Source organism: Hydrocarboniphaga sp. FW305-C-57, from assembly GCF_058783045.1.
Genome location: NZ_JBYSYG010000010.1, coordinates 1 through 54,622, shown reverse-complemented (window position 1 = coordinate 54,622; position 54,622 = coordinate 1). Strand labels below are relative to the sequence as shown.

The 54,622-nt window shown below is 63.7% G+C and carries 56 protein-coding genes and 5 pseudogenes (1 of these 61 cut by a window edge); 33 read left to right on the top strand and 28 right to left on the bottom strand.

The window, feature by feature from the left end; translation table 11 throughout:
* Positions 1-299 carry the 5' portion of a putative quinol monooxygenase gene (locus tag AC3WUM_RS18635; protein ID WP_492412071.1) on the bottom strand. The gene continues 4 nt to the left of window position 1, outside the view, so only the first 299 of its 303 coding nucleotides appear in the window; it begins with the start codon at positions 297-299; the stop codon falls past the left edge of the window.
* Entirely contained in the window at positions 296-976 is a 681-nt protein-coding gene (locus tag AC3WUM_RS18630) for a type 1 glutamine amidotransferase domain-containing protein (protein ID WP_492412070.1), read from the bottom strand. Before AC3WUM_RS18630 ends, AC3WUM_RS18635 begins: the two co-directional genes overlap by 4 nt.
* Positions 977-1,104: 128 nt before the next feature.
* Here AC3WUM_RS18630 and AC3WUM_RS18625 point away from each other — a divergent pair, with 128 nt between their 5' ends.
* Complete coding sequence (locus tag AC3WUM_RS18625) at positions 1,105-2,007, top strand: LysR family transcriptional regulator (protein WP_492412068.1); 903 nt, start codon at positions 1,105-1,107, stop codon at positions 2,005-2,007.
* Between the two features lie 324 nt (positions 2,008-2,331).
* Here the strand turns inward: AC3WUM_RS18625 and merR are convergent, their stop codons facing one another.
* On the bottom strand, positions 2,332-2,730 hold the full coding sequence (gene merR, locus AC3WUM_RS18620) for a mercury resistance transcriptional regulator MerR (RefSeq protein ID WP_040455173.1): 399 nt from the start codon (positions 2,728-2,730) through the stop codon (positions 2,332-2,334).
* 75 nt (positions 2,731-2,805) lie between these two features.
* On the opposite strand from merR, the gene AC3WUM_RS18615 reads away from it, so the two are divergent.
* Genes AC3WUM_RS18615 through AC3WUM_RS18605 form a run of 3 tightly spaced genes read left to right on the top strand, consistent with a single transcriptional unit; the run spans position 2,806 to position 3,666 of the window.
* Entirely contained in the window at positions 2,806-3,150 is a 345-nt protein-coding gene (locus AC3WUM_RS18615; protein ID WP_040455175.1) for a mercuric transporter MerT family protein, read from the top strand.
* A gap of 13 nt (positions 3,151-3,163) precedes the next feature.
* Positions 3,164-3,445: a mercury resistance system periplasmic binding protein MerP gene (gene merP, locus AC3WUM_RS18610; RefSeq protein ID WP_007187068.1), complete on the top strand. Its 282-nt coding sequence runs from the start codon at positions 3,164-3,166 to the stop codon at positions 3,443-3,445.
* Positions 3,446-3,453: 8 nt separating this feature from the next.
* Entirely contained in the window at positions 3,454-3,666 is a 213-nt protein-coding gene (locus tag AC3WUM_RS18605; RefSeq protein WP_083844665.1) for a GDCCVxC domain-containing (seleno)protein, read from the top strand.
* A gap of 628 nt (positions 3,667-4,294) precedes the next feature.
* Here AC3WUM_RS18605 and AC3WUM_RS18600 read toward each other — a convergent pair.
* A complete protein-coding gene (locus AC3WUM_RS18600; RefSeq protein WP_492412067.1) occupies positions 4,295-5,323 on the bottom strand; it encodes a DNA-binding protein in 1,029 nt (342 codons plus the stop codon).
* Between the two features lie 170 nt (positions 5,324-5,493).
* Between AC3WUM_RS18600 and AC3WUM_RS18595 the strand changes: the two genes are divergently transcribed.
* From AC3WUM_RS18595 to AC3WUM_RS18575, 5 genes and pseudogenes are all read left to right on the top strand, one after another.
* Entirely contained in the window at positions 5,494-6,591 is a 1,098-nt protein-coding gene (locus tag AC3WUM_RS18595; protein WP_007187070.1) for a site-specific integrase, read from the top strand.
* 153 nt (positions 6,592-6,744) lie between these two features.
* Positions 6,745-7,989 (top strand): TRAFAC clade GTPase domain-containing protein, encoded by a 1,245-nt coding sequence (locus tag AC3WUM_RS18590; RefSeq protein WP_492412065.1) that lies wholly within the window; start codon positions 6,745-6,747, stop codon positions 7,987-7,989.
* Positions 7,986-8,840, top strand: a complete 855-nt coding sequence (locus tag AC3WUM_RS18585) for a TRAFAC clade GTPase domain-containing protein (RefSeq protein WP_040455183.1) — start codon at positions 7,986-7,988, stop codon at positions 8,838-8,840. The genes AC3WUM_RS18590 and AC3WUM_RS18585 overlap by 4 nt, the downstream gene beginning before the upstream one ends.
* Positions 8,749-9,810: a GAP1-N1 domain-containing protein gene (locus tag AC3WUM_RS18580; RefSeq protein ID WP_492412062.1), complete on the top strand. Its 1,062-nt coding sequence runs from the start codon at positions 8,749-8,751 to the stop codon at positions 9,808-9,810. The genes AC3WUM_RS18585 and AC3WUM_RS18580 overlap by 92 nt, the downstream gene beginning before the upstream one ends.
* A pseudogene (locus tag AC3WUM_RS18575) lies at positions 9,752-10,357 on the top strand (transposase); the annotation flags it as partial. The gene AC3WUM_RS18580 and the pseudogene AC3WUM_RS18575, both read left to right, overlap by 59 nt.
* Positions 10,358-10,429: 72 nt before the next feature.
* Here the strand turns inward: AC3WUM_RS18575 and AC3WUM_RS18570 are convergent.
* From AC3WUM_RS18570 to dmeF, 9 genes and pseudogenes are all read right to left on the bottom strand, one after another.
* Complete coding sequence (locus tag AC3WUM_RS18570; RefSeq protein WP_050997778.1) at positions 10,430-11,005, bottom strand: hypothetical protein; 576 nt, start codon at positions 11,003-11,005, stop codon at positions 10,430-10,432.
* Entirely contained in the window at positions 10,998-11,681 is a 684-nt protein-coding gene (locus AC3WUM_RS18565) for a HupE/UreJ family protein (RefSeq protein ID WP_237715099.1), read from the bottom strand. The genes AC3WUM_RS18570 and AC3WUM_RS18565 overlap by 8 nt, the downstream gene beginning before the upstream one ends.
* Positions 11,678-11,902, bottom strand: a complete 225-nt coding sequence (locus tag AC3WUM_RS18560) for a hypothetical protein (RefSeq protein ID WP_007187076.1) — start codon at positions 11,900-11,902, stop codon at positions 11,678-11,680. Before AC3WUM_RS18560 ends, AC3WUM_RS18565 begins: the two co-directional genes overlap by 4 nt.
* An 89-nt stretch (positions 11,903-11,991) precedes the next feature.
* The gene (locus AC3WUM_RS18555; RefSeq protein WP_322266721.1) at positions 11,992-13,323 is read right to left on the bottom strand and encodes an MFS transporter; all 1,332 of its coding nucleotides are present in this window, start codon (positions 13,321-13,323) and stop codon (positions 11,992-11,994) included.
* Positions 13,316-16,468 (bottom strand): efflux RND transporter permease subunit, encoded by a 3,153-nt coding sequence (locus AC3WUM_RS18550; protein ID WP_492412060.1) that lies wholly within the window; start codon positions 16,466-16,468, stop codon positions 13,316-13,318. Before AC3WUM_RS18550 ends, AC3WUM_RS18555 begins: the two co-directional genes overlap by 8 nt.
* An 8-nt stretch (positions 16,469-16,476) precedes the next feature.
* Positions 16,477-17,736 carry an efflux RND transporter periplasmic adaptor subunit gene (locus AC3WUM_RS18545; RefSeq protein WP_007187079.1) on the bottom strand — a complete coding sequence of 420 codons (1,260 nt, stop codon included), beginning with the start codon at positions 17,734-17,736 and terminating at the stop codon, positions 16,477-16,479.
* Complete coding sequence (locus AC3WUM_RS18540) at positions 17,733-18,905, bottom strand: TolC family protein (RefSeq protein WP_007187080.1); 1,173 nt, start codon at positions 18,903-18,905, stop codon at positions 17,733-17,735. Before AC3WUM_RS18540 ends, AC3WUM_RS18545 begins: the two co-directional genes overlap by 4 nt.
* Positions 18,906-19,050: 145 nt before the next feature.
* Positions 19,051-19,419, bottom strand: coding sequence for a hypothetical protein (locus AC3WUM_RS18535; RefSeq protein WP_322266722.1), 369 nt, complete (start codon positions 19,417-19,419; stop codon positions 19,051-19,053).
* Between the two features lie 97 nt (positions 19,420-19,516).
* Positions 19,517-20,299: pseudogene (gene dmeF, locus AC3WUM_RS18530) on the bottom strand (CDF family Co(II)/Ni(II) efflux transporter DmeF); the annotation flags it as partial.
* A 63-nt stretch (positions 20,300-20,362) separates the two neighbouring features.
* Here dmeF and AC3WUM_RS18525 point away from each other — a divergent pair.
* The 3 genes and pseudogenes from AC3WUM_RS18525 to AC3WUM_RS18515 form a co-directional block, all read left to right on the top strand.
* A pseudogene (locus AC3WUM_RS18525) lies at positions 20,363-20,626 on the top strand (transposase); the annotation flags it as partial.
* Between the two features lie 94 nt (positions 20,627-20,720).
* Positions 20,721-21,680, top strand: a complete 960-nt coding sequence (locus AC3WUM_RS18520) for an IS1595 family transposase (RefSeq protein WP_492412059.1) — start codon at positions 20,721-20,723, stop codon at positions 21,678-21,680.
* 18 nt (positions 21,681-21,698) lie between these two features.
* Positions 21,699-22,601 (top strand): annotated as a pseudogene (locus tag AC3WUM_RS18515) (IS3 family transposase); the annotation flags it as partial.
* A gap of 130 nt (positions 22,602-22,731) precedes the next feature.
* Here the strand turns inward: AC3WUM_RS18515 and AC3WUM_RS18510 are convergent.
* From AC3WUM_RS18510 to AC3WUM_RS18485, 6 genes are all read right to left on the bottom strand, one after another.
* Positions 22,732-23,022, bottom strand: coding sequence for a DUF411 domain-containing protein (locus AC3WUM_RS18510; RefSeq protein WP_157534810.1), 291 nt, complete (start codon positions 23,020-23,022; stop codon positions 22,732-22,734).
* 179 nt (positions 23,023-23,201) lie between these two features.
* Positions 23,202-23,597 (bottom strand): hypothetical protein, encoded by a 396-nt coding sequence (locus tag AC3WUM_RS18505; RefSeq protein ID WP_040455194.1) that lies wholly within the window; start codon positions 23,595-23,597, stop codon positions 23,202-23,204.
* A gap of 191 nt (positions 23,598-23,788) precedes the next feature.
* A complete protein-coding gene (locus AC3WUM_RS18500; RefSeq protein WP_007187083.1) occupies positions 23,789-25,687 on the bottom strand; it encodes a cytochrome c/FTR1 family iron permease in 1,899 nt (632 codons plus the stop codon).
* A 4-nt stretch (positions 25,688-25,691) separates the two neighbouring features.
* The gene (locus AC3WUM_RS18495) at positions 25,692-26,324 is read right to left on the bottom strand and encodes a cation efflux transmembrane domain-containing protein (protein ID WP_040455196.1); all 633 of its coding nucleotides are present in this window, start codon (positions 26,322-26,324) and stop codon (positions 25,692-25,694) included.
* Between the two features lie 20 nt (positions 26,325-26,344).
* A complete protein-coding gene (locus AC3WUM_RS18490) occupies positions 26,345-26,620 on the bottom strand; it encodes a hypothetical protein (protein WP_007187085.1) in 276 nt (91 codons plus the stop codon).
* Positions 26,604-27,236 carry a cation efflux transmembrane domain-containing protein gene (locus tag AC3WUM_RS18485; protein ID WP_007187086.1) on the bottom strand — a complete coding sequence of 211 codons (633 nt, stop codon included), beginning with the start codon at positions 27,234-27,236 and terminating at the stop codon, positions 26,604-26,606. The genes AC3WUM_RS18490 and AC3WUM_RS18485 overlap by 17 nt, the downstream gene beginning before the upstream one ends.
* A gap of 93 nt (positions 27,237-27,329) precedes the next feature.
* Between AC3WUM_RS18485 and cadR the strand changes: the two genes are divergently transcribed.
* Entirely contained in the window at positions 27,330-27,770 is a 441-nt protein-coding gene (gene cadR / locus AC3WUM_RS18480) for a Cd(II)/Pb(II)-responsive transcriptional regulator (protein WP_040455198.1), read from the top strand.
* Between the two features lie 103 nt (positions 27,771-27,873).
* On the opposite strand, the gene cueR is transcribed toward cadR, so the two are convergent.
* The 3 genes from cueR to AC3WUM_RS18465 all read right to left on the bottom strand — a co-directional run bounded on the left by cueR (position 27,874) and on the right by AC3WUM_RS18465 (position 31,012).
* The gene (gene cueR, locus AC3WUM_RS18475; RefSeq protein WP_007187088.1) at positions 27,874-28,320 is read right to left on the bottom strand and encodes a Cu(I)-responsive transcriptional regulator; all 447 of its coding nucleotides are present in this window, start codon (positions 28,318-28,320) and stop codon (positions 27,874-27,876) included.
* Between the two features lies 1 nt (position 28,321).
* Complete coding sequence (locus AC3WUM_RS18470; protein WP_492412055.1) at positions 28,322-30,721, bottom strand: heavy metal translocating P-type ATPase; 2,400 nt, start codon at positions 30,719-30,721, stop codon at positions 28,322-28,324.
* A gap of 99 nt (positions 30,722-30,820) precedes the next feature.
* Positions 30,821-31,012: a heavy-metal-associated domain-containing protein gene (locus AC3WUM_RS18465; RefSeq protein WP_492412054.1), complete on the bottom strand. Its 192-nt coding sequence runs from the start codon at positions 31,010-31,012 to the stop codon at positions 30,821-30,823.
* A gap of 180 nt (positions 31,013-31,192) precedes the next feature.
* Between AC3WUM_RS18465 and AC3WUM_RS18460 the strand changes: the two genes are divergently transcribed.
* From AC3WUM_RS18460 to AC3WUM_RS18430, 7 genes are all read left to right on the top strand, one after another.
* Positions 31,193-33,358, top strand: a complete 2,166-nt coding sequence (locus AC3WUM_RS18460; RefSeq protein ID WP_492412053.1) for a TonB-dependent receptor family protein — start codon at positions 31,193-31,195, stop codon at positions 33,356-33,358.
* Between the two features lie 269 nt (positions 33,359-33,627).
* Entirely contained in the window at positions 33,628-33,933 is a 306-nt protein-coding gene (locus AC3WUM_RS18455) for a hypothetical protein (protein WP_492412051.1), read from the top strand.
* 197 nt (positions 33,934-34,130) lie between these two features.
* Complete coding sequence (locus AC3WUM_RS18450) at positions 34,131-34,313, top strand: hypothetical protein (RefSeq protein ID WP_492412050.1); 183 nt, start codon at positions 34,131-34,133, stop codon at positions 34,311-34,313.
* Complete coding sequence (locus AC3WUM_RS18445; RefSeq protein ID WP_492412048.1) at positions 34,310-35,305, top strand: rhodanese-like domain-containing protein; 996 nt, start codon at positions 34,310-34,312, stop codon at positions 35,303-35,305. The genes AC3WUM_RS18450 and AC3WUM_RS18445 overlap by 4 nt, the downstream gene beginning before the upstream one ends.
* Positions 35,302-36,354: a transporter family protein gene (locus AC3WUM_RS18440; protein ID WP_492412046.1), complete on the top strand. Its 1,053-nt coding sequence runs from the start codon at positions 35,302-35,304 to the stop codon at positions 36,352-36,354. The genes AC3WUM_RS18445 and AC3WUM_RS18440 overlap by 4 nt, the downstream gene beginning before the upstream one ends.
* A 123-nt stretch (positions 36,355-36,477) precedes the next feature.
* A complete protein-coding gene (locus AC3WUM_RS18435; protein ID WP_492412272.1) occupies positions 36,478-36,933 on the top strand; it encodes a DUF411 domain-containing protein in 456 nt (151 codons plus the stop codon).
* Positions 36,930-37,430: a MerR family transcriptional regulator gene (locus AC3WUM_RS18430; RefSeq protein ID WP_492412045.1), complete on the top strand. Its 501-nt coding sequence runs from the start codon at positions 36,930-36,932 to the stop codon at positions 37,428-37,430. The genes AC3WUM_RS18435 and AC3WUM_RS18430 overlap by 4 nt, the downstream gene beginning before the upstream one ends.
* Before the next feature lie 107 nt (positions 37,431-37,537).
* Here AC3WUM_RS18430 and AC3WUM_RS18425 read toward each other — a convergent pair whose 3' ends face one another.
* The gene (locus AC3WUM_RS18425; protein WP_492412043.1) at positions 37,538-37,915 is read right to left on the bottom strand and encodes a four-helix bundle copper-binding protein; all 378 of its coding nucleotides are present in this window, start codon (positions 37,913-37,915) and stop codon (positions 37,538-37,540) included.
* A gap of 213 nt (positions 37,916-38,128) precedes the next feature.
* Here AC3WUM_RS18425 and AC3WUM_RS18420 point away from each other — a divergent pair, with 213 nt between their 5' ends.
* Positions 38,129-39,424, top strand: coding sequence for a type II restriction enzyme NmeDI-related protein (locus AC3WUM_RS18420; RefSeq protein ID WP_492412042.1), 1,296 nt, complete (start codon positions 38,129-38,131; stop codon positions 39,422-39,424).
* Here AC3WUM_RS18420 and AC3WUM_RS18415 read toward each other — a convergent pair.
* Positions 39,386-40,120, bottom strand: a complete 735-nt coding sequence (locus AC3WUM_RS18415; protein ID WP_492412041.1) for a YheT family hydrolase — start codon at positions 40,118-40,120, stop codon at positions 39,386-39,388. The genes AC3WUM_RS18420 and AC3WUM_RS18415 overlap by 39 nt on opposite strands.
* A 254-nt stretch (positions 40,121-40,374) precedes the next feature.
* Here AC3WUM_RS18415 and AC3WUM_RS18410 point away from each other — a divergent pair.
* A pseudogene (locus AC3WUM_RS18410) lies at positions 40,375-40,524 on the top strand (hypothetical protein); the annotation flags it as partial.
* 28 nt (positions 40,525-40,552) lie between these two features.
* Here AC3WUM_RS18410 and AC3WUM_RS18405 read toward each other — a convergent pair.
* Positions 40,553-40,933 carry a helix-turn-helix domain-containing protein gene (locus tag AC3WUM_RS18405; protein ID WP_421794085.1) on the bottom strand — a complete coding sequence of 127 codons (381 nt, stop codon included), beginning with the start codon at positions 40,931-40,933 and terminating at the stop codon, positions 40,553-40,555.
* Between the two features lie 311 nt (positions 40,934-41,244).
* On the opposite strand from AC3WUM_RS18405, the gene AC3WUM_RS18400 reads away from it, so the two are divergent.
* The 4 genes from AC3WUM_RS18400 to AC3WUM_RS18385 are packed head-to-tail and all read left to right on the top strand — an operon-like array spanning position 41,245 to position 42,500.
* Positions 41,245-41,595, top strand: a complete 351-nt coding sequence (locus tag AC3WUM_RS18400) for a hypothetical protein (protein ID WP_050997791.1) — start codon at positions 41,245-41,247, stop codon at positions 41,593-41,595.
* On the top strand, positions 41,592-41,939 hold the full coding sequence (locus AC3WUM_RS18395; RefSeq protein ID WP_040455237.1) for a hypothetical protein: 348 nt from the start codon (positions 41,592-41,594) through the stop codon (positions 41,937-41,939). Before AC3WUM_RS18400 ends, AC3WUM_RS18395 begins: the two co-directional genes overlap by 4 nt.
* A 2-nt stretch (positions 41,940-41,941) precedes the next feature.
* Positions 41,942-42,181 carry a type II toxin-antitoxin system prevent-host-death family antitoxin gene (locus tag AC3WUM_RS18390; RefSeq protein ID WP_040455239.1) on the top strand — a complete coding sequence of 80 codons (240 nt, stop codon included), beginning with the start codon at positions 41,942-41,944 and terminating at the stop codon, positions 42,179-42,181.
* A 7-nt stretch (positions 42,182-42,188) separates the two neighbouring features.
* Positions 42,189-42,500 carry a DUF2442 domain-containing protein gene (locus AC3WUM_RS18385; RefSeq protein WP_007187151.1) on the top strand — a complete coding sequence of 104 codons (312 nt, stop codon included), beginning with the start codon at positions 42,189-42,191 and terminating at the stop codon, positions 42,498-42,500.
* 62 nt (positions 42,501-42,562) lie between these two features.
* Here the strand turns inward: AC3WUM_RS18385 and AC3WUM_RS18380 are convergent, their stop codons facing one another.
* Positions 42,563-43,090 (bottom strand): LexA family protein, encoded by a 528-nt coding sequence (locus tag AC3WUM_RS18380; protein ID WP_157534818.1) that lies wholly within the window; start codon positions 43,088-43,090, stop codon positions 42,563-42,565.
* 169 nt (positions 43,091-43,259) lie between these two features.
* Between AC3WUM_RS18380 and AC3WUM_RS18375 the strand changes: the two genes are divergently transcribed.
* Together AC3WUM_RS18375 and AC3WUM_RS18370 are read left to right on the top strand one after the other, a co-directional pair.
* Entirely contained in the window at positions 43,260-43,769 is a 510-nt protein-coding gene (locus AC3WUM_RS18375) for a hypothetical protein (protein ID WP_492412039.1), read from the top strand.
* Between the two features lie 16 nt (positions 43,770-43,785).
* Positions 43,786-46,764 (top strand): Tn3 family transposase, encoded by a 2,979-nt coding sequence (locus tag AC3WUM_RS18370; RefSeq protein ID WP_492412038.1) that lies wholly within the window; start codon positions 43,786-43,788, stop codon positions 46,762-46,764.
* A 74-nt stretch (positions 46,765-46,838) separates the two neighbouring features.
* On the opposite strand, the gene AC3WUM_RS18365 is transcribed toward AC3WUM_RS18370, so the two are convergent.
* Entirely contained in the window at positions 46,839-47,252 is a 414-nt protein-coding gene (locus tag AC3WUM_RS18365) for a winged helix-turn-helix transcriptional regulator (protein ID WP_492412036.1), read from the bottom strand.
* A 55-nt stretch (positions 47,253-47,307) separates the two neighbouring features.
* Here AC3WUM_RS18365 and AC3WUM_RS18360 point away from each other — a divergent pair, with 55 nt between their 5' ends.
* Together AC3WUM_RS18360 and AC3WUM_RS18355 are read left to right on the top strand one after the other, a co-directional pair.
* Positions 47,308-47,637 (top strand): nuclear transport factor 2 family protein, encoded by a 330-nt coding sequence (locus tag AC3WUM_RS18360; protein ID WP_492412034.1) that lies wholly within the window; start codon positions 47,308-47,310, stop codon positions 47,635-47,637.
* On the top strand, positions 47,634-48,422 hold the full coding sequence (locus tag AC3WUM_RS18355; protein ID WP_492412033.1) for an SDR family oxidoreductase: 789 nt from the start codon (positions 47,634-47,636) through the stop codon (positions 48,420-48,422). The genes AC3WUM_RS18360 and AC3WUM_RS18355 overlap by 4 nt, the downstream gene beginning before the upstream one ends.
* Before the next feature lie 82 nt (positions 48,423-48,504).
* On the opposite strand, the gene AC3WUM_RS18350 is transcribed toward AC3WUM_RS18355, so the two are convergent.
* Positions 48,505-50,835 (bottom strand): DUF349 domain-containing protein, encoded by a 2,331-nt coding sequence (locus AC3WUM_RS18350; RefSeq protein WP_492412032.1) that lies wholly within the window; start codon positions 50,833-50,835, stop codon positions 48,505-48,507.
* A 212-nt stretch (positions 50,836-51,047) separates the two neighbouring features.
* Between AC3WUM_RS18350 and AC3WUM_RS18345 the strand changes: the two genes are divergently transcribed.
* Genes AC3WUM_RS18345 through AC3WUM_RS18335 form a run of 3 tightly spaced genes read left to right on the top strand, consistent with a single transcriptional unit; the run spans position 51,048 to position 54,325 of the window.
* Positions 51,048-51,818, top strand: coding sequence for a glucose 1-dehydrogenase (locus AC3WUM_RS18345; RefSeq protein ID WP_007187199.1), 771 nt, complete (start codon positions 51,048-51,050; stop codon positions 51,816-51,818).
* On the top strand, positions 51,806-53,413 hold the full coding sequence (locus tag AC3WUM_RS18340; RefSeq protein ID WP_492412030.1) for a FadD3 family acyl-CoA ligase: 1,608 nt from the start codon (positions 51,806-51,808) through the stop codon (positions 53,411-53,413). Before AC3WUM_RS18345 ends, AC3WUM_RS18340 begins: the two co-directional genes overlap by 13 nt.
* Positions 53,414-53,458: 45 nt before the next feature.
* Complete coding sequence (locus AC3WUM_RS18335) at positions 53,459-54,325, top strand: SDR family NAD(P)-dependent oxidoreductase (RefSeq protein WP_492412029.1); 867 nt, start codon at positions 53,459-53,461, stop codon at positions 54,323-54,325.
* Positions 54,326-54,622 lie beyond the last annotated feature (297 nt).

The window sequence follows — 54,622 nt, the reverse complement described above, 5'->3', positions numbered from 1 at the left end:
CCACGCGCTTGCAGCACGTCTACCGACCGCCGTTCCAGTCGAGGCACGATCTGGCCGAGCACCAACTCCTGGAAGTGCGACGTCGCTCGGTGGGCCTCGACCGCCGCCGCATCACGGTAGCGCTCGACCAGCAGCAGGCTGCACGGGTCGTCGAGGCTCGCGAACACCTCATACTCCTGGCACCCAGGCTCCGCGAGCGAACGTGCGCGGACTTCCCTTACGAGTGCCAGGACCTCGTCCAGCGCCTCGGCGCTCACCTGCCAGCGTGCATTGACCACGATGCTGTCGGACGCGCTCATGAGTGGTTCTCCTGCAGGGCGGCGACGATCTGCTTCGCCAGCGGCCCGCCCGATGCCGGATTTTGTCCGGTCATCAGCAGCCCGTCGACGACGACCTCGGTCTGCCACGGCGCCGTCGACGAGAACTGCGCACCCTCGTTGCGCAATGCCGACTCGAGCAGGAAGGGAACGTCGGGCTTGGCGTAGCCCTCTTCTTCCGCGTTGGAGAACGACGTCAGGCGCCGCCCCTTCACCAACGGCGTGCCGTCATCGAGCGTCACACCCAGGAATGCAGCCGGGCCGTGGCAGACCGCCGAGACGATCTTGCCGCCGTTCCAGGCGCGAATCACGGCGCGCTTCACGTCTGCGTCCTGCCAGATGTCGACCATCGGCCCCAAGCCGCCCGGAAAGAAGATCGCGTCGTAGTCCAGGACATCGATCTCCGAAAGCTTGCGGCTATGCCCCAGGCGCCGAATCGAGCTGCTCTGGCGGAACGCGAGCTGTGCTGGGTCACGCTCGTCGTACCCGTCCTCGAATACCGGCCCGCCCTTGGGTGACGCGTACTCCACCGCCACGCCAGCCGCGTCGAAGACCTCGAAGGGATGCGCGATCTCCGGGAAGAAGTAGCCAGTGCTACGGCCATTCGGGCCGATCTTGGCCGCGTTTGTCACAATTACCAGTACGTGCTTGACGCTCATGACACTCTCCTTTCGTTGGGTTGTTGGCACCGCGTTGCTGCGGTGAAGCAACATTAGGAGTCCTGCAGCGTTGACAGTAGCCGCTGCGGCGTTGACGGACTGGATGAGTTGATTTGACAATCGGCCCAATGAAGACCGATGCCCCGATTCTGGACGAGCTGCGCGCGATGGCGGTTTTCGCCTCAGTAGTGCGTTGCGGCAGCTTCGCCGCTGCAGCGCGCCAGCTGCGGCTAACGCGCGCCGTGGTCAGTCATCACGTGCGCGCACTGGAGAGCAGGCTCGGCGTTCCCCTGGCTCAGCGCAGCACGCGCAGTTTCAGCCTGACACCGGCCGGGGAGGCGTTTCGTGTGCATTGCGAACGCCTCGTGGACGAGGCCGTGGACGGCATTCGCGGCATGGAGCTGCTACGCGCAGAGCCGCGCGGCGAGGTGCGGCTCACCTGCTCGCATCACTTCGGCACCCAGCGGGTCCTGCCCGCTCTCATCGAATTCCGGCGACGTTACCCTGCCGTGCGTCTGCACGTGACCATGAGCGACAGCACCGTCGACCTCGTGCAGCAGGGCGTCGAGCTCGCGGTGCGCGCCGGACCGCTGCCGAACTCGGAGCTTCATGCGCGCAAGCTGGTGGAAGTGGCGACGATGCTGTGCGCGGCGCCGGCCTACCTGCGCCGGCACCGGATGCCGACTTCGATCGAGGAGTTGGAGCAGCATCGCTGGGTGATCTATCCACCGAATCAGCGGAGCGTCAGCGTCGTGTCGGAAGGGACGCGCCACGACATCCCGGTCCGAGGGGACATCGTCACCGACAGCGCCGCCTCGCGACTCGCCTTCGTGCTGGCCGGTGAAGGGATCGCGCGCTTGCCGTCCTACGATGCTGGCGCGCCGCTGGCCTCCGGCCAACTGGTCCGCGTGCTGCCCAATGTTGAGACCGCGTCGTTGAGCATCTTCCTGGTTCACAGCAAGCGCATCGGACCGAGCACGCGCCTGCTGCGGGATTTCCTGCTGGGTGCGGCGGCATCAGCAGAGTGGTAGGTCGAGGGCACGGACCCGCTGTACTTAGTGCGACGTTTTCGCCCCGGCCACCCCGTGTCTCCGGCAGCCTCACAGTGTGGATAACGAACCAGCGTCCGCTTCGTCGGCAATCGAAGAACGACTCAAATGGCAGCTCTGAGCTGTAACCGGCCCTAGTTGAGGGTTGGCGGGGATTCTGACGAAATCGCAGCAAAGTCGGCATAACTTGCTGTTTGTGCTTGTTAATTTTAGCCCTCGAAACTTGAGATTTCAGAGCTTCTAAACCACCCGCCCTTTTGACCTTTTAGCGCGGCGGCGATGCATCCAAGCGGTGACTACTCACGCTCAAGCCGCCGCGAGCACTTCAATGATGGGGCAGGCATCCCCGCCATCACCGGCGTCGCACTGCCGGATCAGGTCCGTCAGCGCCTCCTGCATTGCCACGAGATCGGCCATTCGCTGCTCGATGATTGCCAGCTTCCGCGCAGCAAATTCCCGGGTGTCGGCGCACATGCAGGCGGAATCCAGCCTAAGCAGGCCACCGATCTCAGACAGCGTGAAGCCTAGGCCCTGTGCCCGCTTGATAAAGCGAAGCTGCTTGGCTTGCTGAGGGGTATACCGTCGATACCCGTCAGACGGCTTCGTGGGTTCGTTGAGTAGGCCCAGCCGTTGGTAGTACCGCACCGTCTCGATATTGACGCCAGCTGCTTCCGCGAGCTTGCCGATTGTCAGTCCTGTTGTCATCGCGCGCCCCTTGACTCCGTACCTTGGTACGGAGTTTAGAGTAGCAGCTAAATTGCCAGGTCAAGGATGCGGCGGATGCAATTCACTGGAAAACCCTCACTGATTGCGAGTGTCGCGGCGGCCACTGGAGCATCCGTGTGCTGTGTCGGGCCGCTGGTGCTGCTGGCCTTCGGAATCGGTGGATCGTGGATCAGCAACTTGTCGGCGATGGAGCCGTACCGGCCGATCTTCATCGGCCTGACGCTGGTCTTCCTCGGCCGCGCATTTCACCAGCTCTACCTCGTGCCACAGGTATGTGCGCCTGGCATGCCATGCATCGATCCAATCACCACCAAGCGCCACCGCCTGATCTTCTTGGTCGTCGGCATCCTGCTGCTCTGCCTGCTCGCGGTACCTCTGCTGGCCTCGCTGTTCTACTGAAACGGAGACTCCCATGTACAACACTTTCTTGGCACTGCTCGCACTCACGGCGCTGCCGCTGGCAGCCTTCGCGATGGCCCCACAAACGGTAACGCTTGTTGTTCAGAACATGACCTGTCAGGTGTGCCCGATCACCCTGAAGAAGTCGCTGCAAGGCGTCGCCGGCGTAAGCGAAGTCAGCATCGATTTCGCGAAGAAGACGGCGCGCGTCACTTTCGATCCGGACAAGGCCAAGTCCGCCGATCTGACCGCCGCGACCAGGAATGCCGGGTATCCATCGGCCGTGCAAAAGTAGCGACGGCCATGAGCGCCATCGTGTTTGAATCAGTGATTACCTGTCCGCGATGCGGAGCTTCAAAGTCCGAGACCATGCCTGCGGATGCCTGCCAATTCTTCTACGAATGCAGCGATTGCAAGACGCTTCTCCGGCCGACTGCCGGTGACTGCTGTGTGTTTTGCTCATTCGGCTCGGTGAAGTGCCCTCCGATTCAGCAACAGAGCCGATGCTGTGGCTGATCCAATGACTGACCCGCGAAGCTGCGACAGCGTTCGCAGGCCGTCGCATGTGCTCGGCTTCTGGATCATTCCCGGCGGCATCTCCGCAGGGGCGTTCTTCGGCGCTGACCGGTATCCCGCGCTTCTTCTGATCGGGGCCGCCGCCTGCCTCGTCAATGCCGCTCGCTGCCACCGACTGCATTGCTACATCACAGGACCCTACTTTTTGCTCCTGGCAATAGCTGCGAGCATCGCGTACGGATTCGACGTAGGCACCTCGCATCACTCCGAAAAGTGGCTGCTAGTGTCGCTCGGAATAGCTCCACTGCTCATTTGGCTGCCCGAACGCCTTTCGGGTACGACCTATCGGAAGTCATCAGGCTGCTGAACGATCGCCTGGCACCCCCTGCCTCATCCTCGGGCAACCTTGACGGCGAGTAACTCAGCGCCTTGGTATCAGCCGTCGCCTACTACGAGTTGTGTCACTTTCGCTGGTGAAACATCCGCAAAGCAGCGGAATCGCGGAGAACGTTGCAAGAATGGTTGCGAAAATTCTCATGTGGTGGACGCCTTTGATATGATCAATCCGGCCGCCGGACAAGGTGCGGCGGCATAGGTGACTGACGCAACCTGTGCTGCAGACGTCGAACTAAGAGCTTCCAGCCTCACCGGCTTTGGCCTTCTGCAGACGGCGAATCTCAGCCTTGGCTTCCTCCAATTGCCCCAGCAGTGCCGACAGCCGGCCTTCGAGTTTTGCCGCATCTCTCAAGGCCTCGTCGCGGTCACGTTTGTGCTGCTCGCTGCTCCCGGTCAGCTGTTCGATCTCGGCACGGGCACGATCCAGTTCAGCCTGGCGCAGTGCCTGGTCCCTGGCGGCCTGCTCATGGACCCGCTGCAGGGCATTCTCGGCGGCCACCACGGCCTCCTGGCGCTTGGCGAGGTCACGCTGCGCGGTCGTCAGCTCCGCCCGGAGCGAAGCATTCAGTTTGGCGGCCTCCGACACCGATGTCTCGAGGGTTGCCGCATGCTTGGCTGCGGCGGCCGTTTCACGCTCTCGATCCTGCACCAGGCGTTGCAACTGGGCCTTCTGTTCGTCGATACGACCCAGCAGGTGACGCTCGTTGCCCTCGGCCTGGTCGCGCAGCCGCTGCAGTTCGCCGGTGTGCTTCTGGGCGGCGCGTTCGCGCTCGGCCTCGGAAGCGCGGGCCTGGGCCTCGGCGGTGGTCGCGCGGGTCGTCTGAGTTCCCAGCTCTTTCTCGGTGCTGGCGAGCTTGGCTGAGGTGGTCTTGAGCTGCTCCCGGTGACGTTCCAGATCGGCGTTCAGGTCGGCAACTCGCTGATGGAACGCCGTGCGCTCGACTTCGAAGTCACGGCGCTCCTGGGCCAGAGCTTCGCGGCCTTGAGCGAGCGCCGCCTCAGCCTCCGCCCGTTCCGATTCCAGTTCCTGGCGGGCAGTACTCTGTACTTGCTCGTAGAGTTCAGCCGCGGCCGTCGCGATCGACGCCGGCAAGTTCAGGCGCAACGGCAGCGACTGGAAGTACTGCTTGAGCAGAGCGTTCACCGTACCAGGCGAGCCGGTCCCCAAGATCCGGCGCACGCCATCGATCGTCGGCCGCTCACCTTCGGCCAGCAGCTGATCCGCAGCGCGCGTGATGTCGGTCAGCGTTACACCGCGCATAGGGTTTTCCCGGTATTAACCGGCTCCGATTTTCGCGTTTTAATGCTCATGGGGTCTCCCGATTCTCAAATCCCTGCCCTTGCCTTTATACTCGTGATAAGAGATGTTTATCACGAATACGACAGGTCGAACGTCGTATTTAATACATAGTACATAGGATTTATACCGATATGCCGACCGCTGAGCCACCGCGCAGACGCAGGCCCAAATCCGCGGCCGTGACGGTCGCGGCGCCGGCCGAGCTGATCTCGCCGTCCGAACTGGGCGACGCGGCGCGGCGCGCGGCCGAGGAAATCCTGGTCGCCGGCCAAGCCGAGAATACCGTCCGCAGCTATCGCAGCGCCCTGCGCTACTGGTGTGCCTGGGCCCAGGCGCGTTACGGGCAGCCGCTGGCCCTGCCCGTCGCCGTGCCGACGGTGCTGCAATTCCTGGTCGACCACCTGGCGCGCGGCCCGATCGACCAGCCGGTCTGCGAGCTGCCAGCGGCGATCGACCAGCTCTTGGTCGAGAGCGATTTCAAGCGCCAGGCCGGACCGCTGAAGATGAACACCGTGGTCCACCGGCTGGCGGTGCTTTCCAAGTTGCACCAACTGCGCCGGCAGCCTAATCCCTGTGAAGATCCGCAGGTCCGCCAGCTGCTGTCGAGCGCCAAACGCGCCGCCTCCAAGCGTGGTGAAATCGTCACGAAGAAGACGGCGGCGACCCGGGAGCCTCTGGAAGCCATGCTGGCCACCTGCGATGACTCCCTCAAGGGAATCCGAGATCGGGCGCTGCTGCTGTTTGCCTGGTCCAGCGGCGGTCGCCGGCGATCGGAGGTGGCCGATGCCATCGTGGAGCGCTTAATCAAGGCGGATGGCAGCAACTATGCCTATCGGCTGCATCGGTCAAAGACCAACCAGGATGGGACAGTCAAGCAGCCAGATAAGCCGATCCGTGGCAAGGCAGCTGAGGCCCTGAAGGCCTGGCTCGACGCGGCTGCCATTGCCGAGGGCGCGATCTTCCGGCGCCTGTGGGGGTCGCGAGTGGGCCCTCCCCTCACCCCGGAATCCGTCGCGAACATCGTGCGCAAACGCGCCTTGTTAGCCGGATTGGACGGCGATTGGGCGGGCCACAGCCTCCGGTCAGGCTTTGTCACGGAGGCGGGTCGGAAGAACATTCCCGTGGGTGACGTAATGGCCATGACCGAGCATCGGAAGGTCGATACGGTTATAGGGTATTACCGGAGCGGCGAACTGGCGGCCAACGCCGTTGGAAACCTGTTGGACTAAGGCAGTTCCGTGCGCGGAGGTAACCCGAGCAATGCTCGGCAGATGTGGGGGTCTTAAGCTACTATCGAACTTGGCAAAGGCCGGAATCTACAGGTCGAAGCCCTTGATTCAGAATAAAAAGACTCAAAACCGATCGGGGACCAAAACGGCGCCATGCCTATTGCCTTCATTCACCTCTCGGACATCCACTTCGGCCAGGAAAAAGGCGGAGCGGTCGCCGTCCACGACGATGTCAAGGAACGGCTGATTGAAGATGTCCAGGATCAGGTGGCACGTCTTCCCGGACAGCGAGCCAGCGGCGTCATTGTTTGCGGGGATATCGCGTACGCTGGAAAGCGTGAACAGTATGCGGCCGCCGCGGCTTGGCTCGATCAGATCGCTGGCGCGGCCGGTTGTGCGAAAACCGACGTACAAATAGTGCCGGGCAACCATGACGTAGATCAGCAAACTGGCAAGTGCGCTCTGAGCCGAGACCCCAATGAGTGCTCCGAGCGCCTCGATGAATCAGAGGGGGCTGCCATCGAACCACCCTCGGTCTTGGAGACGGAGAGCACCCTTGCACCTCCGCCGGAAAAGCCAAAGCTTCCGAATAGCCTTACCCTCGATTTAGACCAAATTCGAAGTCTGGGGGCTTCCCGGCAAACCACGCTGGTTGGGGTACTGGGATGCCCTGACTCGGGTAAGACGGCAGCACTTGTTAGTTTGTATCTGCTTCTGGCCCACAACCGCCTGGAAGGCTTTCGCTTTGCCAACAGCCTCACTGTGATGGCTCTTGACGAAATCAGCCGCGGCGCCAGGCGCTGGAGCGAAGGCGCGCGGCCAGATCAGATGACGGTGCATACCGAGATATCTACGGAACGCGGAGCTGGGTTTATGCATCTGCGAGTTCTCGACCAGCGAGATCGTCTCTGTGACCTGCTCGTCCCTGATCTGCCAGGTGAATGGTCGAATTCGCTTGTCGACGAGAACAGGGTGGAGCAGTGGTACTTCCTGAAATCGGCTGACGTTCTCTGCTTCTTTGTCGATGGTCGACAACTGGCAAGCAAACGGCAGTCCACCGTCCATCGCACAAAGCTGCTAATTCAAAAGGCGGCGGCTCTGGTTGCACCGCGAACGCCGCCGGCCATTTTGGTAGTGTCGCACCGGGATGCCTTCGAGCCCAATGCGACAGCCTTGCAGCAAATCATAGAGGAGGCTGCCCGCTACGACTTGCAAATCCAAGTAGTCCCCATCGCGTCCTTCACTAAGGCGGACTCCGGGGTTCAACCGGGATTCGGCATTGGCGCCCTCGTCGAGACCTGGGTAAATCCGTCTCCTCCCCTTCCCCTGGAATTCTGGCCGGATACGGACAACTCTTGGTGCAACCGGGTCATGCTACGCTTCCGGGGACGCAAATGACCGCGAGCACCGCCTCGATCCTGCTTGTGGGCTTGCCCGAGACTGGCAAGACGAACTACCTCGCGCGTTTGTGGGCCTCCCTACGCGAGGGGAAATCCGCAGTGACTTCGACACCGGATACAGGGGTGATCAAGTACGTTGAGGATGCCGTCGCCCATCTTCTCGAAGGTGCATTTGCGGGCCGAACCACCCTGGACTCCGAAGATCAAAGCGCAACATTTCGGATTCCGGTGCGTGCTTCAGAAGGAGCAATTGCCGCGGAACTGGTGGTGCCTGACGTAAATGGTGAAATGTGGCGAGATGCCGTGGAGGATTCCGAAATATCGCAGCGCTGGCATGACGAACTCTGCCGAACCTCGATGGCATTGCTGTTCGTGCGAGCGCGGTCTCCGTTGAATCACATGCCCTTGGACTGGGTGGTCTCGGATGGCATTCTGACCAAAATCACCCCAAATGCCGAGGTGCAGAGTCGGATTCCCACCCAGGTCTATTTGTGTCAGCTGCTTCGATTCCTCGAGACCACCTTGGGTCAGTCAGGGGTGAAAACTCCGCGCCGTGTTGCCGTCGTCGTGACGGCATGGGACCGGCTGGATGCACAGCAACGCGCGCAGGGTCCCTGGCGATATCTAGAGTCCGAATTCCCGTTGTTCTTTGGTGCCTTGCAGAACTCTGAAGAACTCGACATCGATGCCTTTGGGGTGAGTATCGTCGGGGGCGACTTGACCGATGATCCGGGGTTCAAGGCTGACTTCTTGGCCAATGGCGACGTCCATGCTTCCGGCTACGTCGTGCATGGCACCGAGGAACAAGCGGATGTCACCATCCCAATCGCCTGGCTTCTACGGAAGTGACGCAGCGACGAGAATGTACGCACGCGAGCAATTTCACGGCTACCGGAACGGTCATCAACTGCTGCAGGGTAATGTTGAGCTGATCCAGCAAGACCAAGATACCGTCGACCGTCTGTCCGATATCTCCGGGCAGTTGCGGCCAGGGGAGGAGTTTGCCCCGTATTTTACGTTCTATCCCCTCCCCAGCCAGACTTACTATGTCGTGGCGCTGACGCGACAGGATCTGGCGGCGCCAAGAGCAGGCTGCGTTCGCACGCATAGCCTGTTTGTGCCGATGCCGGAATGGACCGCGCCCACAGTCCTTCAGACTCTGCGCGATGTTGTTTCACATTTTCAGCTGAGCGCGGATTCGAATGTTTTAGGACATCCTTCGGGCGCAGAGGAGATTCGGACCTGGCCTCGTCTCGAAAGCCCATGGAGCCTGGAGCTGGTCGAGGCAATGTTTTTGGAGAAGCGCGCCCCGATTGCGGTGTTCGATGCAAAGGATGCCGACCTTGCTTGTTTTCGCCTGATTGCAGCTTTATGGCCGGCGCTCCGGAAGATGTTTGCCGTTTGTACCTTTTCTCTCGGTCCCAGATCAGTACAAGGACGTCCTTTCGACATAGTCTTCGCACCAAAAGCTGCACGGTCACGTTTCAGCGATTGGTCAGGTAGAAGGATTGAGCCATCGTCGACGCCCTACCGTCCACGCCACCGTTGGTCGAATGCCCTTGCTGAGGCGGTCTTCAAGGACTTCCCTCCGAATCTGGATCGTCTGGACGAACTGGGAATTCTTGGAGGCCATCAGGACGCCAGCGAATCCCGACTGAGACTATCCCTGTTCTGGCGAGAGCTGGCTGATAAGTCGGCGGAGTCGCCGGAAGCAGTCTTGGGGTTGATCGATATCTACACGACGGCTCACCCGACTAGCCTACCTGATCCTCGATCTGTACAGCCGCAAGATCGTCGGCTGGGAGGTGCAGGAGCGTGACCATGCCGATCATGCGACGCATCTGGTGCGACGTACCGCGCTGGCCGAGGGCATCGCCGCACTCACCGACAAGCCGGTGCTGCACGGCGACAACGGCGCCACGCTCAAAGCCACCACCGTGCTGGCGATGCTCGAATGGCTCGGCGTCAAGCCCTCGTACTCGCGTCCCCGCGTGAGCGACGACAACGCCTACGCCGAATCGCTGTTTCGCACCGCCAAGTACCGGCCGGAGTTTCCGGCCAAGGGCTTCGCCGATCTCGATGCGGCACGCGCTTGGGCAAGCGACTTCGTGCGCTGGTACAACGAGGAACATCGGCACAGCGGTATCCGTTACGTCACGCCAGCACAGCGCCACAACGGGGACGATCACGCCCTCCTGGCCGCTCGTCACGCGCTCTACACCGAAGCCCGAGCACGCAACCCGGCGCGCTGGTCCGGCGACACCCGAAACTGGTCGCCGATCCTCGTCGTTACCCTCAATCCCGAGCGCGACGACGTCATCAACACGCATTTGAACGGCAGCCATACTTTGCCGTTAGCTGCATGACTCAGGCGACAAGTAGCTTGACGCGCGCCGCTACTCCCAGGTGCCTGCGCCCATATGGCGAGCCGAAATTCGTCAAGGACGATAGAGTTTCTCGAAGAATCCACTGACACGGACAATCACGGTCACCGGCTGGGTTCCCTTGTTACTCCAGTACCACCCGTGAGCGCCGTCGAATGGAGCGATGAAGTTGCCATGCGCGGCGGTCTGCTCACGATCACGCCAGTAGCTGCTGAACTGATCACCGGCATTCGGGGGCTCACCATGCATGTCGAAATTCACGGCACCGCCCTCTGCTTTCCAGGTGAAAACAAAGGAATCGCCCTCGCGCATGGCGGCCTTGATCTCAGCTCCTTCATTCGGCTGGAGAACCAGCATCATCTCCTTCGTTTGGAATGGCGCCTCGTTGGCGATCACTGCCATCTCGGTATTGGGAACGGTACTCGCGGGGCTCGCAGCGGAGGCCTCCGAGGCGTGCAGCGCGCTCAGCCCCAGGACTTTTCCGATGCCCGTGGGATCGACGCCGAACTCCGCCGGCATGACCGTGGTAACCAGCAAGACTGCAGCGCCTGCCAGGGCAATGGCCGTGGCCTTCAGCAGTGTCGGAACGCTGGCTTGGATCGGCGAAACAGGGACGTTTGGGTTAGTCATTGAGATAGAAACCTGCAAGTTGATAGCCGGTGAGCAGGAAGCCCGCACTCATCAGCACGACATTGGCGGCGAAGGCCTGGCGTCCGAATGCAGACGTCCTGCGCCAGAAGCCCATCGCGATCAGAATGCCGGTCAGGGCCAGCAACTGTCCTATCTCCACGCCCACATTGAACGCGAGCATGTTAGGCACCAATCCGTCTGAGCCCAGTGAGAAGTCCTGCAGCTTGGTGGCCAAGCCGAAGCCATGGAACAAGCCGAAGATGAACACGGCCGCGCGATTGTCAGGCTGGACGCCGAATACCGTCTTGAAGGCGCCGAGGTTGTCCAGTGCCTTGTAGACGACCGACAGACCGATGATCGCATCGACGATGTATGGGTTGACGTGGGTGCCGCTGAGAACGCCGTATAACAGGGTGCTGCTGTGACCGATCGCGAACAGGGTCACATAAAGCCCCACGTCGCGTATCCGGTAGAGGAAGAAGATCACCCCGAACAGAAACAGGAGGTGGTCGTAGCCCGTCACCATGTGCTTCGCGCCCAAATAAAGGAACGGGATCAGTTGCGCTCCCGCGCTGCCCTCGATGAAGAGCTTGTCATCCTCGGCAACGCCATGCGCCGCCGCTGCACCGGCCAGGAGAAGGCCGGGCAGCAGCAGTGCAAGGGATACCCGCCTCACTTCGATGTAGGCGCAGCCGGCGCCTTCTCGTCGGCCTTCTCGGCTTCGGTCTCTGCCCCCTGTGCCTTGTCCCCCTTGGGGGCGGCTTTGGATGCGCCAGCCTTGCGCACAGACTGGGGCTTGACCACAGCGCCCTCTTCTTCCGGCTCGTGGTTTCCGTGAGCCATGGCCAGCGGGGCGCTCAGGCTCAGCAGGATCGCAGCAACAAACGACTTCTTCATCTCGAACTCCAGTGGGGATGGAACAGCGGTACAGCAAGGGACCGGTACACCGGAGCGGCCGTCGAGCCGCGCCGGTGTTCCAGTGGGGGTTAAGACGGCCACCTCCGATGCACCTCATCGATCACGAAGGGATGGCTATGGCCATGGTCGCTATGCTCGCCTTCGGCCAGATGCGGGTGGTCTGACGGGAGATCGTCATGTCGGTGCACCGGCGCTCCGCTGTCGTCGGCGGACCAGAACCGCGCCGCCGCGATCCAGCCCAGCGTGGCGATCGCCGCCATGGTCCATAGGGCCATCCCCATCCCCGCCTGGGCCCCCAGCCATCCCACCAGGGGATAAGTGATAAGCCAGCAGGCATGGGACAGCGAAAACTGTGCAGAGAACAGTGCCGGCCGGTCCTCCTCCCTTGAGGAGCGCTTCAGCAGACGCCCACCCGGGGTGACCAGCGCCGCATAGCTGCTGCCCAGCAGGACCCAGCCTCCCAGCAGGAGCCCCCAGTGCGCGCGCTCCGCCAGTGACCAGGCCATGGCCAGGACAGCGAGCAGGATCGACATGCTCCCGGCCGCCGTCAGCATCACGCTGCGATCCCGATAGCGCTCCAGCAACCGCGGCAGCACAAAGGCCATGATCATTGACCCTGCGCCGAAAGCAGCCAAGGCCAGGGCCACGGCGTGATCCGACTTCTGCAGCTCGCCCCGCACAATCACCACGGTGTTGACGATGACCATCGCGCCGCCGGCTGCCGCCGCGAGATTGAGTGCCAGCAGGCCACGCAGGCGGGGCGTGGCGAGGAAGATGCGCATGCCCTGAGTGAGCTTCCGGGTGATGCGGGTCGACGCAGTCTTGGCCACCGGCCGCGGCAAGGCCACCGAAAGCACAAGCAGAGCCGATCCCAGGAACCCGACAGCGGTCCCCATGAACAAGCCCTGGTCGGTGATGATCGTCAGCAGCACCGCCGCCAAAGCCGGGCTTAGCAAGGTCTCCAGGTCATACGCCAGCCGTGCCAGGGACAGGGCCTTGGTGTAGTCCTCTTCCTTGGGCAGCACTTCCGGGATGGTGGCCTGGAAGGTCGGCGTGAAGGCGGCCGAGGCGCTTTGGAGCACGAAGATCAGCACATAGATCTGCCAGATCTGATCCACCCAGGGCAGCACCAGCACGACGAGCAATCGGACCACATCGAGAGTGACCAGCAGCCTCTTTCGCGGAAACCGTGCAGCGTAGGCCCCGGCGATCGGGGCAACCACCACGTAAGCGATCGTCTTGATGGCGAGGGCGGTGCCAAGCACCGCCCCCGCATCTTCGCCCGCCAGACGGAAGGCCAGCAGCCCCAGGGCCACCGTCGCCAGGCCGGTACCCACCAGCGCCACGACCTGCGCCAAGAACAGGTGCCGGTAGGTCCGGTTCCGCAGAACCTCAAACATGGGCCACTCTCCCGGGGTTGGTAGCCCGCCCGGCCTCCTTGCGATGAGCCAGGCGGTACAGCGCCGGGAGCACCAGCAGCGTCAGCAGCGTGGAACTGATGATGCCACCAATGACCACCGTCGCCAGCGGGCGCTGGACCTCGGAGCCGATTCCTGTATTGAAGGCCATGGGCACGAAGCCCAGCGCCGCCACCAGGGCCGTCATGAGTACCGGGCGCAAACGGGTGCGGGCGCCCTCGCGGATGGCTTCGTCCAGACCCACGCCATTCTCGCTCAGGCTGCGGATGAAGCTGACCATGACCAGGCCGTTGAGTACCGCGACCCCAGAGAGTGCGATGAATCCGACACCCGCCGAGATCGATAGCGGGATGTCGCGCAGCATCAGCGCGGCAACGCCGCCGGTCAGCGCCAAGGGCACACCAGTGAAAATCAGCAGCGCATCGCGCATCGACCCGAAGGCCAGCCACAGCAGGCCGACGATCAGCGCCAGCGTGATCGGTACGACGATCGCCAGGCGTTGGCTGGCCGACTGCAACTGCTCAAAAGTGCCGCCATAGGAGATCCAGTAACCCGGCGGTAGCTCCGCGTCGCGGGACACCGCCGCTTGGAGATCGGCGATGAACCCGCCCAGGTCCCGATCACGGACATTAGCCGTCACGACGACCCTGCGCTTGCCATTCTCGCGGTTCACCTGGTTGGGGCCAGGCGCCAGCTCCAGTTCGGCCACCTCTCCGAGCGGGACATAGCCGCCAGTCGGAAGCGGCACAGGCAGACGCTCGAGGGCATCGATATCCTTGCGCAGTTCCTCCTGCAGCCGGATCACCAGCGGACTCCGGCGGTCACCATTGAACACCAGCCCCACCGTTTCGCCGCCGTAGGCCGATGCCACGACCGATTGCAGGGCGGCGACATCCAGACCGTAGCGCGCCAGGACCTCGCGGCGGGGCTGCACGCTCAACACCGGCAGCCCGGTGACCTGCTCCAGCGAAACGTCCTGGGCACCACCGACGCCCTCGACGATCCCTTCGATCTGCTTGCCAATACCGGCCAGCACCTCCAGATCATCGCCGTAAACCTTCACGGCAACGTCCGCTCGCACGCCGGACAGCAGCTCGTTGAAGCGCATCTGGATCGGCTGCGTGAACTCGTAGTTGTTGCCCGGGATCGGACGCACCACAGCTTCCAGATCGGCGACGACCTGTGCCTTCGGCTTGCGCGGATCCGGCCATTCGCTCCGGTCCTTGAGGATGATGAAGTTGTCGGCCACCGACGGCGGCATCGGATCCGTGGCGATGTCCGCCGTACCGATCTTGGCGACGATGCGCTCGACCTCCGGCAGCTGCTTCACGGCAGATTCCAGCTGGGCCTGCATACCCACCGCCTGCGTCAAGCTGGTGCCCGGGATGCGCAGGGCGTGCATGGCGATGTCACCCTCGTCCAGGTTCGGCAGGAACTCCGACCCCATGCGCGACGCCGCAAAGCCCATCACCAGGACCAGCGCGGCTGCCGCTCCCGCCACGGCGACGCGCGCCCGCAGGCTGGCATCGAGCAGCGGCACGTAGACGCGCTCGGCGAACCGCGCGAAGCGGGTTTCCGAGTGCGGCTTGGGCGCGGGCACCAGCAGCGCGACGGCCGCGGGAACCGCCGTGACCGAAAGCACCATGGCAGCGACCAGGGCCATGACCACCGTCTGGGCCATGGGGTGGAACATCTTCCCCTCGACCCCGCTGAGGGCGAAGATCGGCAGGTAGACGGCCGTGATGATGAAAACCCCGAACAACGCCGGGCGAATCACCTCACTGCTCGCCTCGTAAACGATCTGCAGCCGCTCCTTGAGTGGCATTTCCCGCCCGTGGGCTGCTGCCAGAGACAATCGCCGCAGGCAGTTCTCGACGATGATCACCGCGCCATCCACGATCAGGCCGAAGTCCAGGGCGCCCAGACTCATCAGGTTCGCCGAGACGCCCGCCTTCACCATGCCGGTGATGGTCAGCAGCATCGTTATCGGGATGACCATGGCGGTCAGCAGCGCCGCCCGGATGTTGCCCAGCAGCAGGAACAGCACCACGATCACCAGCAGAGCGCCTTCGAGCAGGTTTTTCTGCACGGTCTTGAGCGTCTTGTCGACCAGCCAGGTGCGGTCGTAGGCAGTGACGACCTGAACGCCCGGCGGCAGCGACGGCTGGATCTCCTTGATTTTGTCCGCCACGGCGCTGGCCACGGTCCGGCTGTTCTCGCCGACACGCATCAGCACCGTGCCCAGAACGACTTCATGCCCGTTCTGCGTAGCAGCACCGGTCCTCAGCTCGCCGCCCGTCGTCACATTGGCGACATCGCCGACGCGCACGGGCGCATCGCCGACCGTCTTGATGACGATGCTCCGGAGGTCATCCAATGCGGCGTCGCCGGCTCCCACCTGACCGGGGATGCGCAGCAGCATCTGCTGGCCGAAGCGCTCGATGTAGCCGGCGCCGGCGTTGGCGTTGTTCCGCTTCAGGGCGGCCGCCAGTTCTTCGAAGCTGACGCCGTAGCCCAGTAGCGTGGCCGGATCCGGCTGTACCAGGTACTGCCGCTCATAGCCGCCAATGGAGTTGACGTCGGCGACGCCTGCGACGCGCAGCAGCTGGGGGCGCACGATCCAGTCCTGCGCCTGACGCAAATCCGTCGCCGTGACCGGTGAGCCATCTGCATTGCGCGCACCGGGCGCGGCATCGACGGTGTACATGAAGATTTCGCCGAGTCCGGTCGCCGCGGGGCCCATCGACGGCTCGATGCCGGGAGGCAGCTGGCCGGCGACTGCCTGCAGCCGTTCGGCGACTTGCTGGCGGGCGAAGAAGGGATCCGTTCCCTCCTCGAAGATCACTGTGACCTGCGACAGGCCGTAGCGGGACAAGGAGCGCGTGTACTTGAGCCGCGCAAGCCCCGCCATCGAGGTCTCCAGCGGGAAGGTCACGCGCTGTTCGGCTTCCAGCGGCGTGTAGCCCGGAGCCTCCGTGTTGATCTGGACTTGGACGTTGGTGATGTCCGGAACGGCGTCGATCGGCAGGTTCTGGTAGCTCCAGATGCCGAACAAGGCCGTTGCCATGACGATGAGCAGCACTGGGATGCGCTGCCTGATGGATAGACTCAGTATGCGTTCGAGCATGATCAATCTCAGTGGTCGTGGCTGGCGCCGGATTTATCGACATCGGCCTTGATCAGATAGCTGTTCTCGGAAACGTACCGGGCGCCCGGCTCGATGCCCCCGAGGACTTCCACGTAGTTACCGTCCTGTCGACCGAGCTCCAGCATGCGCACTTCGTAAGTCTCTCCGATCAGCTCGAAGACGACCGTGAAGTCACGGAAGGCCTGTAGCCCGCTGCGCTTCACTGCCAGGGGCACCTCGGCCGCACCAATGCGCACCTCGCCGCGAGCGAAGAGGCCGGGTGTCCATTGGCCAGAGCCATTGTCCAGCGCGACTCGCGCGGTGTAGACGCCGCTCAGGGTGCCGCGACCGGCTCCCTCGGCCGGGGCGATACGGACGATCTGGCCGGAAGCCTGGACGTCCCCGCGGTCGACACTGGAAAGGGTCACGGGCTGGCCGACGCGGAGCTTCGCGAGGTCGCGCGGGAAGACCGATAGTTCGACCCAGAGCTTGGTGAAGTCAGCGATCACGAACAGCGGACCGTTTCCGGCAAATTCGCCGGGGTTGGCATCGCGCTCCAGCACGACGCCGGAAATCGGCGAGGTCACGTTGTAGCTCTGCAGGCTGTCGTTGCTCTCGACCACCGCCAGCCGGTCACCCGCCTGTACGGTATCGCCGACCGACTTGGACACCTTCTGGATCGTGCCGGGGAAGCGTGCGGTGACGGCCCGCACATGCTCGGCATTGGGAACCACACGACCCGTGAGCTTCAGTACCTCCGCGATCGTTGCGGGACCGGCGGCTTCGGTCCGGACGCCCGCATCCTGGGCGTTCTTGGCCGAAATAGTGGTACGGCCTTCGAAGTTGTCGAAGGCCCAGCGATGGGTCTTACCACCCTCCTCTGCCGTCACCACGACGCTGAAGGAATGGGGCTCGGTGACCGTGCCGCTGCCGATCAGGTAGCTGTCCTTCGGCGCGAAGGTGAAGCGGTTCTGCTTGTTGCCCAGCCGGTTGAGTTCGACGACCACCTTGGCCGCGGTCGGCGGAAGAAGCTTGCCGTTCCGGTACAGGTAGACGTGGTACTCGGGCGGCACGCCGTCCTCGAAGATCTGGAGTTCGAGGGCGAAGTCGCCGTCACGCAGCATGCGGCCGCGGTTGGGGCCTCGTTCGTACTCCGCTGATGCGGCCGTTTCGCCACCGTGCTCGGCGGCGGGTTCGGCAGACTTCGGGTTGCAGGCTCCCAGCACCAGGCCGAGCGCGATCAGGATGCAGGTCGTTTGGCGATTCATGGGGTGTTTCCTTCGATGAGACGGTCGCCGGTAATGCGTTCGAGTTCGGCGAGCAGAGAGTGATAGCGGACAGCAGTGTCCAGGCGGGCGCGACGGGCGTCGGCAAGCTCCTGGAGCACCAGCGACAGTTCGAGGTAGCCATAACGGCCACGGTCGTAGGCGTACTGGGTCTGCTTGAGTGCCTCCTGGCGTGCAGGTAGAACCTCGGTGTCGAGCAAGCGCAGGGCTTCCTTGGCATGGCCGAGTTCCTGGTAGCGCTCGAACAACTCCTCTTCAGCGCGAAGCAGGGCAGCCTGGCTTTCGGCCTGGGTCTGTTCCTGGCGGGCGGAGATGAGGGCGGCCTCGTCCCTGGCCCGACGTCCCGCGAGTAGCGGCAGGCTAAAGCCGACGACGGCTGCGACATCGTTGCCGTCCTCATAGCGGCGCGCGCCGCCGGTGAAGGTCGGCCGCAAGCCGGCAGCAGCCAGCGCAGCACGGCGTTCGGCATCCAGCGCGGCGGCTTCGGCCAGACGAGCCCGAGCCGACGGGCTCTGCTTCAGGCGTTGACGCAACTCCGGCAGCGGACGCAGCGGGGGCAGGTCGAACAAGGGCGCTTTGAGTTCGCCAAAGTCCGGCTCGGGAGAGCCCATCGAGACCGCCAACGCGACCCGGGCGCTCATTTCCTCGTGCTCGGCGTGCTCCCGTTCCAAAACCGCCTGGGAAAGAGCGGCCTGGGCACGTGCACGCTCGGCCACAGGGGCGCGAGCAGACCTCACTCGAGCGTCTGCTGCCGCCAGGCTTTTGCGGGCCAGTTCGACCTTCTCTTCGGCTAGACGTAGACACTCGCCGTCGGCGGCGGCCTCGTAGAAGCGCTGGGCAACCTCCGCCAAGGCGTCGCGGCGGCGCACTTCCTGGTCGGCCGTCAGGGCCACGGCCCGGGAGTCGGCCGCGCCAAGACGGCTGGAGCGCTGGTCGCCCAGCTCCAGGGCCTGGGAAAAGCTCAGGGTCCACTGGGCGCCATCGAGGCCGCTGCGGGCTCCGTTGCCGAAGACATCCTCCAGGAGGACGCTGACCTCTGGCGTGGGCGATTGCTGCGCCAAGCTGCGGCGGACGGCGGCGCCTGAGCGCTCGGCGTCAAATCCTCGCAGGTCGGGATGCGAAGCTTCTGCTCGCTGCAGGGCGTCGCGCAAAGTGAGAGGCTCGGCTGCCCGAACGGGCGCGACAAGCATGAGCGCTGCCGCAAGAGCGGCAGGACGCCAGACAACGGAAAGGTACACGGGAAGTCCTCTTCCAGGAACGCGGATGTACGCCGCGTCCTTCAGAGGGCGCGGCGCGCTAAACGGTCGAGAAAGCCTGGGGAGGAGCTTGGCTTGGAGGCATCAGGAACCGGGGTGGCCCTGTTACACGCTGATCCGCGAGCAGGGGCAACAGGCCGGGAACCCCATCGACGTCGATGGACAGAGCGGCACTGGGTACTGGCCCCACCGGCGGATGATCCAGAGAAACGCGGGTACCCAGCTTGTTGCTGTCGTCATCCTGACTGCCTTCAGCGTGAGCCTGGGCATGGTCGATATCCAGCGCAGAAACAACGTAGCTGTGCACCTCATCATGCCCGTGCGTATGCCAATGCACATGCGGGCCAAAACCACTAAGGCCCGCCAGCAGGCAAAGCGACAGCAGGATGGGGACGAGGCGCGCGAACATCAGTAGACAATAGTCGATATCGATCGGGTGGCGCCAGCAGCCTGGACTGCGGCAGGCCAGGAACCACCGATAAAGTAAGAGCCGGGCATGGCTGTCCTCACGCTGCGGCGATCTCGACCGTGACGTGGACCAGTTCTTCATGCACCGCGAGTTGCCGATGGAAGTCCTCGGCCGTCGCATGACCCGCGACCGAAAGCCGCAGGATGCAGGCGTACTTGCCCGTGGCCACGCGCCAGACATGCAGATCGGAGATCGACGCCTTGACCGGGCTTTGGGCAATCACCTCGCGGATTTCCTCGATCACGGGCGCATCCATCTCCGCATCGAGAAGCACGCGGGTCGTGGACTTCAGCAGGCCCACCGCCCAGATGCCGACCAGCACCGCCCCGACGATGCCCATCGTTGGGTCGAGCCAATCAGCCCCCCATAGCTTTCCCCCAAAAAGCGCCACGATGGCCAGAACCGAAGTCATCGCGTCCGCCACGACATGAAGATAGGCGGATCTGAGATTGAGATCTGGCGCGCCATGGTTGTGGCCATGGCCATGGCCATGATCGTGCGCGTGATCATGCCCATGTGGCTGATGCCCGCCGGCATGCAGGAGCTTTGCGCAGACCAGATTGACCGCCAGGCCAACGAAGGCGATGACGATCGCCTGGTCGTAAAGAATCGGAGTTGGTGAGTACAGGCGCTCGATCGATTGATAGGCCATTGAGAAGGCCACGAGCAGGAGCAGCAGCGCACTGGTAAAGCCGCCCAGAATCTCGATTTTCCAGGTGCCAAATGCAAAGCGATGGTCGTTGGCGAGGCGGCGGGCCAAAGAATAGGCCAGTGCTGCCAGACCGAGTGCAAGAGCGTGGGAACTCATGTGCCAGCCATTGGTGCGGCCAGCTTTTCATAGACAGCTCAGTTGCCATAATTCATGGCAATGATCGAGGTGTTCATGAGCAGCAATCGGCAGTACACGGAAGAGTTCAAAAGCGAGGCGGTGAAGCAGGTTGTCGATCGCGGCTTCACGGTGGGCGACGTGGCGACCCGGATCGGGATTCCCAAGCACACGCTGTATGGCTGGGTTCAAAGCACGAGAAAGGCTGCGGGATCGATCGTTGCTGCGACAGCCGCGACGGCCAGCGATTCGGCCGAGGTGCGTCGGCTGAAGGCCGAGCTGCGGCGGGTCACCGAAGAGCGCGACATCCTAAAAAAAGGCTCATTACGCATTAGCTGGTGACAGGCTCATGTTGTGAGCCGCGTGGGGTGCAGATTGATCTGACGGCGCATGAGCGTCGGGCCAGGAGATCGAAATGCGCGACCGGGAGATGAAGCGGTTGTTGTCGCGGGTGGGCCAGCTGACATTTCACCAGCGGATGACGCTGCGGGATGCGCTGTTTTGCCAGAGTGTTCCGGCTGAGGTGGTGCAGGTCATTGAGGACTGGGGACGCGCGCTGACGCCGTGTCCGCATTGCCGATCCGAGCGCGTGGTTCGCAATGGTCAGGCGGACGGGCTGCAGCGCTACAAATGCCGGGCGTGCGGCAAGACCTTCAATGCGCTGTCCGGCACCCCGCTGGCGCGGTTGCGCCAGAAGGGCAAATGGCTGGCGCAGGCACAGGTGCTGAATGAGGGCTTGAGCGTGCAGGCCGCCGCCCAACAGCTGCAGGTCGCGCCGAGCACGGCGTTTCGCTGGCGGCACCGCTTTCTCGCGCAGGCGCAGGCGGTCAAAGCCAAGGCCTTGCAGGGCATTGCCGAGGCCGATGAAACCTTCGTTCTTCGCTCGCTCAAGGGCCAGCACGGCATCGGTCGCGCCCCGCGTCGACGCGGCGGCAAATCCTCGACCCGCGGGACATCCGATGACCATGTTCCCGTGCTCGTCGCCCGAGACCGATCCGGCGCTTGCGCCGACTTCATCCTGCGACGCGCGGACACCGCCCAGCTCACGGCCGCTCTTGCGCCGGTGCTGGCGCCTGACGTCGTGCTCTGCACCGACGGCAGTCATGCGATGGCCGCGGCGGCCCGCCAGATCGGGGTGGAGCATCACGGCCTGAACAGAGCTGCTGGCGTCAGAACCCAAGGTCCGTGGCACATCCAGAACGTCAACGCTTATCACGGCCGGCTCAAGTCATGGATGCAGCGATTCCGTGGCGTGGCAACCAAGTACTTGGCCAGCTATCTCGGATGGTTTCGCGCAAAGGACCGGTTCGGCGCTGCCGCCTCGCAGCCCGCGCGGTGGCTCGCTATGGCCGTCCACTCATCAACGCATCCGTAGCTAACGCGTAATGAGCCTAAAAAAAGCCGCCGCGTACTTTGCCAGGGGGTGAAGGCGAAGTACGCGTTCATGCGCGTGCATGTCCGAGAGTTTCGGCTGTGTGCGATGTGTCGGGTGCTGGGCATACACCGCAGCGGGTACTACGCCTGGTTGCGCAGGCCGACCAGCCTGCGTGATCGGGAAGACCAGCGCCTGCTGGCGCTGGTGAAACACCACTGGCTGGCCAGTGGTGCGGTGTATGGCTACCGCAAGATCACGCTCGACCTGCGCGAGGCCGGCGAGACGTGCAGCCGGCATCGGGTCCGACGCCTGATGAAGGCCGAGGGGCTGTTCGCGCAGGTCGGCTACGGCAGCAAACCCCGCTACCGTGGCGGTCCGGTCGGTGTGGTCGGCAACGTCCTCAACCGTGCGTTCGCGCCCGAAGCGCCGAACGTCGTCTGGGTCACGGATATCACCTACATCCGCACCTACGAGGGCTGGCTATTCCTGGCCGCAGTGATGGACCTGTACTCGCGGCAGATCGTCGGCTGGGCAACGCATGCGACCATGACGACCGATCTCGTGCTGCAAGCTTTGGTCGCAGCCGTCTGGCGGCGAAAGCCGGGGTCCGGCGTGATGGTTCACTCTGATCAGGGATGCCAGTTCACGAGCAACGACTGGCAGTCGTTCCTGAAGGCGCACCGGATGCAGCCGAGCATGAGCCGTCGCGGTAACTGCCACGACAATGCGGTAGCGGAAAGCTTCTTCAGCGCGTTGAAGAAGGAGCGCATAAAGCGGCGGATCTACCCGACGCGGGCCGCAGCGACCTCCGACGTGTTCGACTACATCGAGATGTTTTACAACCCGATCCGACGGCACGGTTCCGCCGGCGGCTTCTCACCGGTAGAGTTTGAAAAGCGTTACGCGCTAAGCGGCAACTAACTGTCTACAGAACTCTGGCCGCACCACATCGCCGCCGACCGAACGGCCGTCCTCTCGGCTGTGGTTTATGAAAGCACACGCAAGGTCGCCCTCGCCTCTTCCGATCAGCCGACTCTTTCGGAAACGAAAGTCAAGCGCCGAGCCCACTCCACCAAATCCGGGCATTTCCGTTTTGGTCGTAAAGAATGACCCCTGGTTTCTCGCCGAGATGAGACGATGACAGAGGCTCATGCTGAGCTGCTGTCGAATCTACCGCTACGCCAAGCCCGGCAGGGTGCTGGCGTGCCAGCAAGTCCAGTGCTTCGGCCGGCACATGACCCTCGACGAAATACTCCATGTACCGTCCCACGTGGCATCCCCGAAGTGATGGCGGGGTCTTCAAGGCCCCCCGGATGGTCTTTAGTGTTTCGGGCTCGTACATCGTGACGACGTACCCTTGGGACTCCAGCTGCCGCGCCCAGGTGAAAGCGCAGCGACAGCCATGCGTTCGATAGATGGTTACCTGTCGCATGGGATCGACAGGGAACCACCGGGGCTGTTGCCGCGCGTTGAAAACTGATCAGATGGTCAGTTTTCAACGCGCGGCAACACCTCAAGACTTCAGAGGGAGGTCAACTGGGGAGGTCCCCGCAGCGGGGGACGCAGGAAGGCAGGACTTGCCGGGACAAGCGTCGGCAGCAGGGGAAGGACGAACCGGCGGGGGGTCTGGAAGAGAATCCAGGCCAACAGCGCCGCAAGCAACACAATCGGCAAATCGTCGAAGCTGAGTTGCTTCCCGGTCTTGGAGACGCCGTCAACGGCCAGCGACACGTCCGTGTCCTGGTGCGGCGCGCTATGGCCCGCTGCGTGGTGCAAGCCGATATCCAGGACGTGGAAACTTGCGGGCGCCTCCTGCCCGTCAAAGCACAGGTGCAGGTGAGGCCCCGCGACACGCACCGTCAGCAGCAAGACGCATATCAGCGTCAGCAGCCGTTGCAAGGTGGGCGAGCGAGTCATGGGGCTACTCTAGCAAAATTGAGCGAGGATCGATTCGGCGCCATCGGAAGCGGCCCGGCAGACCTTCCCGCTTAGTACATGGCCCGGGCATAGTAGTTCCGCATTCCGTACCACCCCAACTAGGGCGGCCCGTTGTCCGGCGCTTAGAACAATCAAGGCCTTGCTGTGCATCGGACGGATGTGTTTTGGCGTCAGGTGGCGGCTCGGCGCCAGTTGTAGGCAAAGCCGGTCATCAGCACCGAGGCACAGGCCAGCTGAGCCACGAGGCCCTGCAGGGTGGGATAAAAGCCAATCCAATCGAAGCGCGGCAGGTCCAGCAGCCTGGCTGAGAGCAAGTTGGCCTCCTGCAGGGCGGCAATGCCCTTGCCGGTCAGCATGACCGCCAGGATGGCCATCAGCACGGCGCTGATCGTGAAGAAGGTGCCAATGGGCAGCTTGCGCGAATAGCGAAGCATCAGCCAGGCGATCACCGCCAAGGCCGCGATAGCCGTTACCGCGCCCGCGATCACTGCCTGCTCAGCGCCCTGGCTCCACAGTGCGACATAGAACAGGATGGTCTCGAAGACCTCGCGGTACACCACGACGAAGGCCAATAGGAACAGGAACCACGCCGAGCGCTGCGACAGAGCTGCGCCGATCTTCTCCTTGACGTAGCGCTGCCAGGCGCCGGCCTGGCTCTTGCCGTGCATCCAGATGCCGACGAACAGCAGGACTGCCGCAGCGAATAGGGCCGCGACGCCTTCAGTCAACTCGCGGCTGGCGCCGCTGATGTCGATCAGGTAGGTCGCCGCGCCCCAGGTAGCCACACCCGCCAGCAGTGCTGCGCCAGTGCCAGCGTGGACGTAGGGCAATACCTCGGTGCGGCCAGCCTTGCGCAGGAACGCGATGATGGCAACTACGATAAGCAGCGCCTCCAGGCCCTCACGCAGCAGGATGGTGAAGGCACCGACGAAGGCCGAGCCGGCATCCGAGCTGGAGTCCTTCAGGGTCTGCTCCGCCGCACCGAGCCGCGACTGCAGGTCTGCTACCCGCCCGGCAATCTCGTCCACCGATGCACCGGCCGAAATCCGCCCCCGCAGCTCGGTCATCGCCATTTCAAGAGCCCGCATCAGCTCTGGATTCTTGACCCCGAGGATCGGTTCCACGGGCTCGAAGCCGTCGAGGTAGGCAGAGACGGCCGCCTGGGAGGCGGCGTCGCGATCGCCCTTGCGATAGGCGGCCACCGCCTGCTCCAGCCGGTCGCGCACGAGCTGCAAGGAACCTTCGGTCGACCGCAGCACTGTGCCCGGATTGCGGCGCAGATAGGCCATGACTGATTGGGCCTGCTCAGCACCCACCCGCGCTTCCAGTATCGCAGGGGTTGTCGTGGCCAAGGCTGACAGATCGGGGATGGCTTCCTGCGCCGTCGCCTGTTGCCAGAACTGCGCGCCAGCTGCCGCCTGATCCTGCGGGAACGCAAACTGCCCGACGACGAAAGCCAGCGCCCAGCGCTCCTCGTCCGGCAGATGCGCAAACGAGGACATGGCGGTGCCTTCCAGACCCTGGCTGATCACCTGGTAGAGGGCGAAGATGCTGCGCTCACGCGCACGACCAAGGTCGGTGAAATCCACTGGCGCCGGGTCCATGCCGGCGGCGAGCGGTCCGTCGCCGTGCCCGCTGGCGCCATGGCAGCCGGCGCAGAGCGTGGCGTACTGTGTCAGCCCCTTCGCCAGGTCAGGCGCGGTCTTCGGCGACAGAGGCACCGGGTAGGCTTCCAGGAGCTTGGCGCCCAGGCCCCGCGCGAGTGTGGCAACAGCGCCGGGATCGGCCTTTGCCTCGATGGCGGACTTCAAGCCCTGTGCTTCCTGGACCAGGGCCGGCTGCGCCGGAGTCGGCACCAGCGCAGCGAGTTGGCGGTTCACCGAGTCGGAGAACTCGCTCATCTCGGCATATTCGGCTGCGTCGATGACGGTCCCGCTGTTGTCCACTGCGCCGGCATAGTCCACGGCGATGTAGTCGAGCAGACGCCAGGTAGTCTGGGCATCGCCGGCCGCCAGCGACATCAGGGGCCACAGGAGCAGCAGGGCAAGCAGGGAGCGCAGGCGGGTCACGGATTCAGTTCTTTTTGGAAGAGGAAGAAGGCTCGGACGCCTCTTCGGCGATTTCGAGTATTTCGCGGCCGCCGCGAAAGGCGATCGCGGCAACGACCAGGCCGATCACCAGATCGGGGACCGGCGATTCGCTCCAGAGCACCAGGGCGCCGGAGACGACGATGCCCAGGTTCACCAGCGTATCATTGCTCGTGAAGATCCACGAGGCCGCGAAGTGCGCGCCCTCGTCCCGATGGCTGCGCAGCAGCTTCAGGCACACCAGGTTCAGGGCGGCGTTGCAGGCCGCCCAGATCATCATGGCGATGCCGATGGGCTCGGCACCCGAGAAGAAGCGGCGCAGCACCTCGATCGCCAGCATCAGGCTGAAGCCGATCAGCAGCCAGCCGCTGATGCGTGCGGCCCGAGCCTTGTGTGCGGCGCTGCGGCCTTCCGCATAGAGGGATACGCCGTACACGCCAGCGTCGCCCAGGTTGTCCAGCGCGGCCCCGACCAAGGCCGTGGACTGCGCCCATGCGCCGATACCGCCGCCGGCGACCGACTGGAAGAGATTGATCGCCAGCACCTTGCGCAGCGCCGATCGATTGGCCTGCGCGGCCATTTTGCAGGGGTCCCCTGGCTTGCCGCAGTTGTCGCTCATGTCGGCCTCCTATCGAAGGTTCAGCCCAGGGTTGCCCAGTAGCTCTTCTCGTCGCCGCAGCCCGGCGACAGCCGCCGAATCCAGATGCTGCCGACCAGTTGGACCAGGATCAGGCCGATATGCAGGATCATCAGTAGCAGCCCGGCCGCCGCGCCAGCCGGAATTGGGATGAGCAGGGCGGCACCTGCCATCACCTCCACGATGCTGATGTGGCGCTTGGCCAGCAGGTGATGCAGCAGGTGCAGGGTCTGGACGGCCAGCAGCGCCATCCAGGTGATTTCAGGCGTGAGCGACATGGGCGATCTCCTTCAGTTCGGCACGAGCTTGGGTGATGACGGAGCGGGCAGCCGACAGACCCAAGCCCGCCATGATCACGGCGACCAGCAGGTCCGGCCAGGCAGCGCCGAGCCCGAACACCCCGCCAGCGGCGAGGATCACCGCGATGTTGCCGATGGCGTCGTTGCGCGAGCACAGCCAAACCGAGCGCATGTTGGCGTCGCCATCGCGGAAGGCGTAGAGCATGACCGCTACGGACACGTTGGCGGCCAGCGCCAGGGCACCGACGACACCCATGGTATATGCCTCCGGCACGATGCCGTTGAAGCCATTCCAGGCAGCCTGGGCCAGCACGAAAACGCCGTAGATGCCCATCGTCGCGCCCTTCACCAGGGCTGCCCGGGAGCGCCACACCAGGGCCATCGACAGCACCAGCAGGGAGACACCGTAGTTGGCCGCGTCCCCGAGGAAATCGGCCGCGTCGGCGAGCAGCGAGACCGACCCGGCGTTCCAGCCGGCCCCCAACTCCACCACGAACATGACCGCGTTGATGACCAGGGCGATCCAGAGTGCCCGGCGGTAGCGTGGGGTCACCTTGCCCTGGCAGGAATTGCTGGCGCAGCAGGAATCGCCCATGGCGGTCTCCGATTGATCTGGATGCCATTGAACACCCTGTAGCCACTACAGGGTCAAGGGGCTAGGATAGGACCGGACTTGCCGGGGGTGGACATGCGAATCGGAGAATTGAGCGAAGCGACAGGAGTGGACGTCGAGACCATCCGGTACTACGAGCGCTCGGGGTTGCTGCAGGACCCCGAACGTCTTGCCAATGGCTACCGGGCCTACGGTGCCGTCCACTTGGAGCGCCTGTCTTTTATCCGGCACTGCCGGGCCCTGGACATGCCCCTGACCGACGTCCAGCGCTTGCTCAGCTTTGTCGATCAGCCCCAGGCCGACTGCGGCGACATCAACCGGCTGATCGACGAGCACCTCGTGCGGGTCCGCGCCCGCCTGAAGTCGATGCGCGCCCTGGAGAAGCAACTGACGACCTTGCGGACTCACTGCGAGGCCGGACATACCGCCAGCGAGTGCGGAATCCTGCAGGAGCTGGTGTCCGCGGCGCATGGGGAGGCGTGTGCATGCCATCCAGCTCCCTCGCCAAAAGGCTGATCCCAGATGGCTATATGTTTGCCTGCGACGTCAGCCTGGAGGGCAATCTTCCTTCTCAAAAACCTCGATCCGTCTATGCTTGGCCGACGGAGGACGTCACAAACTATGGCGAGCGGCCCAGATCTTCGAGGATTGGACAGTTTGGCCGGTGATCACCGTGGCAGGCACCTACCAACTGTGTAAGCGTGTCACGCATGCCTTGCATCTCGGCGATTTTGGCATCGAGCTCCTCGATATGCCGGGCGGCCAGGCGTCGCACTTCGGCACTCTTTCGTCGGCTGTTCTGCCACAGCCCCAGCAAGGCCTCGATTTCCTTCATCGAGAAGCCGAGGCTGCGACCACGCTTGATGAAGCGCAGGACATGCAGATCGCGGTCGGAGTAGATCCGGTAGTTGGACAGCGTCCGCTCGACCCGGCTCAGCAAGCCGAGCGCCTCGTAGTGACGGATCATTTTCGCCGTTACGCCGGTCGCCTCGGCGGCCTGGCCGATGTTGTGATAGCCGCTGCTAAGCGCCTCCGCGGTCTCCAGGGTCGGCTTTGTACGGCGCATCCTAGTCTCCTCGCCCCTGGTCTTCGGGACGCCATCTGGCCAGTGTAAGTGCATTGGCGACGACACTGACGCTGCTCAGGGCCATCGCGGCTCCGGCGACCATGGGACTTAGCAGGCCAAAGGCGGCCAGCGGAATGCCGGCCACGTTGTACAGAAAAGCCCAGAAGAGGTTCTGGCGGATCTTCCCGTAGGTTTTGCGCGAAATCTGTATCGCCGCCGACACCAGGGCCGGATCGCCACGCATCAACGTGATGCCGGCGGTGTGCATCGCCACATCCGTACCGGTAGCCATGGCAATGCCGACGTCGGCTGTCGCAAGCGCCGGAGCATCGTTGATGCCATCTCCGACCATGGCCACGCGGCCGCCCTGCTCCTTCAACATCTGGACCTCATGCGCCTTGGCCGCAGGCAGGACTTCGGCACGCACCTGATCGAGTCCCAGCTGCTGGCCTACCAACCGCGCACTACCCCAGTTGTCGCCGGTCAGCATGACGGTGCGGATGCCCTGACGACGCAGCACGTCGACGGCAAACCGCGCGGTCGGCTTCAGCGGGTCCCCGAATGCCAGCAGCGCGATCAGGCGTGGCGCCTGCGCGGCTTCCGCCAGCCAGGAGATCGTGCGTCCCTGGGCCTCCAGGGCACTGCTGTGTTGCTGCAGCAGGGTCTCGGGCAGACCCAGTTCGATCATCAGACGCGTGCTGCCGAGCACCAGGCGGCGTCCGGATACAACGCCCTCCAGCCCCCTGCCCGGCAAGGCCCGAAAATCGGTGACCTGCGCGGGGATCAGGTTCTTCTGGGCGGCGGCCGCCACTACCGCTCGTGCCAGCGGGTGCTCGCTGCCGGACTGCAACGCGGCCGCGATGGCCAAGCTCGCCGACTCATCACCATCGAAGGCTTTGAGGGCGACCAGTTCCGGCCGACCGGCCGTCAGCGTGCCGGTTTTGTCGAAAACGACGGTATCCACTTGGTGGCCCATTTCCAGGGCTTCCGCATCCTTGATGAGAATGCCGTGGCGCGCGGCCACGCCGGTCCCGGACATGATGGCCGTGGGGGTAGCCAAGCCCAGGGCGCAGGGGCAGGCGATCACCAGCACGGCGACGGCATGCAGGATGGCCGCCTCCCAGTCGCCTGATACCAGACCCCAGCCCAGCAGCGTGGCCAATGCGATCACCAGCACGACGGGAACGAACACCGCACTGACGCGATCGACCAGCTTTTGAATCGGTGCCTTCTTCGCCTGGGCCGACTCCACCATGCGGATCACCCTGGACAGCGTGGATTCGGCACCCACGGCGAGGGTCTCGGCGACCAGCAGGCCCTCGCCATTGACCGCCCCGCCGGTCAGCCGACTGTTGATTTCTTTGGCGACCGGCATGCTTTCGCCGGTGATCAAGGATTCGTCGACGTGGCTGCGTCCCTCTACCACCTTGGAATCGACCGGGATGCGTTCGCCGGGTCGGATCACGACGAGGTCGCCGATCGTGACCTGCCCCAGCGGTATCTCTCGGTCTTCGCCGCTGCGGCGCACACGCGCGATTTCCGGGCGCAGGGCCTGCAGCGCCCGAATCGCCGCGGTCGTCTGCCGCTTGGCGCGCGCTTCCAGCCACTTGCCGAGCAGTACCAAAGTGATCACGACTGCCGAGGCTTCGAAGTACAGGGTGTCCGCCGGACGTCCCTTCAGGACCTGGTACACCGACAGGCCGTAGGCTGCGCTAGTACCGATGGCAACCAGCAAGTCCATGTTGCCGGCGCCTGCCTTCAAGGCCTTCCATGCGGCTTGATAGAACCGGGCGCCGAGCAGGAACTGCACGGGAGTGGCCAGCGCCCACTGGGCCCAGCCGGGCAGCATCCAGTGCTGTCCGGCGATCATGCCGATCATCGGAAGCAGCAGCGGCGCCGAAAGGGCTGCAGCCGCCGCAACCGGAATCCAGCCAGGCCATCCGCCCCTGCCGGGTGCCGAGTGCGTAGCCTGCGTTGCCGGGCTGGCGGTATAGCCGGCGTGTTCAATCGCCGCGGTCAGGGCAGATACGGGCGTTTCGCCGCTTACCCGGACGGTCGCTCGCTCGGTCGCAAGGTTCACCGATGCATCGAGCACACCGGGGATTTCACGAAGCGCCTTCTCGACCCGCCCGACACAGGACGCGCAGGTCATTCCTTCGACTGCGAGTTCCACCGTGTTCTCGGCAATGCCGTACCCCGCGTCACGTACCGCGTTCTGCAGGGACTCGATCGAAGTGGTCGGCGCGGCACTGACGGTCGCATTTTCCATTGCCAGATTGACCGTAGCTTCATGGACGCCCGGCACTTTCATCAGGGCCTTCTCCACCCTGCTGACACAGGAGGCGCAGGTCATGCCGTCGATCTGGAACTGCCAGAGTTCGGATGCTGTGGACGTATTCATGGGCGATCTCACTGATATGCGGACATGCTAAGGGTTACCACGATGGCAAGGTCAAGGCGCCGCGAGCGGAGGTCCCAGGGCGCCTGCTTCCTGGCTTGATCAATGCACCGGATAGCCGGCGTCGCTGAGCGCCTTGCGCAGTGTGGTGTCGCTGACCGCCGATTCGACGCTGACGGTCTTGCTCTCCAGGTCGACCTGGACGCGAGCGTGATCGTCGGCGGTCTGCAAAGCCTTGGTGACACGCGCGACACAGTGGCCGCAGGTCATATTGGGGACATGGAACTGGTACATGCGATATCTCCATCTGTTCGTCATCCGCGGATCGGACGAAGACACTTTCCACCTTCCTATCATGGGAAGGTCAAGTCATTGCCTTTCAGAGATCAAAACCTTGAAGTTCACTTCATGGTGCGAATGACTATTGTTCTCGTATATTCTCCGCGCCGCCTTGGACAACAATGGACAACGAACATGAAGCGCAGGATGGCATGGGGTTTGGCGTCGGCCGCATTCACAGCCGGCCCGGTTGCGGCGGAGGAAATGCCGGCGTCGGCTCTTCCACCCGCCCCCGTGGTGCTGGAGGCAGTAACCGTCGTTGGCTCGCCGCTGGAGGCAGATGGCCTGGCAGGGAGCAATGTGACGATTGATGCGGAAACCCTGGAAACTTCTCGGGTCTTTACGACGAATGAGGCACTCAGGAAAGCGCCGGGCGTGAACGTGCGAGACGAGGAGGGACTAGGACTGCGTCCCAATATCGGCATCCGGGGACTGAACCCGACACGCTCCACCAAGGTCCTGCTGCTGGAAGACGGGATACCGCTGGCCTACGCGCCGTATGGCGACAACGCGAGCTACTACCATCCGCCCATCGACCGCTTCGACCGCGTCGAGGTCCTGAAGGGTTCGACCATGAACCTCTACGGCCCGCAGACCATCGGCGGCGTCATCAACTACATCACTCCCATCCCGCCGCAGGAACTTTCCGCTGGAGTCGCTCTTACCGGGGGAAGCCGGGAATACTTCAATGGCCATGCCTTCGTCGGCGGCAAGGGCCTGATGCTCGACTACGTTCGCAAGCAGGGCAACGGGGCCCGCGACAATACGGATACCGAGCTCAACGACGTCAACCTGAAGGGGGTTTTCGACCTGTCCTCCGAGCACCAGCTGATTGCCCGGGCGAACTATTACGCCGAGGATTCGAACCTCACCTATTCGGGCCTGACGGATGCCGAGTACGCCAACTTTGGAGCCCGCTACAACCCGTTCAAGAATGACGAGTTCGATGCGGAGCGGGTCGGTCTGTCATTGAGCGAGCGCTGGACCATCAACCCTGCTTCGTCTCTGACGACCCAGGTGTACTGGGCCAATTTCTCGCGCGACTGGTGGCGACAGTCGTCCAGCACCACGGATGGCCAGTGCGGTGCCGCCTTTACCGCAGCCCGGCGCGCAGGCACCGCGGTCGATCCGGACACCTGTGCAAGCGCTCAAGGTCGCCTACGTGACTACTACACCTATGGCGTTGAGCCTCGATACCGCCTCACCCACGGCCTGTTCGGCCTGAGCAATGAACTGCAAGCCGGCGTGCGCGCGCACTTCGAATCCCAGGACCGCGTGCAGCTGAACGGCACATCGCCCACCGCTCGGACAGGCACGACCGCTGAGAGCAATGAGCGGCGGACCGACGCCTACTCCGCTTTCATCCAGAACCGCTTCGGGTTCGGCAAGCTTTCGCTGATTCCCAGCCTGCGCATGGAGAACGTCAGATACGAGCGCAAGAACCGGATGACCGGCGCCAGCGGCGATGCCGACCTGACCGAACTCCTGCCTGCCCTTGGCCTCAACTACCAGGTCAGCGAGGCCTACACAGCGTACGCCAGCGTCCATCGCGGCTTTGCGCCGCCCCGCACCGAGGATATCGTCAGCAATAGCGGGACCAGCGTGGATATCGACGCCGAGCAAAGCTTCAACTACGAGCTCGGCCTGCGCGCACGACCCGTCTCTGGGGTCGCCTTGGAGGTCACAGCGTTCCGCACCGACTTCCGCCGGCAGATTGCCGTGGGTTCGATCGCCGGCGGCAGCACTCCCCTGGCCGTTGGCGAAACGCTGTACCAGGGCATCGAGCTTTCAGGGCGCGCCGACATCGGTCGCCTGCTCGGCTGGAGCCAGCGGCCCTTCGTGGAGATCGCCTACACGCTGCTGCCGACGGCCAAGTCGGAATCTCCGTTGCGTTGTGTGGTCACGTCTGGAACCACCTGCGCGGCCGGCGACCCTGTTCCGGGCAGCGCGGCCGGCAAGCGGCTGCCATACGCCCCCAGAAACCTCTTCACGGGCACTTTGGGTTATGAGCATGCGGCCGGGTTTGACCTGCGACTGGAGGGCGTCTTCATCGACGACCAGTTCAGCGATTTCGCCAACACGGAGGAAGCGCCGGCGGATGGGACCGGCCAGGTCGGGAAGATCGACAGCAGCCTGATCTGGAACGCGGCCGCGAACTATCGGGTGCCATCAGTGGCGGGCCTGAGTCTCTTTGTCACGGCCAAGAACCTGGCGGACAAGGACTACATTGTCGACCGGACCAGAGGCATTCTGACCGGTGCGCCGAGGTTGGTGCAGGGCGGTTTCGAGTACAAATTCTGACCCGGATACAGGGGCTCGGGCACACAGGCCCGGGCCCCTATAACCCCGGAGCCGGCTCCAGACTCAAGCCCTCATTATTCAGGCACATGGTGAACTTTCCCCACTTGCCAGCGACTAAGCGCTGGTAACACACTATGAAAATGCGCCTGCTCAAGCCCTTGTTGGCCGTACTGCTCGCCTGGACGTTCTAGTTCCAGGCGATGGCCGGCATCGTGGGCATGTCCTGCAGGCACCCGGCGGGCTCAATGCCGGCTCCGGTTACGGAGGCCATGCCGGCCGACCCTGTGGCCATGCATCACGACCATGCGGCAATGATGCAGGCGCAGGGCGAGCACGCCGGCCACATGATGGCCACTTCGCCTGACGACGCGACCCAGGCCATCAAGGTACCTGGCTGCAACTGCGGCTGCGATTGTGCCAAGGTCGGCTGCAGCGGCGCCTGCCCCGGCGTCGCAGTCATCCTCTCCCTCTCCGCTCTCGACTTCCCTGTCGAGAGTCAGCGCGCCAATTTGGCGCCACTCGCGCCTTCGCGCGCGCATGTCCTCGCCCTGATCCGTCCCCCCAGTATGTCCTGAGTTGAAGCCGCGTTTGCGGCGCAGGTGACCCCTGCCCGCAATCCCGTGGCTATTCCGTGGCCCACCCGCCGCGGAACAACGCTCAAGGATTCCTGGGAGGATTTGTGGTTCCCCGAAAATATCTTTATGTACCAGCGCTTTCCGCAGCGCTGCTCAGTGGCTGCGCGAGTGTTCCTTCGGACTGGGGACGGTCCGACGTGGCTGATCTGGCCCGTTCGCATGGTCGATCAGCACCGGACGGCAGCGAATCGGCCGCCTTTACGCGACAGGCGCTGGATCGGCCGCTGACCCCCGAGATTGCGGTCCAGTTGTCCTCCGTGTCGGTCGTGGCCAATGCCCTGCGGCTGCGTTCGACACAGCTCTGGCCCGAGCCGACATGAGCATCGGTCGCATCACACCCGCCGCGTTGGGCGAGCGACTTCGGCACTCGCCCGCGCCGCTGCTGCTCGATGCCCGACGCCGTGACGCGTTTCGACGTGAGCCGCTGGCGCTCCCGCATGCTGTCCCGATCTACATGGACGAGCAGCCACCGCAGCTTCCCGATCTGCCGCGCTCAACGCCTGTCGTCGTCTACTGTCTATGCAACGGACAGGCTTCGAGCACTCGCGTCGCACGTTGGCTCGAAGCGGCTGGATACCGCGACATCGCCGTCTTGGACGGCGGATGGCCCGCCTGGCTTGCCGGCGCCGGCGTCACCGCGGTGCTCGCCCCCGAAGCCCGGCGTCAGATTGCCCAGTGGGCCGTCCTAGGCGAAGAGCCTCCGGGCGATCTCATTGCGGAAGCCGCATTTCTGCGAGGCCTGGTCCTGCCGGCCCGCCGTGAACTGGCCGTGCTGTTCGTCGATATGGTCGACTCCACGCGCCTGTTCGCGACCCATTCCCCCGAGCAGGTGCTTAGCTTGGTGCAGGCCTTCATGGAGATCGTGACGGAAATCGCCGTCAGCCATTGCGGCGATGTCCACGACTTCGAAGGCGACGGCGCCATGCTGTACTTCGCCAGCCCCACGGAGAGCCTGCCTGCGGCGTTCGCCATTCGTGATGCGCTCGCCGAACGCCGCGTGACTCGCCACGACCTCCCCGAGGTACGCATGGCCCTGGACTTTGGTCCGTTGGTTATTGGTCGGATTGGCGGCCCCGAACGCCGGGGACTTTCCTTCATCGGCACGGCTGTGCACACCGCGGCACGCCTGCTCAAGCTTGCTCCGCCGGGCGGCATTGCCGCAACCGAAGCGGTCATGAATCACGCGCGTACTAGCCACCAAGAACATGCCGATGCCTTGGTGCTGCACGCAGAGCCGCAACACCTCAAGGGCTTCGATGCCCCCGTCTCGGTGTATCTGACTCATCAGTCGCCCAAGAGGAGAAAAACATGAAGCCATACCCGCAGGCTTCTGTGCTGACCGCATTGCTGGTCAGCGCCATTCCGGCGCTCGCCCAAGATCGTTCCGCACCGGAGCTCGGGACCTATCCCGTCATTCCCGTGCAGTCACGGGACATCGACCGGGTGGCCACGATGATCCACGGGTTACAGCCGGCGGCGTTCATGCTGGGACACGGGGGCAAATGGATGGCGGCCTACGAGTACGGCTACGAGAAGATGAACCGTAACCTCGATGGCACCGGAGGGATCAGCGAGGGTGAAATCCTGCAGAACTACTTCGCCGCGCCTACCAAGATGAGCATGCAGATGCATATGGGCATGCTGATGTACGCAGCAACCGACGATCTGGCGCTGATGGCAACGCTGCCCTACCTCGTCAAGTCGATGGAGCACCTCACCGCCGACGGTGAGCGATTCAACGAACGCACCAGCGGCATCGGCGATGTCGGACTACGTGCACAGTACGTGATCTATGCGCAGCCCGATCTGCGCCATCGTGTCCTGCTCAATGCCGGCCTCAGCCTGCCGACCGGATCGATCGACGAGCGCATGAACGGCATGCGCCTGGAGTACCCCATGCAACTGGGCGCCGGCACCGTTTCCCTGATCCCTGGAGTCGCCTATCTGGGACAGGCCGCGCAATGGGGCTGGGGCGTGGAGTTCTTGCCCAACCTGCGCATCGGCGACAACGACAACGGCTATCGCCTTGGCAACGACTATCGGCTGGGCCTATGGATGATCCGTCGCCTCAACGAGGTGGCCAATGCCTCGGCCCGCGTCGAGGCCCGCCGCGTCGAAAACATCCGCGGCGCCGATGCGGAACTTGATCCCGCGGACGAACCGACCAAGGACGCTTCCCTGCAGGGGGGAAAGCGCCTGGATTTCCTGGTGGGCTTTGACCTGAGGCCGGGCCAGAGTCCCCGCTCCGAGCATCAGAGAGTGTTTCTTGAGGTCGGCGCCCCGGTGTATCAGGACCTGGATGGACCGCAGCTCAAGACCACCTTCCTCGGACGGCTGAACTGGCAATGGCGCTTCCTGTAATCCTCGCTCCCAATGACGCGCTGCCACTTCGTGGCGGCTCTATCGGACCTTGAGTTTTCGGACATGAAATCAGCACGCTCATCGCAGAAGAAATGGCGCCAGTACCTTGGAGCGGGTATGGCAATGTTCGTCATGATCGCCGCATTGGGCGTGGTGTCCTGGTGGACCACCCGCGCCCCAGGGGCAATCGATGCCGAGACCGTTGTCGTTTACAAAAGTCCTACCTGTCACTGCTGCTCCAAATGGGTCGAACACCTGAGGTCGGCTGGGTTCACTGTCTCGGTGAAAAACGAGAACGCCATGAATCCACTGAAGTCGCAGCTCGGCGTTCCGGCGCATTTGGCGTCATGCCATACCGCCCTGGTGCGCGGTTACCTCATCGAGGGCCATGTGCCGGCGGAAGACATCCGGCGGCTGCTGGCCGAGCGTCCGAAGGCCAAGGGTCTGGCGGTGCCCGGCATGCCGATCGGCTCTCCCGGCATGGAACAAGGGGATCGTGTCGACCGGTATGAAGTCGTTCTGTTCCGCGATGATGCCGCGCCCTCGGTGTTCGCTGCCCATGGTCCGGCGGCGCCATGAGCGTGAACCGACGAGGGACCTCGCCGCGACGAACAACGGGCCCTTCTGCGTTACCGACTTCAGGCGATGCTCAGGCCCTGCCGCGCGTCACCATCGGCCGTCTCGCCAAGCTGACGGACACCACGGTCGACACGATCCGGTTTTATGAACGCCTGGGCCTGTTGCCCAAGGCGCGTCGAGCGACATCGGGATATCGAAACTTCGACGCGGAAGACGTTGATCGATTGCGATTCATCCGGCGTGTGCGCGCCCTGGGCTTCAACCTAGACGAAATTGCCGACATTCTGCGCCTTGAGAATCAGGGTGATCTCAGCGGCAAGTTGGAATCCGGCCTCGAACCGAGGGTTCGCGAGATCGAGCGCCGCATCCATGATCTCACCGCGATCCGGGACCGCTTGCGGCAACACGCCGGCAAGGCGAAGGGCCGCGCGAAGGGCCGCGCCTCCATCATCACCGAACTGCTGGGCCCTGACAGCTACCAGACCAAGGCCCGATGAAGGCTGTCATGCCACCGCTGGCGTCAGCAGTTCATACTCGAAGGCATCAGGCTAAGGGCTCGGCAAGCGAACTAGTCTTGCCGGCCCCTCTTGCGAGCCGGCGACGATTAGTGGGCGGCGGCGGCCGTGCCCTGCTGGGCACCGCGTGCCGGGGCCTTGCTCGCCATCTGTCGGCAAGCCTCGGCGCAACGCCGGCAGGCATCGGCGCACTGCTGGCAGTGGTCAGGGGGATGGCGTTCGCATTCCTCGCCACAGGCCTCGCAGATATCCGCGCACATCTGGCAGATCGCGGCGGCGAACTCACTGCCGCGTGCCATCGCCGAAGCGGCCAGGCGGCAAATCTGCGCGCAATCCATGTCGAGCGCGACGCAGCGGGCCATCTTCCCGACATCGGTCTCCTGCAGGCAGGCCGTGGCACAGTGGTCGCAGGCGTCGGCGCAGGCCTGGCAGGCCTCAATACACTCTCGAAATTGGTCGTGGGCCATGTCATTGTCTCCGTGTAAGAAAAGTGGGCTGCCGACCGCGAAGGCCAGCCGCGTTCCTCGTGCAGCAGCCATGCCTGCTCCAGGAGGACAATCGCTTCAGGTATTTGGCCCGAAATCTCTGGACCTTGATCCGTCGCCCCTCCTTGCAGGATGGGAGAGTTTCGCTCCGGCCTCTTGCAGACTGCAGGCTCTACCACGAATGAGCGCGCTTCAATGAATCAACCTCAGCCCGAAGACGTCGCTGCCGAGACCCGGAAAATGCTGGAGGTCTGGCGTGAAGATCCTGCCGCTACCTATCGGAGTTGGTTCCTCTGGGAGGAACGACTGAAGAACTTCCGCTCTATCCGGCGGGGCCTTGCCGCAGTGGTCGAGGAAATCGAGGCAGGGCGCTTCGGAAATGCCTATCGAGGATCATCGCTGGAGACGGTGGTCAGCAGCATCGCGGAGCAGCGCCAGATCTTCAGGGGCGCGGATCATGCCTTTCTCTGGAAGCCAAAACTGCGCATCCCGGATATCTACGAAAATCCGGACAATCAGCGCGCCTTCGGTCGTTTCCTTCACAGCTGTGCCTGCTGCCAGACTGAAGAACCCGTGCTGGCTGCGATCCAGCAGTTGGACGCGCAGCGCATCAAAGGTCTTGGCCCCGCAGCCGCGAACCTGCTGTACTTCCTGCATCCCACGCTGTTACCACCCTTCAACACCGCCATTGTGCGCGGCTACAACCTGCTAACCGGCGCGAACGCCAAGCTCGGCAGCTGGAAGGAGTATCTGGCCATGCGCAGGGGCATCCTCGAATTCAACCAGCGGCATCGCCAACTGCTCTCCAATGACCTCGGCGCCATCGGCGGACTGCTGTTCGATATCGGTTCCGGCCGCTACATGGCGCCGGCGATCGGTCGCGAAGAGGACCAGATCGCCCAATGGCGGGCGGATGTCGCGCTCGTGCGCGAGCAGTCGGCCCGAATCAGCAGCTCGCTGCGAGTAGCAGCTGAAGGCGATCTCACCCACACCGAGGTGCAAGGTTGGTTGAGAGACCTGGGGCAAGCGCTGGGCTACGTGGTCTGGATCGCCGCCAACGATCGTTCCAGGCCCTATGGCGGCGGCCGCCTGTCCGACGGCTGTGTCGACACCTTGCCGCCCAAGATCGCCGCGGCCGGCAGTGCCGAATCGATCCGGCTGATCGATGTGCTCTGGATCGACCCGGACCAGGAGCGCATTGCCGCAGCCTTCGAGGTCGAGCACACGACAAGCATCTACTCGGGCATTGTACGCATGCTGGACCTCGCTCTTTCCTTCGACGAACCGACGTCCGGCAATTACTTCCTTGTCGCGCCCGATGATCGGCAGGAGCAGGTGCGTGTGCAGCTGGGTCGGCCGGCCTTCAGTCGGGTCTCCGACCTGAAGCTCCACTACCTTCCTTACGGCGCGCTGCGCGAGCACCGCACCGCCCTGGCGCGGTTCGGAACGGGGCTAAAGGGCATGCTGAGCCTCGCCGCCCCGTTGCGGTAGCTGCAAGCCCGGACACCTGCCTGAGCCGGACCGATCCGAATCAGGCCAGCAGACCCGCGGCAAACTTGAGTTCGATCGGGTGCTTACCAGCAACTCGCGCGAATCGACAGCCTGACGTTCAAAGCCGGCGTGCAGAAATTCCGCCAATCTGCGCTCGAGCCAGCAATAGGGCCGACCTAGCGCGCCGGCGCTGACAAAACCTACATGCCCGCCGCGGTGCGCCAATTCCAAGATAACGTGGGGCGAAAAGGCCTCCACATCGGGAACGATGTCGGCCGTCATGAAGGGATCATCCAGCGCATGCACCACGAGAGTCGAGCGCTCAATACTCTTCAAATATTGGCCACAGGAAGCGTGCGTGTAGTAGTCCTCCGCGTTTCGGTAACCCGCCAATGGCGCCGTACAGGCCTCGTCGTACTCAATAAAATCCTGCGCCGCAAGCGCAGCGGACAAATCGACCATAGGTGATAACGGAACCTGGGTATGCTTGCGCCGCAAAGCGCCTTTCACTGCGTCGAGCAAGCGTTTTTGGTAGACACGGGAAAAGCCAGTACGCAAGCGCTCTGCGCACGGTCGGATGTTAAAGGGCACAGGGGCCGCTGCTGCGAGATTCACCGGTGCCAACTGGCCCTCTTCCGCCAGCGCCTTGAGGGTAAGGTTTCCGCCCAGGGACCAGCCCAGCGTTCTTTCAAACACCCGCTGCCTGGGTTTTTGGCCACACGCACTACTCGATGGAGGCCGTCCGGCACGTGGGGACGAAGCTGTACTCCAACCAGCGCGGCTATCCCCGGGAGCGTGTCGACTTCGACTGGTGCAAGGTCCTGGAGGTCGCGCCGGGTGGCTCGGAGGCGGCTGGCGCCCTTCAAGGCATCGTCAGGCCCGGATCAGGATCTCCGTAATGGGACATAAACGTCCCGTGAAGCCCCTTCCCGTGCATTCAGTGGCCCGTCATGCCGCGATCCAGTAAGCGCCTGCTGCCGTCCCAGCAGGCCCATATGACCGAACTCGGGGAACGCCTGCAGCGCGCCCGGCTCAGGCGCCGCATGCCGGCGAGGGTCCTGGCGGTTCGGGCCGGCCTTTCCACCCGGACCCTGTCCAGGATTGAGCAGGGGGACCCGTCGGTCGCGATCAGGTCTTACGTGCGGGTTTTGGGCGTACTTTACCTAGAGTCCGACCTCGACCTTTTGGGTCGGGACTGCGCCCTGATCCGGCGGCTTTATGACGCTCCGACTTTGCGGCAGTTGCAGCGCCGCGGGCGGTCGTCTCCCGCTTGGGTCGGCTGATCAGCGCCAGGTTCATGGCCTTGCGCGTCGCCGTGACCATCGACTCGGCGGTGATCTCCAACTCGTCGGCGAGCAGGAAGATGGTGCCCAGCGTCGGCTGGTTGCCGCCGCGCTCCAGGACGCCGACATAGGTCTTGTCCAGGCCGCAGGCCATGCTCAAGGCTTCCTGGGATCGCCCGGCCTGAATACGGCTCGCGCGGAGGGCCACCCCGAAGGCCACGGCCACGGGGTGCCGTTTCTTCTTTTTAGGAGAGGCCACCATCCCGGGGACGATGCAGCCCCGCAGGGTCCTGTTCCACCGAGTATACTCATGAAAATACAGCGCAGGCTGTTGATTTGCAGAGCATAGTCTGAGAAGCTTAGGGGATATCGAACCCCGCTAATCCGCAGGAGCCAGCCGAATATTGGCCCTCTTACAGCCGGAATGGGGCTTCGATGCTGATCTCTCGACGCCCAGCGGACAGTCCGAATTTGCGAGAGCGGCACGGCCCTTTAGGTCGTGCTTCTTGAGTTCACGACAGGACTGAGGGCTGCCCGGTGTTCCGACTGGTTTATGGAGACTTCGATTTCTCTCTCGTGCTGCCGTTCGAGGCGCACGTCGAGGAACGTCTCTATCGCATTATCAGTTTGGCAGACGGGGCGGAAATGGATCCCCCGGAACTTGCCAGGCGCGCGGCTGATACGCTCTCTGCGGCTCTGGATGCTCACCTCATCCCCCCGACGGGCCCTCAGATCAAGTACGCGATTGCCATTGCGCAAGAACTCGAACTGGAGTTGCCGGCAAACGCACTGCGATATCGGGAATCCATGAGGGTGTTTCTCAGCACTCATGCGCCCACGTTCCGTGAATCCAAAGCCTACCGACGCAGACAGGGGACCGCAGGATGACCACGCCCGAATCTCCCGAGGAGGTGGCCAGCCGGGTCATCGAGGCCCTCGTCCGTGGGCAAGTCATCGACTACGTCGACGGTACGACCGACAAGGAATACCCCGAGGTCATGTGGTCCATATTCGGACTGCCGCTCACGAGGGAGATTGCCGTGGTTGCCAGGGTCGGAGATTTGCGCCTGGGGAAGGCCGCTCCCTCCGCCCTGCTGGTTCCTCACATGGAGGAGCGGGTGTATGGCATTGACGTTTCGGACCAGATACTGGCAAACGAGCTTTCGGAAGCCCTCTGGGCCGAACAATCGGAACGCCTCATCGCAGCCGCATTGCGGCGGCGCGGACACTGACCATGCCGCGGCGGAGGCTGGTCACGGTATCCGTGACCCAGATGCGGCGCCGCTGGGGGCACTATCTGGCCTTGTCGCGCCGTGCGGACATCCTGATCTGCCGGCGGGGCATTCCGATCGGCGTCATGATGAGCGTCGCCCGCTATCGTCGCCTGACGGCCGCGGCCGCGGGGACCAACCAGCCTCGCGCCCCTGTGCCACCCGCCTCCAGCAAGGCGAGAACGGCCAAGCGGCGCCGATAGCTCATCAATGCTGAAGATCTCGATCCGGGCCTATCGACTGGCGGAACGTCGCGCAGCTCGACGCGGCCTGGTCTTGCGCGCAACCGACGCCTACTTCGACCGGCGACGACGTCGCCTTATCGTCACGCTGGATTCCGGCGTGGAGTTGTCGGCCCCGCGACGCTTGCTGCTTCCCTTGAGCGGTGCCCGGGTGGCCGACATGAGTATGGTCAGGGTCTCCCCGGCAGGCTATTACCTTCATTGGCCACGCCTCGGCGGCTATCTCTGGGTAACCGATTTGTTCGGGCTGAACTTTCGGCAAGTCCTCGACGAATCGTAGCGATTGCTCACCTTCCGAAGCGCCCTCGCGCTGCGTCCGGCCTCGCGATTTCTCGACGGCTCTCAGCTCCGCCGTTCTGGGAATCGATAGCTTCCGAATTGCCGGACCACCCCTGTCACCACTCCCCAGATCGAATCTCCCTGGTCGGGCTGCAGCGGTCGGCTTCGATGCTCTGAGTTCGTCGAGTCGGGCTCGAGCGAAGGGGTTCGTCGTCTTGCCACGAAGCGGTGGACGGTCAGGTCCCGGTTCTCCAGCACTGCCAGCACGATATCGCCAGTCGCTGGCTTCAACCGGCGATCCACCAGCACGCGGTCGCCATCGAGGATTCCCGCTCGGTCCATCGCGTCTCCGCGGACCGTGTACACGAAGGTAGAGCCAGGTTCAGGAGTCAGCGGGTCATGGGAGCCGTCGCCGGCGAGACCACCCCCCAGCGCGTTTGTTGCCATCTCCCGCACGAGGTTTAAATCGATTCCCTGGGCCGACGGCCTTTGGCCCTGCGTACCATGCCATCCGGCCAGGGCATGCGCCCCACGGGAATACTCCTGAAGCTGGGCAAGCATGGAATCGACCAGCGAGGTCGGTACTCGCATTACCCGCGTTTCTTCCCCGTGGTATCGCCCCGAGCCTGCCGGCCTGCCAGCACCCGCTCGACGTCCGCCGTGCCTAGCCATGCACAGCCCTCCGCACGGTGCCAGCGCTGTCGGACGGCCAGCACCACGGGGCATTGCTTCGCGACGCCCTCAGGGGGCGGCCACAACCATGAAGGTTCTGAATCATTTTCCTTGCAAAAAAGGACTTCTCCAGACTGTTGATATACGTTACTATAATCATGTTGGCAAGCTTCGAACCGGCATCAGGGGAACGGCAATGCGACAGAATCAGAGGTCTTCCCAGGCAATCGGTCCACTACGGGCCGCGCCCCTGGCGCTTCGTCTGGTGGAGGCCTGGGAAGCCGAGCGGGCGCAGCGGGGCCGCGCGAAGCGCGGAATGCGCGTCGAATTGAAGATTTGCGTTTCTGACCGTGGTGATTCCCCGGCCAGAAGCCAAGCAGCGCTTCGGCTCATCGAGCGGTGGTGCCTGAAGGATTACCGCCCGCGTCGATTGCAGGCCGATGGCTCGTTCATCGAGCTCACCCTGCCCCCCACGGGCGGTTCGATTGATCAGGCGGCGCAAGCGCTGCTCGAGCGGATTCGCAGCGTCGGGAATGATCGAGATTGCGAGGTCGATGCAGTGATCCGCCACCGCGACACCAGCCGAGTCTGGAGCTAAGCTCCCTCCCCTCTCGGTGGCCACGGTCGAGGAAACCGCATACCCGCGATTGCTTCCAGAGCCACGGCCCCGGGAGCTCAACGACCATTACATCCCTTCCGACGACGAGAAGGCTTGGGCAAAGAAGAGCGCCAATTCCGCCACCAAGCGCGTCGCACTTCTGGTGCTGCTCAAATGCGCCCAGCGCCTGGGATTCTTCCCGCGGCTAAAAGATGTTCCTCGGCCATACCTGGATCACGTCACCCTTGCGAGTGATTTCAAGCGTCCCCTGACAGGCGATGAAATCAGGATGGCCGATGATGGCGGCGTCCGCCATCGCAATCTCAATCTCCTCCGTAAGCGTTTGGACATTCGTCCGCTCGACGATGAGGATTGGATGATCGAGCGCGCAGCGACGGCGGCGCTGACTCAGCATCACCTCACAGACATCATCAATGTGCTGCTTGAGGAGCTCATCCACTATCAGTATGAGTTGCCCGGATTCACGACCTTGGAGCGCATGGCACGCCGCGCCCGGGAAAAGGTCGAGACCCTGCACTATGGTTCCCTTGCCGACCCATTGTCCTCGCAGCTTCGCAAGAAGATCGATGCCTTGTTCGAGACCGCCGGCTCGAGCACATCCGCCTGGAACGCGTTGAAGCAAGAGCCCAAGCGTCCAACGAACAATGCCGTGCGCGACTATCTCGACCACGTCCGCCAGGTGCAGCAACTTTCGGTCGGTCTGCCGGCGGTCGCCGATATACCGGTCAGCAAGCTCAAGCACTATCGCGTGCTGGCGCGAGCCCAGAATGCCACCGAAATGCTCGAGCTGGTTCCCCGCAAGCGATACGCGTTGGCCGTCATCTTCATTCGGTCCTGCCATGCGCGGGCTCTGGATGACGCCGCCGATCTGTACATCCGTTTGCACGACAGGCTCCGGGCCTCTGCCGAGCGTCGACTCCGCCAGTACCAGATCGAACGCGCCAAGGCGATCGATCTCTTGGTCGAGCGATTCCACGGTACCTTGAAGGCCTACCAGACCGATGCCAGCGCGGTGAAAAGGCTGCAGGCTATCGAGAACAGCATTGGAAGTGACGCCGCGATGCTCTTGGAGCTGTGTGAAGAGCATCTGGCGTTCTCGGGCTCGAATTACCTGCCCTTTATGCTCAATCGCTACCCGGGATCCAGATCCCTCTTTCTGAACTGCCTGGAGGTGATCAAACCGAAATCGACGAACGAAAGCCAAGGAATGGAGAAGCTGATGGAGGCGCTTCATCGTCTCCGGCATTCCCGAGTCGAGCATATCTCGCTGTCAGAATTGGGGCTCAACGCCAAAGCTGACCTGGGCTGGATGAGCAATGCATGGCGGCAGCTGGTGTTTGATGACGGCACGGGGTTGCCTTCGACTGGCGATATCGTTCATCGCAAGGCCTTCGAGCTCAGCGTCATCTCGCGGATTCGCGAAGACTTGGGTAATGGCGACCTGTTCATCCAGAGCGGCGAGAAGTACGACGACTATCGCGAGCAGTTGGCAGATATGGATACCGTCGAAAACGAGCTGCCTGAATACGGCGAAATGGCGGGCATCGACGTCGATGCGGTCGAAGCGGTGGCCCGGCTGCGCACAGAGCTCGCGGAGCTTGCGACGGAGGTTGATAAGCGCTTCAAGCACAACACCCACGCTTCGATCGTCGATGGGAATTTGTCGCTGCGCAATCTGAAGAAGACCATGCAGCCGGCCGCCGCGGAAAAGCTCGATATGATGATCCGGGATCGCTTGCTCCCGGTCAGCATCCTCGATGTGCTGATCGACGTGGAGCGCTGGCTGAACCTGCATCGCCATTTCAAGCATTTGGCAGGCACGGACACCCGGATTGAAGATCTTCCGAAGCGCTTTGTCACCTCGTTGTTCTGCTACGGCTGCAACCTCGGCGCCGTCCAGACCAGTCGATCGGTCAAAGGGATCAGCCGCCGCCAGATCAGTTGGCTCAATCTCAAGTACGTGACGGAGGAGTCACTCGACAAGGCGACAGTCGAGGTGACCAATGCCTTTGCCAAGTACGATCTGCCCGAATACTGGGGCAGCGGCAAAACCGCCTCTGCGGATGGCATGAAGTGGGACCTGTACGAGCAGAACGCGGTCTCCGAGTATCACATTCGCTATGGCGGCTACGGTGGCATCGGTTATTACCACGTTTCAGATCGGTACATCGCGTTCTTCAGCAGGTTCTTTCCCTGCGGAGCTTACGAAGGGGTGTACCTTCTCGACGCCATGGTCGAGAATGAGTCCGATCTAAAGCCCGATACCATCCACGGCGATACACACGCTCAGAACCTGGCGATTTTTGGCATCTCGCACCTGCTGGGCATTCGGCTGATGCCCCGAATCAGGGGCATCAAGAAGCTCAACTTCTACAGGCCTTCCGCTGGGGCGAAGTACAAGCATATCGACGATCTATTTACTGGGACGATCAACTGGAAGCTGATTCAGGCCCACTACAAGGAGATGCTCCGCGTGGCGGTGTCGATCAAGCTCGGCAAGATCACGGCTTCAACGATCCTGCGGCGCTTCGGAAACAAGAATCAGAGCCGGTTGGCTATGGCGTTCCGGGAGCTTGGGAAGGTAATCCGCACCAAGTTCCTCTTGCGGTTCATCGACAACCCGGACTTCCGCAAGCTGATCAGCGCGGCCACCAACAAGAGCGAGGCCTTCAACAACTTCATCCAGTGGGTGTTCTTCGGCAGCGAGGGCATCATTCAGGAGAACGTCGCTCACGAGCAGCGCAAGATGATCAAGTACAGCCACCTGGTGGCGAACATGATCTGCCTCTACAACGTCCAGCACATGACGCGGGTGATCCGCGAACTGAGGGCGGAGGGGGTGGAGGTCACTGCCGACATGGTCGGCTTCCTTTCCCCTTATCGAACCTGGCACATCAACCGGTTCGGCGACTATGTGGTGGACTACGATCGCCCCTGGGACCCTATGGATTGGACATTGAAAGTTTTCGATTAATAACAGACACTTAAGATAACTTTGCTGCGATTTCGTCAGAATCCCTGCCAACCCTCTAGTTAAAGAGGACCGAATCAGCCAGCTGCCATAGCATCGGGATCGATGAGACGTTCCCGAACCTCGTCCGGCGCGGACTCGGCCCAGGTGAGCAGCTTGTCCAGCACCGGGCACAGGGTCTGCCCCCATTCCGTGAGGTGATATTCCACCCGAGGCGGCACCTCGGCATGAACGATACGCGTCACCACGCCATCGCCCTCGAGCTGGCGTAATTGCTGGATCAGCATCTTCTGGGAGATGCCCGGGATGGCGCGTTCGAGCTCGGAAAACCGGCGGATGTTGGAGCCGAAGAGCTGAAACAGAATGACGAGCTTCCATCGGCCCTCCAGCACGCGAATCACGTTCTGCGCGCTCTGCGCGGCGGTATGAGGCGTGTAATCGACACGCTTACCTTTTGGTGTGTACCGGACTTTTTCGTCTGTTCTTGTCATTCCTGCAGCCTATCCCCAGTATCGCCGAACCACAACGGTGCTTCGGAGAACGCCCATGGTTTCATCGTTACCCAAACCCATCGCCGACTATGTCGACGCTAACGCAAAACTCGATTTGGACGGAATGCTGAAGCCTTTCGCGGCTGATGCCGTTCTTCTCGACAACGGAGTTCGTTACGAGGGCCACGCCGGATTGCGAAGCTTGTTCGAAGAGGCGGTGATCCCGGTCAAGGCGATCTTCACGCCGGACGCCGTTCGCCACGAGAACGGCCAGGTCGTGGTCGAAGGCCCCGGCCATGGCGACTTCAAGGGCAGCCCGATCCGCTTCACCTACCGCTTCACGCTCGAAAACGACGCCATCAAAGCCGTGGAGATCACGGCATGAGCATCAAGCCGGATCCGACCGAGTTCGCGGGAAAGCGCGTTCTCGTCAGCGGTGGCACCAAGGGCTTGGGCCGCGCTACGGTCGACCGCTTCCTTGCCGGCGGCGCGCGCGTCATCACCTCCGCCCGTGGAAGCCTGGAGCCCATCGATGGCGTCGAGTTCGTGCAGGCGGATCTGACGACAGCCGAGGGTGGGGAAAGCCTGGCCAAGGCAGCGCTGGAGCGCCTCGGCGGAATCGATATTCTGGCTCACGTTCTCGGCGGATCGACGACACCGGGCGGTGGCTTCCTCGCCCTGACGGACGAGCACTGGATGGGCGAATTGAACCTGAACCTGCTGGCGACCGTTCGCCTTGATCGCCTGCTGATTCCGCAGATGATCCAACGCGGCCATGGCGCGGTCGTGCATGTCACCTCCATCCAGTCGGTCCTGCCTCTTCCCGAGGCGACTACCGCCTATGCGGCGGCCAAGGCCGCGCTCAGGACGTACAGCAAGTCCGTATCGAAGGAACTGGGTCCCAAGGGCGTGAGGGTCAATGTGGTCTCCCCGGGCTGGATCATGACCGAGTCCTCCGTGGAGTTCTTGAAGCGCCTGCAGGCCGCCAACGGCGGCACGATCGAGCAGGCGCGGCAACTCGTGCTGGACAGCTTGGGCGGAATCCCGATCGGGCGTCCGGCCGAGCCTTACGAGGTCGCCGACCTGATCGCCTACCTCGCATCGGATCGCGCGGCCGCGATCCACGGCGCCGAGTTCGTCATCGACGGCGGTACCGTTCAGACCGTCTGAACTCATCACCCGGACGTCGCACCTCGTGCGGAACGTAGGGAACGCTGGCGTCTCTTTGCCACCGCTGGCGGTTGCCGCCTCTTCAGTTGCGAAACTTCGGTGCGCCCCGCTCGCGACTGGATCGAAATCGCTGCAGCAGCGGCTGGTAAACCGCGTCTTCTATCGGACCTGCACCCACCCACTCCATCGCCAGGCTATCCAGGTTCGCCTCGTCCGCCCCACCACCCTGCCCTAGGTTCTGCACGAGGCGTTGCAGCTGGTACTCACGGCGCAAGGCCTGATCCTCGGGTGGAGTCGCCGTGTCGCTGAGGATTTCGGCGCGGATGCAGAGCATCTTCAACGTCGCTTCATTCGCGGCGAGATCGTCTGAGTCCTCACGCGCAAGCGCCTGCTTGAGCGCCTGAAGTCCACCCTTCGGCCAGCGCTGGACCGAGCCGATGTAGCGCTCGGCTGCCTGCTTCAAGCTGTCGACCTGCTCCGCATCCAGCTTGCGAGCCACAGCAAGCCGATACGCGCGCACGTGATCGGCGGCTTCGAACAGATGGTTCCAGCTGCCCTGCGCGTCTCGGGCACGCTGGCGAGCGAGCGCGGCGTCGCAGCGTTCCAGGCCCTTTTCGAACCGGCGTTGCAGCTCGCGCGTCTCCGCACGCGGAAGCTCGCCGAGCCCTTCGAACGTCGTCCGCAACTCGCCCAGGCCGGCCGCGCGCTCCTGCAGCTCGGGCCCTTCGAGCGCGGCGATCTGCTCGAGCTGTTCGCACAGGGCAATGGCCTGCGCCTTGTTGTTTTCGAGCCCGGCGGTGTAGCTGGCGGACTCCTGCTGGCGCTTCTGGAACACGCCGTCGCAATGCTGGCGGAAGGCTTCCCACAGTCGCTGATCGGCTTCGCGCGGCACCGGCCCGACGGTTTTCCACTGCTGTTGCAAATCCTTGATCGCTTCGATGGCCCTGCGGCTGTCGTCGCTGGCGAGCAGCGCCAGGGCGCGTTCGATCAGCGATTCCTTCTGCTTCACGTTGCGCGCGTATTCCGCATCGAGCCGGGCCTGCAGGCGCTTGGAGACGGCCGTGAAGGCCTCGTGTTGTTGCTTGCCGGCCTTGCGATCGACCGCGGAATGCTGGTGCCACTCCTGCTTGGTTTCGCGCAGGGTCTTGATCACGGCGCGCCAGTCGGGCCGCTCCCAATCGTGGCCCGCCTCGAAGGCCGTCAATTGCGCGAGCACCGCATCGCGGCGCTGCAGGTTCTCCTGGCGGACCAGGGCCTGCGCCGCGAAGTATTCGCTGCACGGCTGATACGCCTTCTGCGCGGCCTCGTGAAAGCGTTGCCAATCGGCCTCGAGGTTTTCGCCGGTGCCCTTGCTCAGGCTGCGCCACTGCTCCTGCAGACTCTTGATCTGATCGGCGAGCGCGAGCGGCTCCAGCTCAGCACCGACCAGCGATTCCATCTCCTCGATCAGCTCCGCGCGCTTGGGCGCGACCGAAAAGCGCTTCCAGTCCTGCAACTCGGCGATCTGCCTATCGAGCTGTTGCAGCTGGCTCGCAAGGCTGGCCGGCAGCGGCGGCGCTTTCGCGAGCTTGTCTTCGATGGTCTTGCGCACGCCCGCCGCACGCGCGCTGCTGCCGTCGCTCAAGGCCGCATGCGCTTTCTTGATCAGCTCGCCGATCTGGCGCGCCGCCTGCTGCTCGGCCTGCTGGCCGGATGGCTGTTCGGCGGCCTGCGTACGCTGCTGCTCCTCGTGCGCCCGATCCTGCTCGGCCGCAGCAGCTGCCTCGGCCTGCGCCTCCTGCTCGCGCTGGCGCTGCGCTTCTGCGGCGGCAAGGGCCGCCGCTTGCTGGCGCGCTGTCTCGGCCGCCAGCTGGCGCTCGTGTTCGGCGATGGTTTGGCGCGAGCGCTCGATCCATTGCCGGGCCTGGTCGCGCTGCTCCGCATCGGCCTGCGCGGCCACGGCCTGCCAGCGGCGCTCCAGATAATCGAGCTCCGAGCCGTACGAAGCGTCATAGGCGCCCTGGCTGTGACGCTCGAGCGCTTTCGACGCCGCCTCGATGTCGGCGCGCGACTGTTCGAGCTTGCGGGCCTGCTCGAGCTGCGCGTCGCGCCTGGTCGTCAGCACCTTGTAGACGCCCTTGTCGTTGCCGCCGCGCAGATCGCGGATCAGCTGTCGCAGCACGTCGGGGTCATCGATCGCGTGAGCCGCCGCCTGGCGAACCCTGGTCGAGCTCCCCGCAACGACCAGACGGGCCACGGCCTGGACGTCGCCGGCGCCGATGGCCGCCTGCAAGGCCTGCTCCTCCGCGGCGGTGGTCTGCGCGCGATCGGCCGCACTGGGCTTGGGAGGCGCGGCCGCAGCCGGTCGGGACGTCGGGGCGGGAACGGAAGACGGCTTTGGCGCTTTGCGAAACAAGCGCGAGAGAAACGACATGGTTTGGCCTGCACAGCGGGTGGTGGGCGGGTCGCGCATTCTACCCGCGCCGCAGGAACGGCTCGGCTTCGCAGGCCATTGCCCATCACCCGCTCGGACGAGGCCGCGACCGCCCCGATGACCAAAGATGACGAAGGGCTGGGCACTCATCAGCCACCGTCGCGGGTCATCGATCCGGGCATCGATTCGGGCCACCTATTCGGGAGCAGGGCATGGGACGTGTGCAAGACAAGGTCGCGATCGTGACCGGAGCGGCGAGCGGTGTCGGCAAGGCGGATGCGCTGCTGCTCGCCAAAGAAGGCGCCAAGGTGGTCATCACCGACGTCAACGAAGAAGCCGGCCGCGCGGTGGCCGCCGAGATCGGCGACGCGGCCCTGTTCGTCAAGCACGACATCGCCTCCGAGGACGACTGGAAGCAGGTCATCGGCATCACCGAGGAAACCTTCGGCGGGCTCGACATCCTCGTCAACAACGCCGCGATCCTGATCTACGGCAACATCGAGGACACCGATCTCGCCACCTGGCAGAAGATCCAGCGCATCAATTCCGATGGCTATTTCCTCGGCTGTCATCACGGCCTCGCCGCGATGAAGAAGCGCGGCGGCGGCTCGATCGTCAACATGTCGTCGATGGCCGGCATCGGCGGCGTCGGCTCGTTCTGCGCCTATTCGGCGAGCAAGGGCGCGGTGGCGGCGATGACGCGCTCGATCGCGGCGCATTGCCGCATGAACCTCTACAAGATCCGCTGCAACTCGATCCACCCGGACGGCATCCAGACGCCGATGGTCAGCGGCCTGATGGGCGCGATGCCCAAAGGCAAGCAGACCGCGGTGCGCATGATGGACCAGAAGCAGCTCATGGCCCGCTTCGCCAAACCCACCGACATCGCCAACCTGGTGCTGTTCCTGGCCTCCGATGAGTCGAGCTTCATCAACGGAGCCGAGATGCGCATCGACAACGGCTATCTGATGTGGGCGGACTGAGCACGCCAGCGCATACCGCCCCGGCCGCGTTTCGCGCGGCGGTCGAACGCTACGCCGACCGCATCGCGGTCATCGCCGAAGACGGCGGCGCGCTGAGCTACACGCAGCTCGACGCGCTGCGCATGCAAGCCGCGCGCGCCTTGATCGCCTGCGGCATCGAAGCCGGCGATCGCGTCGCCATCTGGGCACAGAATCGCGTCGAATGGATCGTCGCCGGACTCGCGATCCACGCGGTCGGCGCCGTGCTGGTACCGCTCAACACGCGCATGAAGGGTGACGAGGCCGCATACATCGTCGGCAAGAGCGGCGCTAGGTTGCTGGTCTGCTCGGGCGCCTGGCTCGCGCAGGATTATCCGCTGCTGCTCGATTCCAAGCGCCCGGCTACGCTCGAACGTCTCGTCGTGCTCGACGACAGCACCGCCGCCCTGCGCGCTGCCGATCTGCGCTGGGATGATTTTTTATCGCTGGCCGAGCGCATCGACGCGAGCGCGGTGGAAGCGCGCAGCGCGGCGCTGACCGGCGAATCGAGACTCGACATCCTGTTCACCTCGGGCACCACCGGGCTGCCCAAGGGCGTCGTCACCGGGCATGCACAGAACCTGCGCGTGATCGCCGATTGGTCGCGCGCGATGAGCCTGTCGCCCTCCGATCGCTATCTGGTGGTGAATCCGTTCTTTCATTCGTTCGGCTACAAGGTCGGCTGGTTCGGCGGCCTGCTGTCGGGCTGCACGGTGCTGCCGCATGCGATGTTCGATGCGGGCGCCATCCTCAAGCGCATCGCAGAGCAACGCATCTCGGTGTTGCCCGGTCCGCCGACGCTGTTCATCTCGCTGCTCGACGATCCGGCGCGCGCGCAGGCCGACCTGTCTTCGCTGCGCGCGACCATCACCGGCGCCGCTGCGATCGCGCCGACGCTGATCGAGCGCATACGCCGGGAGCTGGGATTCACCACCGTGCTGACCGGCTACGGGCTCACCGAAACCTGCGGCGTGGTGGCGCTCTGCGATGCGAGCGATGACGCCGAAACCATCGCGCTCACGAGCGGCAAGGCGATTCCCGACATCGAGCTGCGCTGCGTCGATGCGCAAGGCCAGGCGCTCGCGCCGAACCAGTCCGGCGAGATCGTGGTGCGCGGCTACAACGTCATGCAGGCGTATCTCGACGATGAGGCGGCGACGCGCGAAGCCGTCGACGAACAAGGCTGGCTGCACACGGGCGACGTCGGCAGCCTCGACGAGCGCGGTTATCTGCGCATCACCGATCGCCTGAAGGATCTCTACATCAGCGGCGGCTTCAACTGCTATCCGGCCGAGATCGAACGCATGCTCGCAGCGCATCCGGCGATCGCGCAGGCGGCGGTGATCGGCATCGCCGATGCGCGCATGGGCGAAGTCGGCAAGGCCTGCATCGTGCTGCGTCCGGGCTTCAAGCTCGAAGCGGGCGAACTGATCGCCTGGTGTCGCGAGCACATGGCCAACTACAAGGTTCCGCGCGTGGTCGAGTTCCGCACTTCGCTGCCGACCAATCCGGGCGGCAAGGTCATGAAGTTCCAGCTGCGCGAAGACGCCGCACGCAGCGCGCAAAGCGCGGCCTGAAGGCTGCGCGCAGTCGCACAACACAACCGCAGGCAGGAGCAAGGCATGTCGAAACCGCTCGAAAACACCATCGCCCTCGTCACCGGCGCTTCACGCGGAGCCGGCAAAGGCATCGCGATCGCGCTCGGCGCCCAGGGCGCGACGGTCTACGTCACCGGCCGCACGCTCGACGAAGGCCAGGCTCCCCTGCCCGGCACCATCGCCGCCACTGCGGCGGCCGTCACGGCGGCCGGTGGACGCGGCATCGCGGTGGCTTGCGATCATGCGGATGACGAGGACGTCGCCCGGCTGTTCTCGCGCATCGCCGAGGAGCAACGCGGCCGGCTCGACATTCTCGTCAACAACGCCACCTTCCTGCACGACCAGCTGATCGAAAAAGGCGGCTTCTGGACCAAGCCGCTGGAGCTCGTCGACATTCTCGACGTCGGCCTGCGCTCGGCCTACGTCGCGAGCTGGCATGCGGCGCCGCTCATGGTCGGGCGCGGCAACGGGCTCATCGCCTTCACGTCCTCGTTCGGCAGCAGCTGCTACATGCACGGCCCGGCCTACGGCGCGCAGAAAGTCGGCGTCGACAAGTTCGCCAAGGACATGGCGGTCGACCTGAAACCCTACGGCGTCGCCGCGGCGTCGATCTGGATGGGCATGCTGCGCACCGACCGCACACGCCGCGTGATGGACCGCGACGCAGCCAAGTACGCAGGCTTCTGGGAGATCGCCGAGACGCCCGAGTTCACCGGCAAGCTCATCGCCGCGCTCTACCGCGACCCGAAGCGCGCCGAGAAATCGGGCCAGGTGCTGATCGGCGCCGAACTCGCAAGCGAATACGGCATCGACGACGAAGGCCGCAAGCCGCCGAGCCACCGCGGCATGCTCGGCGCGCCGGTGCAAGCGCATCCGGCGATCGTGGAGTAGGCGCGCCTGGCGAAGTCGCGAAATCAGCTCGCCGTTCCTCTCTCCCGCTTGCGGGAGAGAGTCCCTCGCGTTAGCGAGGGAAGAGAGGGTGCGTCTGAAAAGCGAGCGCACCCTCCAACCAGCCCCTCTCCCGGTCCTTCGGACCACCCTTGTATGTTTATCCCCCCAACGAGCCCGACCACCCTCTGGATCTGAATCCGCGGGAGAGCATGGGCCGTTTGGGATAGCGGTATGGTCTGAAACCCGAACAGTTGCCTGAGAACCATGAACTCGAATCTGCAAGGCAGGGAGATGACG

Bases quoted from the DNA above. Each gene is read 5' to 3' on its own strand.
- AC3WUM_RS18510 (WP_157534810.1), bottom strand. From the start codon at position 23,022: ATGTACGAGCCCGAAACACTAAAGACCATCCGGGGGGCCTTGAAGACC.
- AC3WUM_RS18580 (WP_492412062.1), top strand. From the start codon at position 8,749: ATGGCGACGTCCATGCTTCCGGCTACGTCGTGCATGGCACCGAGGAAC.
- AC3WUM_RS18535 (WP_322266722.1), bottom strand. From the start codon at position 19,419: ATGTTCGCGCGCCTCGTCCCCATCCTGCTGTCGCTTTGCCTGCTGGCG.
- AC3WUM_RS18470 (WP_492412055.1), bottom strand. From the start codon at position 30,721: ATGAATACGTCCACAGCATCCGAACTCTGGCAGTTCCAGATCGACGGC.
- AC3WUM_RS18435 (WP_492412272.1), top strand. From the start codon at position 36,478: ATGTTCGTCATGATCGCCGCATTGGGCGTGGTGTCCTGGTGGACCACC.
- AC3WUM_RS18460 (WP_492412053.1), top strand. From the start codon at position 31,193: ATGAAGCGCAGGATGGCATGGGGTTTGGCGTCGGCCGCATTCACAGCC.
- AC3WUM_RS18485 (WP_007187086.1), bottom strand. From the start codon at position 27,236: ATGGGCGATTCCTGCTGCGCCAGCAATTCCTGCCAGGGCAAGGTGACC.
- AC3WUM_RS18380 (WP_157534818.1), bottom strand. From the start codon at position 43,090: ATGCGAGTACCGACCTCGCTGGTCGATTCCATGCTTGCCCAGCTTCAG.
- AC3WUM_RS18625 (WP_492412068.1), top strand. From the start codon at position 1,105: ATGAAGACCGATGCCCCGATTCTGGACGAGCTGCGCGCGATGGCGGTT.
- AC3WUM_RS18595 (WP_007187070.1), top strand. From the start codon at position 5,494: ATGCCGACCGCTGAGCCACCGCGCAGACGCAGGCCCAAATCCGCGGCC.
- AC3WUM_RS18590 (WP_492412065.1), top strand. From the start codon at position 6,745: ATGCCTATTGCCTTCATTCACCTCTCGGACATCCACTTCGGCCAGGAA.
- AC3WUM_RS18490 (WP_007187085.1), bottom strand. From the start codon at position 26,620: ATGTCGCTCACGCCTGAAATCACCTGGATGGCGCTGCTGGCCGTCCAG.
- AC3WUM_RS18600 (WP_492412067.1), bottom strand. From the start codon at position 5,323: ATGCGCGGTGTAACGCTGACCGACATCACGCGCGCTGCGGATCAGCTG.
- AC3WUM_RS18615 (WP_040455175.1), top strand. From the start codon at position 2,806: ATGCAATTCACTGGAAAACCCTCACTGATTGCGAGTGTCGCGGCGGCC.
- AC3WUM_RS18355 (WP_492412033.1), top strand. From the start codon at position 47,634: ATGAGCATCAAGCCGGATCCGACCGAGTTCGCGGGAAAGCGCGTTCTC.
- merP (WP_007187068.1), top strand. From the start codon at position 3,164: ATGTACAACACTTTCTTGGCACTGCTCGCACTCACGGCGCTGCCGCTG.
- AC3WUM_RS18365 (WP_492412036.1), bottom strand. From the start codon at position 47,252: ATGACAAGAACAGACGAAAAAGTCCGGTACACACCAAAAGGTAAGCGT.
- merR (WP_040455173.1), bottom strand. From the start codon at position 2,730: ATGACAACAGGACTGACAATCGGCAAGCTCGCGGAAGCAGCTGGCGTC.
- AC3WUM_RS18375 (WP_492412039.1), top strand. From the start codon at position 43,260: ATGAAGGTTCTGAATCATTTTCCTTGCAAAAAAGGACTTCTCCAGACT.
- AC3WUM_RS18630 (WP_492412070.1), bottom strand. From the start codon at position 976: ATGAGCGTCAAGCACGTACTGGTAATTGTGACAAACGCGGCCAAGATC.
- AC3WUM_RS18545 (WP_007187079.1), bottom strand. From the start codon at position 17,736: ATGAATCGCCAAACGACCTGCATCCTGATCGCGCTCGGCCTGGTGCTG.
- AC3WUM_RS18395 (WP_040455237.1), top strand. From the start codon at position 41,592: ATGACCACGCCCGAATCTCCCGAGGAGGTGGCCAGCCGGGTCATCGAG.
- AC3WUM_RS18605 (WP_083844665.1), top strand. From the start codon at position 3,454: ATGAGCGCCATCGTGTTTGAATCAGTGATTACCTGTCCGCGATGCGGA.
- AC3WUM_RS18465 (WP_492412054.1), bottom strand. From the start codon at position 31,012: ATGTACCAGTTCCATGTCCCCAATATGACCTGCGGCCACTGTGTCGCG.
- AC3WUM_RS18345 (WP_007187199.1), top strand. From the start codon at position 51,048: ATGGGACGTGTGCAAGACAAGGTCGCGATCGTGACCGGAGCGGCGAGC.
- AC3WUM_RS18385 (WP_007187151.1), top strand. From the start codon at position 42,189: ATGCTGAAGATCTCGATCCGGGCCTATCGACTGGCGGAACGTCGCGCA.
- AC3WUM_RS18550 (WP_492412060.1), bottom strand. From the start codon at position 16,468: ATGCTCGAACGCATACTGAGTCTATCCATCAGGCAGCGCATCCCAGTG.
- AC3WUM_RS18555 (WP_322266721.1), bottom strand. From the start codon at position 13,323: ATGTTTGAGGTTCTGCGGAACCGGACCTACCGGCACCTGTTCTTGGCG.
- AC3WUM_RS18495 (WP_040455196.1), bottom strand. From the start codon at position 26,324: ATGAGCGACAACTGCGGCAAGCCAGGGGACCCCTGCAAAATGGCCGCG.
- AC3WUM_RS18430 (WP_492412045.1), top strand. From the start codon at position 36,930: ATGAGCGTGAACCGACGAGGGACCTCGCCGCGACGAACAACGGGCCCT.
- AC3WUM_RS18420 (WP_492412042.1), top strand. From the start codon at position 38,129: ATGAATCAACCTCAGCCCGAAGACGTCGCTGCCGAGACCCGGAAAATG.
- cueR (WP_007187088.1), bottom strand. From the start codon at position 28,320: ATGCGCCGTACAAAGCCGACCCTGGAGACCGCGGAGGCGCTTAGCAGC.
- AC3WUM_RS18445 (WP_492412048.1), top strand. From the start codon at position 34,310: ATGAGCATCGGTCGCATCACACCCGCCGCGTTGGGCGAGCGACTTCGG.
- AC3WUM_RS18520 (WP_492412059.1), top strand. From the start codon at position 20,721: ATGCGCGACCGGGAGATGAAGCGGTTGTTGTCGCGGGTGGGCCAGCTG.
- AC3WUM_RS18440 (WP_492412046.1), top strand. From the start codon at position 35,302: ATGAAGCCATACCCGCAGGCTTCTGTGCTGACCGCATTGCTGGTCAGC.
- AC3WUM_RS18390 (WP_040455239.1), top strand. From the start codon at position 41,942: ATGCCGCGGCGGAGGCTGGTCACGGTATCCGTGACCCAGATGCGGCGC.
- AC3WUM_RS18350 (WP_492412032.1), bottom strand. From the start codon at position 50,835: ATGTCGTTTCTCTCGCGCTTGTTTCGCAAAGCGCCAAAGCCGTCTTCC.
- AC3WUM_RS18455 (WP_492412051.1), top strand. From the start codon at position 33,628: ATGCCGGCCGACCCTGTGGCCATGCATCACGACCATGCGGCAATGATG.
- AC3WUM_RS18560 (WP_007187076.1), bottom strand. From the start codon at position 11,902: ATGAAGAAGTCGTTTGTTGCTGCGATCCTGCTGAGCCTGAGCGCCCCG.
- AC3WUM_RS18585 (WP_040455183.1), top strand. From the start codon at position 7,986: ATGACCGCGAGCACCGCCTCGATCCTGCTTGTGGGCTTGCCCGAGACT.
- cadR (WP_040455198.1), top strand. From the start codon at position 27,330: ATGCGAATCGGAGAATTGAGCGAAGCGACAGGAGTGGACGTCGAGACC.
- AC3WUM_RS18335 (WP_492412029.1), top strand. From the start codon at position 53,459: ATGTCGAAACCGCTCGAAAACACCATCGCCCTCGTCACCGGCGCTTCA.
- AC3WUM_RS18425 (WP_492412043.1), bottom strand. From the start codon at position 37,915: ATGGCCCACGACCAATTTCGAGAGTGTATTGAGGCCTGCCAGGCCTGC.
- AC3WUM_RS18505 (WP_040455194.1), bottom strand. From the start codon at position 23,597: ATGACTCGCTCGCCCACCTTGCAACGGCTGCTGACGCTGATATGCGTC.
- AC3WUM_RS18360 (WP_492412034.1), top strand. From the start codon at position 47,308: ATGGTTTCATCGTTACCCAAACCCATCGCCGACTATGTCGACGCTAAC.
- AC3WUM_RS18570 (WP_050997778.1), bottom strand. From the start codon at position 11,005: ATGACTAACCCAAACGTCCCTGTTTCGCCGATCCAAGCCAGCGTTCCG.